At 69.4% G+C, this 56,959-nt stretch carries 48 protein-coding genes, 7 pseudogenes and 1 riboswitch (1 of these 56 cut by a window edge); of the genes and pseudogenes, 28 read left to right on the forward strand and 27 right to left on the reverse strand.

The window, feature by feature from the left end; genetic code table 11:
- On the reverse strand, positions 1-248 hold a 248-nt coding region (locus tag SKC42_RS21310; RefSeq protein WP_330966257.1), incomplete at its 3' end, for a cutinase family protein.
- A 184-nt stretch (positions 249-432) separates the two neighbouring features.
- Between SKC42_RS21310 and SKC42_RS21315 the strand changes: the two are divergent.
- Positions 433-798 (forward strand): annotated as a pseudogene (locus tag SKC42_RS21315) (AMP-binding enzyme); the annotation flags it as partial.
- Positions 799-815: 17 nt separating this feature from the next.
- Here SKC42_RS21315 and SKC42_RS21320 read toward each other — a convergent pair.
- Positions 816-5,636 (reverse strand): cation-translocating P-type ATPase, encoded by a 4,821-nt coding sequence (locus SKC42_RS21320; RefSeq protein WP_330966258.1) that lies wholly within the window; start codon positions 5,634-5,636, stop codon positions 816-818.
- A gap of 157 nt (positions 5,637-5,793) precedes the next feature.
- The gene (locus SKC42_RS21325) at positions 5,794-6,741 is read right to left on the reverse strand and encodes a sigma-70 family RNA polymerase sigma factor (RefSeq protein ID WP_330966259.1); all 948 of its coding nucleotides are present in this window, start codon (positions 6,739-6,741) and stop codon (positions 5,794-5,796) included.
- A gap of 152 nt (positions 6,742-6,893) precedes the next feature.
- Between SKC42_RS21325 and SKC42_RS21330 the strand changes: the two genes are divergently transcribed.
- Positions 6,894-7,664: an SDR family oxidoreductase gene (locus SKC42_RS21330; protein WP_330966260.1), complete on the forward strand. Its 771-nt coding sequence runs from the start codon at positions 6,894-6,896 to the stop codon at positions 7,662-7,664.
- Between the two features lie 15 nt (positions 7,665-7,679).
- Entirely contained in the window at positions 7,680-8,360 is a 681-nt protein-coding gene (locus SKC42_RS21335; protein WP_330966261.1) for a DUF899 domain-containing protein, read from the forward strand.
- Between the two features lie 15 nt (positions 8,361-8,375).
- Here the strand turns inward: SKC42_RS21335 and SKC42_RS21340 are convergent, their stop codons facing one another.
- Entirely contained in the window at positions 8,376-8,609 is a 234-nt protein-coding gene (locus SKC42_RS21340; RefSeq protein ID WP_330966262.1) for a hypothetical protein, read from the reverse strand.
- Between the two features lie 117 nt (positions 8,610-8,726).
- On the opposite strand from SKC42_RS21340, the gene SKC42_RS21345 reads away from it, so the two are divergent.
- Both SKC42_RS21345 and SKC42_RS21350 read left to right on the forward strand, forming a co-directional pair.
- Positions 8,727-9,593, forward strand: a complete 867-nt coding sequence (locus SKC42_RS21345; protein ID WP_330966263.1) for a rhomboid family intramembrane serine protease — start codon at positions 8,727-8,729, stop codon at positions 9,591-9,593.
- Positions 9,590-10,042, forward strand: a pseudogene (locus tag SKC42_RS21350) (SRPBCC family protein); the annotation flags it as partial. The gene SKC42_RS21345 and the pseudogene SKC42_RS21350, both read left to right, overlap by 4 nt.
- A 10-nt stretch (positions 10,043-10,052) precedes the next feature.
- On the opposite strand, the gene SKC42_RS21355 reads toward SKC42_RS21350, so the two are convergent.
- Complete coding sequence (locus tag SKC42_RS21355; RefSeq protein WP_330966264.1) at positions 10,053-10,439, reverse strand: SDR family NAD(P)-dependent oxidoreductase; 387 nt, start codon at positions 10,437-10,439, stop codon at positions 10,053-10,055.
- A 1-nt stretch (position 10,440) separates the two neighbouring features.
- Positions 10,441-11,851, reverse strand: a pseudogene (locus SKC42_RS21360) (AMP-binding protein).
- Positions 11,852-11,980: 129 nt separating this feature from the next.
- Between SKC42_RS21360 and SKC42_RS21365 the strand changes: the two are divergent.
- Both SKC42_RS21365 and SKC42_RS21370 read left to right on the forward strand, forming a co-directional pair.
- Positions 11,981-13,183 carry a CaiB/BaiF CoA transferase family protein gene (locus tag SKC42_RS21365; RefSeq protein ID WP_330966265.1) on the forward strand — a complete coding sequence of 401 codons (1,203 nt, stop codon included), beginning with the start codon at positions 11,981-11,983 and terminating at the stop codon, positions 13,181-13,183.
- Positions 13,184-13,409: 226 nt separating this feature from the next.
- Positions 13,410-15,413, forward strand: coding sequence for an acyltransferase family protein (locus SKC42_RS21370; protein WP_330966266.1), 2,004 nt, complete (start codon positions 13,410-13,412; stop codon positions 15,411-15,413).
- On the opposite strand, the gene SKC42_RS21375 is transcribed toward SKC42_RS21370, so the two are convergent.
- Complete coding sequence (locus tag SKC42_RS21375; protein ID WP_330966267.1) at positions 15,410-16,069, reverse strand: O-methyltransferase; 660 nt, start codon at positions 16,067-16,069, stop codon at positions 15,410-15,412. The genes SKC42_RS21370 and SKC42_RS21375 overlap by 4 nt on opposite strands.
- 72 nt (positions 16,070-16,141) lie before the next feature.
- Positions 16,142-16,314, forward strand: a riboswitch (M-box (ykoK) riboswitch).
- 226 nt (positions 16,315-16,540) lie between these two features.
- Between SKC42_RS21375 and SKC42_RS21380 the strand changes: the two genes are divergently transcribed.
- Positions 16,541-16,729: a hypothetical protein gene (locus SKC42_RS21380; RefSeq protein ID WP_330966340.1), complete on the forward strand. Its 189-nt coding sequence runs from the start codon at positions 16,541-16,543 to the stop codon at positions 16,727-16,729.
- 43 nt (positions 16,730-16,772) lie between these two features.
- Positions 16,773-18,488, forward strand: coding sequence for an NRAMP family divalent metal transporter (locus tag SKC42_RS21385; RefSeq protein WP_330966268.1), 1,716 nt, complete (start codon positions 16,773-16,775; stop codon positions 18,486-18,488).
- On the opposite strand, the pseudogene SKC42_RS21390 reads toward SKC42_RS21385, so the two are convergent.
- Positions 18,489-19,430: pseudogene (locus SKC42_RS21390) on the reverse strand (NADP-dependent oxidoreductase); the annotation flags it as partial.
- Positions 19,431-19,549: 119 nt separating this feature from the next.
- On the opposite strand from SKC42_RS21390, the gene SKC42_RS21395 reads away from it, so the two are divergent.
- Complete coding sequence (locus SKC42_RS21395) at positions 19,550-20,146, forward strand: hypothetical protein (RefSeq protein ID WP_330966269.1); 597 nt, start codon at positions 19,550-19,552, stop codon at positions 20,144-20,146.
- Between the two features lie 12 nt (positions 20,147-20,158).
- Here the strand turns inward: SKC42_RS21395 and car are convergent, their stop codons facing one another.
- Entirely contained in the window at positions 20,159-23,683 is a 3,525-nt protein-coding gene (gene car / locus SKC42_RS21400; protein ID WP_330966270.1) for a carboxylic acid reductase, read from the reverse strand.
- Between the two features lie 121 nt (positions 23,684-23,804).
- Entirely contained in the window at positions 23,805-24,560 is a 756-nt protein-coding gene (locus tag SKC42_RS21405) for a L,D-transpeptidase (protein WP_330966271.1), read from the reverse strand.
- 168 nt (positions 24,561-24,728) lie between these two features.
- Between SKC42_RS21405 and SKC42_RS21410 the strand changes: the two genes are divergently transcribed.
- Positions 24,729-25,376: a cysteine hydrolase family protein gene (locus SKC42_RS21410; RefSeq protein ID WP_330966272.1), complete on the forward strand. Its 648-nt coding sequence runs from the start codon at positions 24,729-24,731 to the stop codon at positions 25,374-25,376.
- 59 nt (positions 25,377-25,435) lie between these two features.
- On the forward strand, positions 25,436-26,368 hold the full coding sequence (locus SKC42_RS21415; RefSeq protein WP_330966273.1) for a LysR family transcriptional regulator: 933 nt from the start codon (positions 25,436-25,438) through the stop codon (positions 26,366-26,368).
- Between the two features lie 6 nt (positions 26,369-26,374).
- Here SKC42_RS21415 and oxc read toward each other — a convergent pair whose 3' ends face one another.
- On the reverse strand, positions 26,375-28,093 hold the full coding sequence (gene oxc / locus SKC42_RS21420; protein ID WP_330966274.1) for an oxalyl-CoA decarboxylase: 1,719 nt from the start codon (positions 28,091-28,093) through the stop codon (positions 26,375-26,377).
- A 172-nt stretch (positions 28,094-28,265) separates the two neighbouring features.
- Here oxc and SKC42_RS21425 point away from each other — a divergent pair, with 172 nt between their 5' ends.
- Complete coding sequence (locus tag SKC42_RS21425) at positions 28,266-29,864, forward strand: FadD7 family fatty acid--CoA ligase (RefSeq protein ID WP_330966275.1); 1,599 nt, start codon at positions 28,266-28,268, stop codon at positions 29,862-29,864.
- A 12-nt stretch (positions 29,865-29,876) separates the two neighbouring features.
- On the opposite strand, the gene SKC42_RS21430 is transcribed toward SKC42_RS21425, so the two are convergent.
- Both SKC42_RS21430 and SKC42_RS21435 read right to left on the reverse strand, forming a co-directional pair.
- Positions 29,877-32,030, reverse strand: coding sequence for an elongation factor G-like protein EF-G2 (locus SKC42_RS21430; protein ID WP_330966276.1), 2,154 nt, complete (start codon positions 32,028-32,030; stop codon positions 29,877-29,879).
- 109 nt (positions 32,031-32,139) lie between these two features.
- On the reverse strand, positions 32,140-32,547 hold the full coding sequence (locus tag SKC42_RS21435) for a TIGR03668 family PPOX class F420-dependent oxidoreductase (protein WP_330966277.1): 408 nt from the start codon (positions 32,545-32,547) through the stop codon (positions 32,140-32,142).
- A gap of 60 nt (positions 32,548-32,607) precedes the next feature.
- On the opposite strand from SKC42_RS21435, the gene SKC42_RS21440 reads away from it, so the two are divergent.
- The 5 genes from SKC42_RS21440 (at position 32,608) to SKC42_RS21460 (ending at position 38,320) form a co-directional block, all read left to right on the forward strand.
- On the forward strand, positions 32,608-33,075 hold the full coding sequence (locus tag SKC42_RS21440; protein ID WP_330966278.1) for a nuclear transport factor 2 family protein: 468 nt from the start codon (positions 32,608-32,610) through the stop codon (positions 33,073-33,075).
- A 148-nt stretch (positions 33,076-33,223) separates the two neighbouring features.
- Positions 33,224-34,297, forward strand: coding sequence for a S1C family serine protease (locus SKC42_RS21445; RefSeq protein ID WP_330966279.1), 1,074 nt, complete (start codon positions 33,224-33,226; stop codon positions 34,295-34,297).
- A 122-nt stretch (positions 34,298-34,419) separates the two neighbouring features.
- On the forward strand, positions 34,420-36,195 hold the full coding sequence (treS, locus tag SKC42_RS21450; RefSeq protein WP_330966280.1) for a maltose alpha-D-glucosyltransferase: 1,776 nt from the start codon (positions 34,420-34,422) through the stop codon (positions 36,193-36,195).
- Positions 36,192-37,544, forward strand: coding sequence for a maltokinase N-terminal cap-like domain-containing protein (locus SKC42_RS21455; RefSeq protein WP_330966281.1), 1,353 nt, complete (start codon positions 36,192-36,194; stop codon positions 37,542-37,544). Before treS ends, SKC42_RS21455 begins: the two co-directional genes overlap by 4 nt.
- A gap of 80 nt (positions 37,545-37,624) precedes the next feature.
- Positions 37,625-38,320 (forward strand): YoaK family protein, encoded by a 696-nt coding sequence (locus SKC42_RS21460; RefSeq protein ID WP_330966282.1) that lies wholly within the window; start codon positions 37,625-37,627, stop codon positions 38,318-38,320.
- On the opposite strand, the pseudogene ag85C reads toward SKC42_RS21460, so the two are convergent.
- The 6 genes and pseudogenes from ag85C to SKC42_RS21490 form a co-directional block, all read right to left on the reverse strand.
- Positions 38,275-39,382: pseudogene (ag85C, locus tag SKC42_RS21465) on the reverse strand (diacylglycerol acyltransferase/mycolyltransferase Ag85C). The gene SKC42_RS21460 and the pseudogene ag85C sit on opposite strands and share 46 nt — an antisense overlap.
- A 168-nt stretch (positions 39,383-39,550) precedes the next feature.
- Positions 39,551-40,297, reverse strand: coding sequence for an ABC transporter permease (locus SKC42_RS21470; RefSeq protein WP_442932219.1), 747 nt, complete (start codon positions 40,295-40,297; stop codon positions 39,551-39,553).
- Positions 40,298-40,367: 70 nt separating this feature from the next.
- Positions 40,368-41,195 carry an ATP-binding cassette domain-containing protein gene (locus SKC42_RS21475; RefSeq protein ID WP_330966284.1) on the reverse strand — a complete coding sequence of 276 codons (828 nt, stop codon included), beginning with the start codon at positions 41,193-41,195 and terminating at the stop codon, positions 40,368-40,370.
- Complete coding sequence (locus SKC42_RS21480; RefSeq protein WP_330966285.1) at positions 41,192-41,644, reverse strand: MarR family winged helix-turn-helix transcriptional regulator; 453 nt, start codon at positions 41,642-41,644, stop codon at positions 41,192-41,194. The genes SKC42_RS21475 and SKC42_RS21480 overlap by 4 nt, the downstream gene beginning before the upstream one ends.
- Before the next feature lie 65 nt (positions 41,645-41,709).
- Complete coding sequence (locus SKC42_RS21485; protein WP_330966286.1) at positions 41,710-42,207, reverse strand: metallophosphoesterase family protein; 498 nt, start codon at positions 42,205-42,207, stop codon at positions 41,710-41,712.
- Between the two features lie 23 nt (positions 42,208-42,230).
- The gene (locus SKC42_RS21490; RefSeq protein WP_330966287.1) at positions 42,231-42,404 is read right to left on the reverse strand and encodes a hypothetical protein; all 174 of its coding nucleotides are present in this window, start codon (positions 42,402-42,404) and stop codon (positions 42,231-42,233) included.
- Positions 42,405-42,518: 114 nt separating this feature from the next.
- Here SKC42_RS21490 and SKC42_RS21495 point away from each other — a divergent pair, with 114 nt between their 5' ends.
- Positions 42,519-42,974: a MaoC family dehydratase gene (locus SKC42_RS21495; RefSeq protein WP_330966288.1), complete on the forward strand. Its 456-nt coding sequence runs from the start codon at positions 42,519-42,521 to the stop codon at positions 42,972-42,974.
- A gap of 5 nt (positions 42,975-42,979) precedes the next feature.
- On the opposite strand, the gene SKC42_RS21500 is transcribed toward SKC42_RS21495, so the two are convergent.
- Both SKC42_RS21500 and SKC42_RS21505 read right to left on the reverse strand, forming a co-directional pair.
- Complete coding sequence (locus SKC42_RS21500; RefSeq protein ID WP_330966335.1) at positions 42,980-44,275, reverse strand: acyl-CoA dehydrogenase family protein; 1,296 nt, start codon at positions 44,273-44,275, stop codon at positions 42,980-42,982.
- Between the two features lie 93 nt (positions 44,276-44,368).
- Positions 44,369-44,688 (reverse strand): annotated as a pseudogene (locus SKC42_RS21505) (ANTAR domain-containing protein); the annotation flags it as partial.
- A gap of 147 nt (positions 44,689-44,835) precedes the next feature.
- On the opposite strand from SKC42_RS21505, the gene SKC42_RS21510 reads away from it, so the two are divergent.
- Positions 44,836-45,732, forward strand: coding sequence for a manganese catalase family protein (locus SKC42_RS21510; RefSeq protein WP_330966289.1), 897 nt, complete (start codon positions 44,836-44,838; stop codon positions 45,730-45,732).
- A 57-nt stretch (positions 45,733-45,789) separates the two neighbouring features.
- On the opposite strand, the gene SKC42_RS21515 is transcribed toward SKC42_RS21510, so the two are convergent.
- Both SKC42_RS21515 and SKC42_RS21520 read right to left on the reverse strand, forming a co-directional pair.
- The gene (locus SKC42_RS21515; RefSeq protein WP_330966290.1) at positions 45,790-46,368 is read right to left on the reverse strand and encodes a hemerythrin domain-containing protein; all 579 of its coding nucleotides are present in this window, start codon (positions 46,366-46,368) and stop codon (positions 45,790-45,792) included.
- Positions 46,369-46,429: 61 nt separating this feature from the next.
- The gene (locus SKC42_RS21520) at positions 46,430-47,521 is read right to left on the reverse strand and encodes a F420-dependent hydroxymycolic acid dehydrogenase (RefSeq protein WP_330966291.1); all 1,092 of its coding nucleotides are present in this window, start codon (positions 47,519-47,521) and stop codon (positions 46,430-46,432) included.
- 52 nt (positions 47,522-47,573) lie between these two features.
- On the opposite strand from SKC42_RS21520, the gene SKC42_RS21525 reads away from it, so the two are divergent.
- Both SKC42_RS21525 and SKC42_RS21530 read left to right on the forward strand, forming a co-directional pair.
- Positions 47,574-48,179, forward strand: a complete 606-nt coding sequence (locus SKC42_RS21525) for a GNAT family N-acetyltransferase (protein ID WP_330966292.1) — start codon at positions 47,574-47,576, stop codon at positions 48,177-48,179.
- Between the two features lie 46 nt (positions 48,180-48,225).
- Positions 48,226-48,591, forward strand: coding sequence for a hypothetical protein (locus SKC42_RS21530; RefSeq protein ID WP_330966293.1), 366 nt, complete (start codon positions 48,226-48,228; stop codon positions 48,589-48,591).
- Positions 48,592-48,657: 66 nt separating this feature from the next.
- Here the strand turns inward: SKC42_RS21530 and SKC42_RS21535 are convergent, their stop codons facing one another.
- Positions 48,658-49,359 (reverse strand): TetR family transcriptional regulator, encoded by a 702-nt coding sequence (locus tag SKC42_RS21535; RefSeq protein ID WP_442932218.1) that lies wholly within the window; start codon positions 49,357-49,359, stop codon positions 48,658-48,660.
- A gap of 43 nt (positions 49,360-49,402) precedes the next feature.
- Here SKC42_RS21535 and SKC42_RS21540 point away from each other — a divergent pair, with 43 nt between their 5' ends.
- The 4 genes and pseudogenes from SKC42_RS21540 to SKC42_RS21555 all read left to right on the forward strand — a co-directional run bounded on the left by SKC42_RS21540 (position 49,403) and on the right by SKC42_RS21555 (position 52,788).
- A complete protein-coding gene (locus SKC42_RS21540; protein ID WP_330966295.1) occupies positions 49,403-50,473 on the forward strand; it encodes a ferredoxin reductase in 1,071 nt (356 codons plus the stop codon).
- A 26-nt stretch (positions 50,474-50,499) separates the two neighbouring features.
- Positions 50,500-51,603, forward strand: a complete 1,104-nt coding sequence (locus SKC42_RS21545; RefSeq protein ID WP_330966296.1) for a fatty acid desaturase family protein — start codon at positions 50,500-50,502, stop codon at positions 51,601-51,603.
- A 1-nt stretch (position 51,604) separates the two neighbouring features.
- Positions 51,605-51,751: pseudogene (locus SKC42_RS21550) on the forward strand (SRPBCC family protein); the annotation flags it as partial.
- On the forward strand, positions 51,751-52,788 hold the full coding sequence (locus SKC42_RS21555; protein WP_330966297.1) for an LLM class flavin-dependent oxidoreductase: 1,038 nt from the start codon (positions 51,751-51,753) through the stop codon (positions 52,786-52,788). The pseudogene SKC42_RS21550 and the gene SKC42_RS21555, both read left to right, overlap by 1 nt.
- On the opposite strand, the gene SKC42_RS21560 is transcribed toward SKC42_RS21555, so the two are convergent.
- On the reverse strand, positions 52,785-53,897 hold the full coding sequence (locus SKC42_RS21560) for a hypothetical protein (protein ID WP_330966298.1): 1,113 nt from the start codon (positions 53,895-53,897) through the stop codon (positions 52,785-52,787). The two genes, SKC42_RS21555 and SKC42_RS21560, sit on opposite strands and share 4 nt — an antisense overlap.
- On the reverse strand, positions 53,894-54,469 hold the full coding sequence (locus tag SKC42_RS21565; protein WP_330966299.1) for a TetR/AcrR family transcriptional regulator: 576 nt from the start codon (positions 54,467-54,469) through the stop codon (positions 53,894-53,896). Before SKC42_RS21565 ends, SKC42_RS21560 begins: the two co-directional genes overlap by 4 nt.
- A 100-nt stretch (positions 54,470-54,569) precedes the next feature.
- Between SKC42_RS21565 and SKC42_RS21570 the strand changes: the two genes are divergently transcribed.
- Both SKC42_RS21570 and SKC42_RS21575 read left to right on the forward strand, forming a co-directional pair.
- On the forward strand, positions 54,570-55,736 hold the full coding sequence (locus tag SKC42_RS21570; RefSeq protein WP_442932220.1) for a sulfotransferase family protein: 1,167 nt from the start codon (positions 54,570-54,572) through the stop codon (positions 55,734-55,736).
- A 10-nt stretch (positions 55,737-55,746) separates the two neighbouring features.
- Positions 55,747-56,637 (forward strand): alpha/beta fold hydrolase, encoded by an 891-nt coding sequence (locus SKC42_RS21575; RefSeq protein ID WP_330966301.1) that lies wholly within the window; start codon positions 55,747-55,749, stop codon positions 56,635-56,637.
- Between the two features lie 45 nt (positions 56,638-56,682).
- Here SKC42_RS21575 and SKC42_RS21580 read toward each other — a convergent pair whose 3' ends face one another.
- Positions 56,683-56,959, reverse strand: partial view of a zinc-binding dehydrogenase gene (locus tag SKC42_RS21580; RefSeq protein WP_330966302.1) — the final stretch only. It continues 767 nt past the right edge of the window; the window shows 277 of its 1,044 coding nt (coding positions 768-1,044); its start codon lies off the right edge, out of view — the gene reads right to left on this strand; it ends in the stop codon at positions 56,683-56,685.

A 56,959-nucleotide genomic window follows, 5' to 3' on the forward strand; every position in this document is an offset into this window, starting at 1 on the left:
GCGGGGTAGTTGACCGGGTAGACGTCGAACGACTGCGCGCCGATGCGCGAGTGCAGGCCGTCGACGAAGGCCTGCCCGGTCGGGCCGACGCCCGGGGCCTCGCCGGTGCCGCGGGCGAACACCACCTGTACATCGGGGCAGGGCTGGGCCGCGGCGGAGGGGGCGACCGGCGCGACGACGGAGCCGGCGAGGCCCGCCGCCGCGGCAGCGGCGGGAAACAGTGAACGGAGGGTGTGACGTGCGATCATGCCGCATTAGTGCCCAGCCACCCCTGGGCCTAAACGCGAAATTTCTGGCAATTCACGAAGGGTTTGTCTGTGGGGCCGGAGCGCGGGCCGGGCCTCGGATCCGGACCGGTTGCGAGCCCCATGTCGGGCAAGACCGTGCTGGTCACCGGGCCGCCGACGCGATCGCTGCGGCGCGGAGCAGCCCAAGGCGGCCATCGACGGCATGACCAGCACCGGTGACATGGGCTACCTCGACAACGCGGGGCGGCTGTTCATCGTCGGGCGGGAAGACGACATGATCATTTCCGGCGGGGAGAACGTCTACCCGCGAGCGGTGGAGAATGCGCTCGCCGAACACCCCGACAGCGCCGTTATCGGCGTCCCCGACGACCGGTTCAGTCACCGCCTGGCGGCGTTCGTGGTGCCGCGGCGCGGCGGCGTCGACGCGCAGGCGATCCGGGAGTACCTGAAGGACAGGCGCTCTCGCTTCGAGCAGCCGCGAGACGTCAACATCGTCGGCGGCATTCCGCGCAATCACGCGGGCAAGGTGGTGCGCCGGGAGCTGTCCGGCCAGCCCGCCCGCGCGGCTCAGTCCTGCTTGGGTTCGAGGGCGGCCACGCGCCTGTTCAGCCAGTTGGGGGCGAGCACGGAGATCGCGGTGGCGCCGGCGGTCGCGCCGATCACCCCGGTCCACGCGACCGGCCCCAGCGGGGTGCAGCCGAAGAAATGGCTGACGCCGGGAGTCTGGACGATGGCGACCAGGACGCCCGCGCTGCCCAGCGCGGTGCCCAGGACCAGCGGGCTGTGCCGGCGGGTGAGCAGGGTCTGCGCCAGCTGGGTCGTCACCAGCGCGGTCAAACCCATGGTCGACGTGCGGCGTTCGGTGCCGGGTGTCCAGCGCCCGATGGCCCAGGCGGCCGTCGCCCCGGCGGCCGTGACGGCGCCCCGGGTGACGATTTGGCGCATCAGCGGGGCGTCGAGCGACGGCGGCGGCCCCGACAGCGTCGCGAGCTGGAAGGCGCGCTGCAGCTCGTCGGCGTTGCGGTCGACCGCGTCCTCGGTTTCCTCCGGCCGCGCGTATTGCGGTGTGACGGCGACCGCGAGGGCGGGGAACATGTCGGTGAGCAGGTTCACCAGCAGCAGTTGGCGGGTGCCGACCGGCGCCCGCCCGGTGCCCAGCGCCGTGCCGATGATGGTGAAGAGCACCTCGCCGACGTTGCCGCCGACCAGGATGCTCACCGCGTCCCGCACGCCGCCCCACATCCCGCGGCCCTCGACCAGCGCGTCCAGCAGGACGCCCAGGTCGTTGTCGGTCAGGACGATGTCGGCGGCGCCCCGCGCGGCCGACGAGCCGCGGCCGCTCACGCCGATGCCGACGTCGGCCATCCGGATCGCGGCGGCGTCGTTGGCCCCGTCGCCGACCATCGCGACCGCTTGCCCACTGGCCTGCAGCGCCGCGACGATCTGCACCTTTTGCTCCGGGCTTACGCGGGCGAACACCTGGACCTCGGCGGCGACCCGGGCGCGGTCTTCCTCGCCGAGGGCGGCGAGTTCGGCGCCGCTGATCTCCCGCGCGTTCGACGGCAGGCCGAGCTGGCTGGCGATGGCGCGCGCCGTGACCGGGTGATCGCCGGTGATCAGCACCACCCGACGATCGGCCTCCACGAGCGTCTCGATCAGGGGCCGCGCCGATGGGCGCGCGGTGTCCGCCAGGCCGACGTAGCCGATCAGCTCGAGCTCGTGCGCGGCCGCGTCGACGGCGTCGGCGTCGGTGTCGTCCTCGCCGGTCGGGCCGTCCCAGTGGCGTTGCGCCACCGCCAGCACGCGCAGGCCGCGCTCGGCGAGGCGTAGCACCATTGACTCGCCCGCTTGGGGATCGGCGTCCTCGTCGGCGAACCGGCAGCGCGGCAGGATCTCCTCCGGGGCGCCCTTCACCACCAGCATCGGGCCGCCGTCGCCGGCGACGACGCCGATCGCGGCGGAGTAGCCCCGGCTGGACTCGAACGGCACCTCGGCGAGCACCGTCCAGTCCGAAAGGCCCTGGCCGTCAAGGGTGTTGGCTCCGGTAAGAATCGCCTCGTCGGTGGCGTGGGCGTGCCCTCCGCCGTTGTGCGGCTGGGTGCTGCTGCGGGCGGCGGCGATCAGCACCGCGGCGGCGCGCGGATCGCTCAGGTCCGGGAACGACTCCTTGGGGCCGGTCCCGTGCGGCACGCAGCACACCACCCGCAATCGGTTCTCGGTGAGCGTGCCGGTCTTGTCGAAGCACACGGTCTCGACCCGGCCGAGGGCCTCGACGGCGCGCGGCGTGCGGACGAGCGCCCCCCGGCGCGACAGGCGCTGGGCGGCCGCCAATTGGGCGAGGGTGGCCACCAGCGGCAGGCCCTCGGGGACGGCGGCCACCGCGATGGCGACGCCGTCGGAGACCGCCTGCCGCAGCGACGCCCGGTGCACCAGGGCCAGGCCGGTCACCGTCGCACCGCCGGCGAGCGTGAGCGGCAGCACCTTGCCGGTCAGCTCCCGCAGTCGGGCCTGGACGCCCGCCGCCGACTCGACGTCGGCGATCGCCGACATGGCCCGTCGGGCGGCGGTGCCGGCGCCGGTCGCCACCACGATGGCGCGGGCGTGCCCGGCGATGATGGTGCTGCCCTCGAACAGCATGCTGGCGCGGTCGGAATCGCCGACGGCCACCGGGTCCACCTGCTTGTCCACGGGCAGGGACTCGCCGGTCAGCAGGGATTCGTCGACCTCCAGGTCCTCGGCCACCAGCAGGCGGGCGTCCGCTGGAACCACCTCCGGTGCGGCCAGGTCGATGATGTCACCCGGGCGCAGCGATTTCGCACTCACGGTCACCGTGCGTTCGGTGGTGCGCGCGGCTTCGAGCCGGCGGCGCGCCGTCGCGACCGTGGGGAGCACGACCCGGCGAGCGTGCTGGTCCTGCTCGGCGAACAGCTCGGCGATCGCGGCCTCGGCCCGCAGCCGCTGAGCCCCGCCGGCAAGCGCGTTCGCCGTCATGACGCCCCCGACCAGCAGCGCGTCCACCGTGCTGCCGGTGATCGCCGACGCCGCCGCGCCGACGGCCAGGATGGGCGTGAGCGGGTCGGCGAGCTCGGCCCGGGTCGCGGCCAGCAGCCGCGCGACGCGGCTCGCCGGGCCCCGCAACGGCGCGACGAGCGGGCTGTACGACACGTCGTCGAGAAGCTGGCGCCACGGCGCGGTGCCTGGCTCGACGGCCAGGGGTCGGGTGCGGCTGGCCAGCCGGGAGTAGACGATCTCCGGGTCGAGGGCGTGCCAGGCGGTCAACGGCTGGGGGGTGGGATCCGACAGCCGGAGGACCCGGGTGGCCGCGAAACTGCCCTGCATCAACGCCGCGGCGGCGGCCGCGTTGACGGGGTTGAGCCAGCGCTGCACGGCGAACGGGTTGGCGGTGCGCGGATCGCCGGTGACCAGCAGCAGCCCGGCCAGGGTGCTGCCGCCCTTGGCGAGGCGCACGGCCGATTCGGTGGCCTCCCGGGCCACCGGAAGCGCCGAGAGGATGCGCACCGCCGCGGCCAGGTCGGTGCCGGTGATGATGTCCGCGGCCCACGGCGTCGCGGCCTGCGGGTCGTCCAGCGCGACCCCCACGTCGGCGATCGCCAGCGCCGCCAGCGTGTCGGTCGACGCGAAGTCCCGGTGCACCGCGGTGATCAACAGCACGGGCCCGCGATCGGTCCGCAGGTCGCGGACCAACGTCAGCAGCGGCGTGCCCGCCGGGTGGCTCACGCCGACGCTGGCGGTCAGGTCCTCGGTGCCGGCGACGTGGCGCAGCACCACCCTGGCGCCGGTGCGGTGCGCGGTCTGCAGCAACGGGATCGCGAACGGGTCGACCTCCCAGCCCACGTCGACGCCGCCGACCCGTTCGCCGTCGACGACGAGGTCGGCGTGTTCGAGCCCCTGGGCGGGCGACGCCGAGGGGCCCTGGGCGCGAATCCAGCGCAGGCGCGCCCCGGTGGCCGGCAGCTCGTCGGGGTCGGGCTCCGGGGCCTCCTCCCCGTGCAACAGGGCGTCGGCAACCTCGTAGACCCGGTCCTCGTCCCAGCCGGGTACGTCCCCCCGCGCTTTCAGGACGGCCCGGTTGTCGCCGCGCAGCGCCGCCCCGTCGATGACGATCACCTTCACCCGGTCCAGCCGGCGCAGGGCGCCCGGGTCGAGGATCAGTTGCCCGGCGTTGGCGAGCCCGCGGCCCAGCACGGCGGCGAAGGTTTGCCGGCCCACGTGCGCCGCGCGCGGGACCCCGGCCAGCAGGGCTCCGGCCGCGTCCTCGGTGCCGCCGCCCGCCAGCAGCGCGCCCGCCGCGGCAACCAGCGACGCGTTGGCGGCCTGGTCGGCGTACTCCTCGATGGGGCCCGCCATCGAGCCCTTCGCCGTGTCGATGGCGGCGTCGATCGCGCCGCCGACCACCACATGCGACGCGTCGCCCGCGGACGCGGCCGCCGAGTTATGCCGCGGCGCCTGCGATTTGGGACCGGCGGAGGAGATCACCGGCACCACCGGGGCCTGCGGCCGCTGCGGCGAGGCCAGTTCCGGCTCCCGCTCGCGCCATCGTTGTCGGTGAGCCGCCGCCTCTGAGACCTGCAGGCTGCGCTGGGCGAGGTCGATCAGGGGCGTCCCGATCGCCTGCGTGAGCCCGTTGGCCACGGCGGACGAGGCGCTCAGCGCGATGTCGGTGCCGACCCGCCCCAGCCGCGACTCGAGTACCGCGACGATCCGCGGCTGATGGTTGAGCAACGCGGCCGCGGCGCGCGCGCTGCGCGGCGCGACCGGCAGCCGGCCCACCCAGCCGGTCACCGACGCCCCGATTGCCATGACGTCCATGGCCGCCGCGCTGGCCGGCACGAGGATCGCCAGGGGATTGCCGGGATCGGCGAACGGTGCGGTCCGGGCCGCGGACCGCGGGGCCACCAGCGCGAGGTCCGCGGCGACCTGGCACACGGTCTCCCGCACCTCGTCGACGACGGCGATGTTGCCGGTGTCGCTTTCGAGTTCGATGACGAGGCGGCCGAGCGCGCCCTCGACGTGGGCCGCGGCCACCCCCGGAATGCGTCGGACCGGCTCCTCTACCGCGGGTGCATGCTCGTGCCAGTCGGGGAACGGCAGCAGGGGATCGAGGTCGAGGTGCACCCGGCGCCCGCTCTGCCACCGTACGGGCGGGGTGACGCCACCGGGCGCGCCACCGGTGTCGCCCACGCCGATCGCCCGGCCGGTCGTCTGAGCCACCGACTGCACCACCGGGCCGGCGAGTTCCACCACCGGGCTGGCCAACTCCTGCAGCGCGCCCGCGGCCCCTGCGGCGGTCGACACGCCGGCCCGCACCAGCAGCGCAGCCCCGCCGGTCACGCCCGCGACGACGCCGGTCACGCCCGGAATTCTCACTCCGTCACCCTTCGAATACGCCTACCGCGGCCCATAATCCTGGCGCGTTGGAGAACTGTCCACAGGAACAAGCAACCTGACCGTGTGACGACACCGCGGCCGTTGCGCAATCCGCCACCACCGGCCACAGGCCGCCGTCGCCGCCCTCCCGGAGAGTTTACCGGCTTGGGGGTAAGCCAAACGCTCTGAACAGGCCGGGGTCGAGGAACACGGTGAGCGTCGCGATGCCGGTCGTGCCGCTGGTCAGGACGTGGATCGAATGCGCGCGCAGCACGCCCCCGGCGTCGCGCCGGTACTCGGCGACGGCGGGTTGCCCGTTGGCCGCCGTCGGCAGCATGGCGAGGTCGCCCGGTTTCGCGAGGGCCCGCGCGGCAAGGAAGCGCACCACCGCGTCCCGCCCGGCGAACCACACCGCCACGGGCGGCATTTCGAGTTTGACGTCGGACTGCAGCAGCTCGGTCAGGGCCGCCATGTCCGCGTTCTCGAATGCCGCGCAGTACCGGTCGAGCAGCTCGCGCCGTGCGGCGTCGTCGGGCTCGGCGAGGCCGTCCTCGCTTGGTGACACGTCGGCGAGGCGGGCCCGCGCGCGCTGCAAGGAGCTGTTGACCGCGGCCGGTGTGGTTTCGAGGAGCTCGGCGACCTCGGCCGCGCTGAACTGCACCACATCGCGCAGGATCAGGACGGCCCGCTGACGCGCCGGCAGCTCCTGGAGGGCGGTCATCACCGCCAGCCGCACGCTGTGCCTCGCGGTTACCGCGTGTTCCGGTGTCAGGGTGTCCGGGATCGGCCCCAGCCACTGGTAGCTTCCGGCGTGCTCGTCGAGGTCGGCGTTCGGGTCGACCGAGCCCTCGCCCAGGCCGGCCGGCAGCACGCGCCGGGCGCGGCTCTGAAGCGCGCGCAGGCAGGCGGTGGTCGCGATTCGATACAGCCAGGTGCGCAGCGCCGCCCTCTCCTCGAACGCCGGGTACGCGCGCCACCCGCGCAGGTACGTCTCCTGCACCAGATCCTCGGCGTCGTGCACGGAGCCGAGCATGCGGTAGCAGTGCGCGATCAGCTCGGCGCGAAACGGCGCCGCCTGCCCGATGAAGTCCTCCTGAGCCGGCACGGTCCTCTCCTATCGCTCGGACGCTATCCGTACAGAGACGCCCGGGGCCTGGAATTCATCGGTCGGCGAGCGATGAATTCGGCGGGCGCCCCGGATCTCAATAACCGAAGCCGGCCGCCGCCGGCGCGCGACGTCAGGAAGCGAGAAGAACCATGAACCAGGCAGTGCAGACCCGCGCCGACGGGCTCGTCGACACCACCGCGATCGTGACCGGGGCGAGCCGCGGATTCGGCCGCGCCGTCGCCACGGCCTTGTCGGGGGCCGGCGTCCGGGTGGTCGGGGTCGCCCGCACCCGCTCGCGCCTGGAGACCGTGCGCGACGAGATCGGCGCGGGCTTCACCGCCGTCGTCGCCGACGCCGCCGATTCCACGTCGGCCGACCGGCTCATCGCCGAACACCGGCCGCGCACGCTGGTGCTGTGCGCCGGGGCGGCGCCGCGGATGAGCCCACTGCAGGAGCAGACGTGGGAGAGCTTCAGCGAGAACTGGAACGTGGACGTCGCGCAGGCATTTCACTGGGTCCGGTCCGCGCTGCGGCGCCCACTGGCCCCGGGCAGCACGGTGATCGTGCTGTCCAGCGGCGCCGCGCTCAACGGTTCGCCGCTCAGCGGCGGCTACGCCGGCGCCAAGGCGGCGGTCCGGTTCATCACCGGCTATGCCGCCATCGAATCGCAGCGGGCCGGGCTCGGCATTCGCTTCGTGTCAGTCCTGCCGCGGCTGACGCCGGCCACCGACCTCGGGGCCAAGGCCGTCGCCGCCTACGCCGAACGCCAGGGAGTCGACGTCGGCACCTTCGTGCGGTCGTCCGGGCCGGCGCTCAGCGCCGAGCAGGCCGCCCGGTCGGTGCTCGAGATCGCTGGGGGCGGCCCCGGCGAATCGGACGCCTACCTGCTGACCGCCGCCGGCCTGTCCCCGCTCGCCTGATCAGAGAGACACCCAATGAAGACACCCCCGATCGTGTCCGCCCGTGACTGGGACGCCGCGCGCGAGCGCCTGCTCGTCAAGGAGAAGGAACTGACCAGGGCCCGCGACGCGCTGGCGGCCGAGCGCCGGCGGATGCCGTGGCTCGAGGTGTCCGGCGACTACGAGTTCGACGGGCCGGACGGCCCGGCCGGTCTGCGAGACCTGTTCGAGGGCCGACGGCAACTCGTCGTCTACCGCGCCTTCTTCGAACCGGGCGTGCACGGCTGGCCCGAGCACGGCTGCCGCGGCTGCTCAATGATGGCCGATCACGTCGGCCACCTGGCCCACCTGAACGCCCGCGACACCACCCTGGTCTTCGCCTCGCGCGCCCCGCAGCGCGACATTCGCCGCCTCAAGGCGCGGATGGGTTGGCGGATGCCCTGGTACACCATCACCGACGGGTTCGATGCCGACTTCGGCGTGGACGAGTGGCACGGCACCAACGCCTTCATCCGGGACGCTGATCGGGTGTTCCGCACCTACTTCGTCAACAACCGCGGCGACGAGGCGCTGGGCACCACCTGGAGCTTCCTGGACATCACCGCCCTTGGGCGGCAGGAGAATTGGGAGGATTCGCCGGAGGGTTACCCGCAGACGGCGCCTTACCAGTGGTGGGAATGGCACGACACCTACACCGAGCCGCCGCCCTCACCCTGACGAGCGAGCCCCGAGTTACAGGGTATGGTGATCCGCCCTGCCGACCCGATAGCCGACCGGGAACGACTTCTCGATGACCTGCAACCGATGGTCCACCCTGGACTCGAGTTCGAGGACCACGCACCCGTCGCCGACGGTCTTCGTCTCGAGGACGATGTAGCGCTGGCCGCCGCCGTTGACGTCGGTGATCGGATCACCCGAATGCAGTTTCTCGACGGGCACCAATTCGGGGCTTCCGTGTGACTCCACCCCTGTCACAGTAGGTCAATTCATCGAGGCGCGGAATACGTTCCGGGCGGGCCGGCCTGCTTGAAAAACACGCTGATTCGCCGGATCAAACCGGCGTCGTTCCGCAACAATGAGCCGATGAGCCAAGCCAGCGCACCGCAGTCGCCGGCCGAGACGCCCACCTGCTACCGGCATCCGGGGCGCCCGACCTACGTCCGCTGCAACCGGTGCGGACGGTACATCTGCACGGACTGCATGCGCGACGCCGCCGTGGGCCACCAGTGTGTGGAGTGCGTTCAGGCCGGCGCCCGGACCGTGCGCCAGCCGCGGACCCACTTCGGCGGGCGCCAGCGGGCGGCCACGCCGGTACTGACCTACGCGCTCATCGCGGTCAACGTGCTGGCGTTCGTCGTCCAGATGGCGTCGGGCAACCTGGAAAGGGACCTCACGCTGTGGCCGCCCGGCGTCGCCGACGGCCAGTACTACCGGCTGGTGACGTCGGCGTTCCTGCATTACGGGGCGACCCACCTGCTGTTCAACATGTGGGCCCTGTACGTGGTGGGGCCGCCGCTCGAGATGTGGCTCGGGCGCCTGCGATTCGGCGCGCTGTACGCGTTGAGCGGGCTGGGCGGCTCGGTGCTGGTCTACCTGCTGTCGCCGCTCGACACGGCGACGGCCGGCGCCTCCGGCGCGATCTTCGGCCTCTTCGGCGCCACGTTCGTGGTGGGGAAGCGGCTGACCCTCGACGTCCGCTGGGTGGTGGTGGTCATCGTGATCAACCTGGTCTTCACCTTCGTCGCCCCGGCGATCAGCTCGCAGCAGATCAGCTGGCAGGGCCACGTGGGTGGGCTGGTGACCGGCAGCCTGGTCGGCGCGGCCTACGTCTACCCGCCGAAGGAACGCCGGAGCGCGGTGCAGGCGGTGGCGACGATCGCCACCCTGGCGGTGTTCGCCGTGCTGATCTGGTGGCGCACGGGGCAACTGGTCGCGGAGTTTTCCCCGTGAGCTGGTGGGTCGCCCGCGGCGAGCGCACGCTGGGCGAGGAGGTGCCCGCCCCACCCGACCGGGTGCGCGACTTCTACGTGGACCTGGACAACATCGGTCTGGTCCATCCGTTGATCGTCTCCGTCGAGGCGCTGGATCGCGACGACACCGCGGACGGCTACTCCCAGGGTTATCGGGTAACGGACCGAATCCCGTTGGGCCCGTTAACGATGCGGGTCAACTACCGGGCTCGGCTGCACGTGCCCGAGCGCGGCGACGTGCGCACCGAGGCCGACCAGTCCCCGGGCGTGCGCCTGCGCGGAACGGTCAGTTTCGAGCCGATCGCCGGCGGCACCCGTGTCACCGAGCGCATCCGGATCTCGGCGCCGCGGCCCCTGTTCGCGGTGACGGCACGTGAAGCGGTCAAGGCGCACGTCGCGATGCTGGCGGGCATTCGTCGCCACTTCGAGGCCGATTCGGTTAGCGGGGCTTCCACTCCGACGACAGCGCCCGTTCCGAGAGATACTTTGTCGCGCTCCAGCCGCCGTCGACGACGATCGTCTGGCCGTTGATGAACGCCCCGCCGGGCGAGCACAGGAACGCGGCCGCCCGCAGCATCAGACCCAGGAAATAGTCCAGGGATTCGTCGTCGGTCTCGAGATACACGGTGCGCCCGGGCGATTCGTCATCGGTGAGGTCGACCGCGAGCGTGGCCGCCCGATCGGAATCCCCGATGCGGCGGCCCAATTCCGCCAGCCTGGCCTCGTTGCGCCCCGTCGCCAGCACCGCCATGCCCATCCCGGCGAGCTTGGTCACGCAGCCGGAACCGATCCCGCCGCTGGCCCCGGTCACGATCGCTACCTGCATGTCACCAGTACGCCTCGATCAGCGCCGCCTTGATCTGGTGCTTCAAGACTTTTCCCGCGTCATTCTTGGGCAGCACGTCCCAGATCACCACCTGCTCCGGCGCTTTGAACCGGGCGACGCCGGACCCGGTCAGAAAGCTGCGCAGGCTCGACACGTCCGGTCCGGGCAGCGCCCTCGACACCACCACGGCGCAGGCGCGCTCGCCCGTGCGGTCGTCGGGCAGACCGACGACCGCGACCTCGACGATGTCCGGGTGACCGCCGAGTACGTCCTCCACCTCCTTGGGTGAGATGTTCTCCCCGTTGCGGATGATGATGTCCTTGGCGCGGCCGGTGACCACGAGGTACTCGTCGTCGACCCAGCGCCCCAGGTCCCCCGTGCGGAAGTACCCTTGCGCATCGAAGGATTCGCTTTCGTCGGAGGGTCGCTGGTAACCGATGAGCATCTGCGGTCCCCGGGCGCGGACCTCGCCGGCCACCAGCTTCACTTCGGCCAGCCCGACGCGTCCGTCGGTGTCGGCGGCGTGGTCGGCGCGCCCCGGCGATCCGACCGTGGTGATGGGGACCTCGGTAGAGCCGTAGACGCGGGTGGCGACCGCCGACTCGAAATAGGATGCGGCCCTGCAGATCAGGGACTCGGACACCGACGCACCGCCGCAGACGAAGAACTTCAGGTCGGGCAATCGCGTCCCGGCGCGCTCGGCGGCGGTCAGCAGCTGCTCGAGGAACGGGGTCGCGCCGGCCATGTGGGTGCATCGTCGGGACCGCATGAGGTGCACCGCCTCGTCGCCGTTCCACCGGTCCATCAGCACGGCGGTGGTGCCCAGCAGCAGGGGGCATTCGAACGCGTAGATGGAGCCGCCGATGTGCGCGATCGGCGACGCGACCAGAAACGCGTCGCCCGGCTCGACGAGCCAGTGGTTCCGGAGCTGGCAGATCAGGGCGTGAATCGGATTATGGCTGTGCAGAACACCTTTGGGCCGTCCCGTGGTCCCCGACGTGTAGAGGACCATGCGCACGGCATCGGGATCGAGGGCGGCAGTGCGGCGGCGGTCGCCGGCTCTGTGAGCAGCGTCGCCAGCGCGGTGCGGCCCCCGCAGCCGTCGCCCCGCACCACCACGACCTCCGGCGGGGACTCGAGCTGCCCGGTCACTCGGTGCAGGATCGCGCCGTAGTCGTGATCGGCGAACCGCGATGGCACGAACACGATGCGAGCGCCGTCGCCTGCCGGCACAGGGTTCGGCAGTCCACCTGCCGGTCGCCGTCCACCAGGGCCACGCGGTCGGGGGTGAGTCGCGCGGCCTCGCGCAGCGAGTCGGCCAGCGTCTCGCGCGCCCACCAGCCGCGCGCGTAGGCGTCGGCGGCCCGATGGTCGTCCCAGCGAACCTCCCGCCCGCCGATCAGCCTGCGCATTGCGGCAGCTTAGCCACGAACTCGCCGCATCGTCAGCGAGTGACGGAAGCCAATCAAGGACATGGCGGGGCAGATCGAGGGAGCACGTACGCTACAGCTTCGAAACGGCCGACGGACGGGAGGCGCGCCATGTCTGACCGGACCGAGGCCGCGCCCCGGGGCCCGCTGGCGGGGGTGCGTGTTGTCGACCTCACCGCCATGGTGATGGGGCCGTACTGCACCCAGATCATGGCGGACATGGGCGCCGATGTGATCAAGGTCGAGCCGCCGCAGGGCGACGACACCCGCTACGTTTCGGTCGGGCCCGTGCGGGGCATGGGCGGCGTCTTCGTCAACGTCAACCGCGGCAAGCGGGCGATCACCGTGGACCTGCGCTCCGACGCGGGAAAGGCCGTGCTGCGCGCGCTCATCGAACGGGCGGACGTCTTCATCCACTCGATGCGCGCGAAGGCGGTCGCCCGGCTGGGGTTCGGCTACGCCGACGTGGCCGCGATCAACCCGAACATCGTGTACACGAACTGCTACGGCTACAGCCGGCGCGGGCCAAACGCCGACCTGCCGGCCTACGACGACACGATCCAGGCGGCGTCCGGGCTGCCGTTCGTCCAGGAGCAATTGACCGGGGAGCCCAACTATGTCGGCAGCATCCTGGCCGACAAGGTCACCGGCCTCACCGCGCTCTACGCCACGGTGATGGCGCTCTTCCACCGGGAGCGCACCGGCGAGGGCCAGGAGGTGGAGGTCGGCATGTTCGAGACGATGGCGTCGTTCATGCTGGTCGAGCACGCCAACGGCGCCATGTTCGATCCCCCGCTGGGCCCCGCGGTGTACCCGCGTGCGGTGGCGCCCAACCGGCGGCCCTACCGCACCAGCGACGGTTACATCGCCGCGCTCATCTACAACGACAAGCAATGGTCCGCCTTCATCGACGCCGTCCGACCGCCCTGGGCCGGCGAGTCGTACGCGACGCTCGAGCGCCGCGCCAGGCAGATCGACACGGTGTACGCGCTGCTGGCCGAGACGCTCGCCCAGCGAACGACGGATGAGTGGCTCCGGCTGTTCCGCGAACTGGAGATACCGGCGTCGCCGCTGTCGAGTCCGGCGGCGCTGTTCGACGACGAGCACCTGAACGCCGTCGGCTTCTTCGAGAAGGTGGACACCCCGCACGGCAAGGTGCGCTTCCCGGGAGTCCCCACGTGGCTTTCCCGAACGCCCGGCCGGGTCGCCGGGCCGGCCCCCGAACTGGGCGCCGACACCGCCGCGATCCTCGAAGAACTGGGGCTGGGTCCGGTGCACGTGGCGTCCGACGCCGAGCCGGCCGGCTCGGCGTAACTCCCCGTCGACGGCGAAGCCGGCGGGGCCCCGCGCGTGTCTGCCCCGAATCCTGGTGCGCCGCAATTAGGCTTGCGGCGATCACGAGGAGGGGCAGCGACGTATCGGCATCAACTATGGCGCCGGGCGACAGGTTGGTCAGGGCGCATTAACCACGGGCGCTGAGCCGGGCGGGACGCATCCCGCACCGGCATCTTGTGCTCGGCGGCCCCGGTGGGTCGCCCCGGTGCGCCGGGTCGGTCGGCTGGCGATCTGGGACCGGCCCGAACGGCGCAGCGGCATCCCCGCGCTGGACGGGCTGCGTGCGATAGCGGTCACCCTGGTGCTGGTGGGGCACGGCGGCATCGCCGGAGTCAGCGGCGGGTTCATCGGGGTGGATGTCTTCTTCGTCCTCAGCGGATTCCTGATCACGTCGCTGCTGCTGGACGAGCTGGGCCGCACCGGCCGCATCGATCTGAAGGGCTTCTGGGTCAGGCGGGCGCGCCGCCTGCTGCCGGCGCTGGTGCTGATGGTGCTCACCGTCGCCGCGACCCGTCAGCTCCTCCCGGACCGGGCTCTCACCGGCCTGCGCGACGACGCGATCGCGGCGTTCCTGTGGGTGGCCAACTGGCGCTTCGTCGCCCAGAAGACCGACTACTTCACCCAGGGCGCCCCGCCATCGCCCTTGCAGCACACGTGGTCGCTCGGGGTGGAGGAGCAGTACTACATCGTCTGGCCTGTCCTGCTGGTCGCGGTAACCCTGCTGCTCGCCTTCCGCGCGCGTCGCCGCAGCAGCCGCGCGACCGTGGGCGGGGTGCGGTTCGCCACTTTCCTCATCGCCACGGTGGGGGCACTGGCCTCCGCGGCGGTGGCGGTCCTGCTCACGTCGGACGCAACGCGCGACCGCGTCTACTTCGGCACCGACACCCGGGCGCAGGCGCTGCTCGTCGGGGCGGCCGCGGCGGCGCTGCTGGTCAGGGATTGGCCTTCGCTGAACCGGGGCTGGTGCCTGATCGGGACCCGGTGGGGACGGCGGGTGGCCCGCGCGCTGCCGGTGCTCGGTGTGGCCGGCCTGGCGGCGGCGACGCACTTCGCGACGGGCGGCGCCGCGCAGTTCCGCCACGGGCTGCTGATGGGTGTCGCCGTCGCGGCCGTCCTGGTAGTGGCGCCCGTGGCGTTGGAACAGCGGGGGGCCGTCGCCCGCATGCTGGCCTGGCGGCCCCTGGTGTGGCTGGGCAGCATCTCCTACGGCGTCTACCTGTGGCATTGGCCGATCTTTCTGGCGCTCAACGGCGAACGCACCGGTTGGACCGGTCTGCCGTTGTTCGCGACCCGGTGCGCGGCGGCCGTGGCGGCGGCCGCGGCATCCTGGTGGCTGATCGAGCAGCCCATCCGGCGCTGGCGGCCGGCGCGCGTGCCGCTCTTGCCGCTGGCGGCGGCCACGGTGAGCAGCGCCGCGGCGATCACGTTGCTGGTCGTCCCCGTGGGGACCGGTCCGGGCCTCAGCGAGGCGGGCCTGCCGCCGGGCGTCTCGGCCGTCGCCGCGGTCTCGCCGGCCCCGCCGGGAGGGAGTCAGCCGGTCGGACCCCGAGACCCCAACCGCCCGTTCACCGTTTCGGTGTTCGGTGATTCGATCGGGTGGACGTGGATGCATTACCTGCCGCCCACGCCCGGGTTCGCGTTCCTCGACCACACCGTGATCGGGTGCAGCCTGGTGCGCGGAACGCCGTATCGGTACATCGGCCAGACCCTGGAGCAGCGACCCGAATGCGACGGCTGGCCCATCAGGTGGTCCAACCAGGTCAGCCGGGACCAGCCGGACGTGGCGCTGCTGATCATCGGCCGGTGGGAAACCGTCGACCGGGTCAACGAGGGGCAGTGGACCCACATCGGTGACCCGACGTTCGACGCCTACCTCAACGGCGAACTCGAGCGGGCCCTGAACATCGTCAGCGCCCCCGGAGTCCGCGTGGTGGTCGCCACGGTGCCGTACAGCCGGGATGGAGAGAAGCCGGACGGCCGCCTGTATCCGGAGGACCAACCCGACCGGGTCAACCTGTGGAACACCATGCTGCGCAAGACCGTCAGCCACCACAACGGCGTGCAAATCCTGGACCTGAACAAAAAGCTCTGCCCGGATGGGGTTTACACACCCAAGGTGGACGGGATCAAGGTGCGCAGCGACGGCGTCCATCTCACCCCCGAAGGCGTGAAGTGGTTGACGCCGTGGCTCGAGGAGTCCCTGCGTTAATCGCCCGTGCGGCAGCTAATTTCCATGCTGTCGCTGTCGCGGACGAGAAAGTTGTAACTGACGTAGCCGTTCGCTGGGTTGCGCACTCGGTCCAGGTAGGGCTGGGTGTCGGCCGCACTGGTGTTGTCCGCGACGATCAGCACCCCCGCCGAGAGCTGCGGTTCGAGCAACTCGATTACCGGCAGGTACAGGTCTTTCCAGCCGTCGAGGAGCACGAAGTCGACCGAACCGTCCAGGTCGGCCAGCGTGGAGAGGGCGTCGCCCTCCAGGATCGTGATCACGTCCGCCAGTCCGGTCTCGTCAAATGTTTGCCTCGCGGCCGCGATCTTGGCGGCGCTGAGCTCGGTGGTCACCACCCGCCCGGTGCCGTTGTCGCGGACACCCGCCGCCAGATGGATCGCGGAAATGCCGAACGACATCCCGAACTCGACGACGGTCGCCGGACGGGTCGCCCGCACCAACGAATACAGCAGCCGGCCCGCATCGGGGGTCACCGGGATGTAGAACTCACTCATCGCCTCGGCGCGCTCCCACGCGTTCATCGGGCGATCGAAATCGCCACGCCGCTCGAGCAATAACGATATCTGGCTCTTCGCTTCGCCGTACATTCGGTCCAGTGCCGCCGCAACCTTGGGATCCTGCAGAGTGTTTGCCATGCTTCCGAGGCTAGGCGCTCCCGGCGACACGCTCGTTTGACCGGTTCGGATCCGCGGTGCAAGATGGTGGGGCAAGCACCTCGGTAGGTGAGGCGTCTGCATGGACACAGGCCACTGACCCCGAACGTCGAGAGACGCCCCGGGTCAGGACAGCTCTTCCCGGACCCAAGGGTTGAGCCCAAGTGGCTTCCGGACCGATCCGGATACGCCGTGCAGTGCCGAAGCTCCGACGAGAGGGGTGCGGCCGGTCGGTTCGCCGCCGTCCATTCGTGCCTCTTCCGTTCAGGTGACATGTGACGACACCCGCGTGTGTCCCGGCCGTGAGGAGGTGAGGGCGAGATGAGCGAGACAAGTCCCAGCGATAGTCCGTATCCCAATCTTATTTCGACCCGATCCGGCTCCGGCATACCCTGTGTTGCTTGACGATTCGAGCACGCGAGCCGATCGGTCCCTGCGCGACAGGAGAAGATCATGGCTTTCACTACTGCACATCGCGTTCCCGGCGCTTCGCTGTGGCGTGGAATCGCCGGCGCGTTCAGCGCGCGCTGCCGGCTGACCGCCGAGGAGCGCGCCAACCTGTATGTCTCGCGGATGCCCATCGCGGTGGTCACGGCCTCGCTGGGCGGCCATCCGTCGGACGGCTCGGGCTATCACCGCTGATCGGTCTCACTACTCGAACTAGCCTGCGAGAGCGAGAAATCCGATGACATCCCTGTCCGCGGGCGGCGACCTCCGCAGCCCCGACGCCGACATCGTCGGCGCGTTCGGCCGAATCCAGCGCGACGGCGCCGGGGCGTTCACGGGCCGCTGGCGCCGTCTGCGGACCCTGATGGTCATCACCGGGCCGGGGTTAATCGTGATGGTGGGCGACAACGACGCCGGCGGCGTCGCGACCTACGCACAGGCCGGGCAGAACCACGGGATGGGCCTGCTGTGGACGCTGACGATGCTGATCCCGGTGCTGTTCGTGAACCAGGAGATGGTGCTGAGGCTCGGCGCCGTCACCCGCGTCGGGCACGCGCGGTTGATCTTCGCCCGCTTCGGCAGATTCTGGGGCGCGTTCAGCGTGGGCGATCTGCTGATCCTCAACGCCCTGACCATCGTCACCGAATTCATCGGCGTTTCAATGGCGTTGGGTTTCCTCGGATGTCCGAAGGCCATCGCGGTACCGGCCGCCGCCGTGCTGCTGTTCGCGGTGGTGGCCGGGGGGTCGTTCCGGCGCTGGGAGGCGCTCATGTTCGCGCTCATCGCGGTGAACATGTTGATCATCCCGATGGTGTTGCTGGTCCACCCCACCGTCAACCGCACCGCCGCCGGGCTGCTCCCACATTTCTCGGGTGGCCTCAACTCCACGGTGCTGCTGTTGGTCGTGGCGATCGTCGGCACCACCGTCGCACCCTGGCAGCTCTTCTTCCAGCAGTCCAATGTGGTCGACAAGCGCATCACGGCCCGCTGGATTCCCTACGCACGTGCGGATTTGGTCATCGGCATCGTGGTGGTGGTCGTCGGGGCGACGGCGCTGATGGCGGTGACGGCCTTCGGGTTGGCCGGCACCGCCGACGTCGGGCACTTCACCGACGCCGGAGCGGTCGCGTCCGCCCTGACCAAACACCTCGGCGGCACGGTCGGCACGCTGTTCGCCGTCATCTTGCTGGACGCATCGCTGATCGGCGCCAATGCCATCGGCCTGGCCACCACCTACGCTATCGGGGACGCGATGGGCCGGCGACACTCGCTGCATTGGAAGATCAGCGAGGCGCCGCTGTTCTACGGCGGATACGCGGCGCTGCTTGCCGTGTCGGCGGCGGTGGCCTTCAGCCCCGACCACATCCTTGGGCTGGTGACTCAGGGTGTGCAGGCGCTCGCCGGCGTCCTGCTGCCGTCGGCCACCGTGTTCTTGGTGCTCCTCTGCAACGATCGGGCGGTGCTGGGGCCGTGGTCGAATACGGTGCGGCAGAACATCGTCGCCTGGGCGATCTTGTGGTCGCTCGTGCTGTTGTCGCTGGCGCTGACGGCGACCACCTTCTTCCCGACCCTGTCCACCGGCACGATCGAGGCCGGATTCGCCGGCGGCGCGGTAACCGGCATCGCCGGTGGGGCCGCCGCGATCATTGCCGGCAGCCGGCAGAAGGCAAAGCGCGCCGCGGAGCTCACCGTCGGGTCCCTCGGGGGCGGGCTGGACCCGCACGACGTCGACGAGCTGGACGACACCCCGTCGCTCACACGGGCCGAGCGCCGCGCGGTGCGTCGGCAGGACCGCATGTCGTGGCAAACCCCCGACCTGGCCGGGTTGGGGCGTCCGGCCATGTCACCGATCCGCCGGGCGGGCCTGTTCACCCTGCGCGGCTATCTGCTGGTGGCGGTGGCGCTGGTCGTCGTCAAGATCGTGCAGGCGGGCATCGTGGGGCCCGTCGGTTGACTGTGAATTCGTAGGCAGCAGAACGATCTTGCCATGGGTATGGCGCCGCTCGAGCACCTCGAAGGCGTCGGCCACCCGCTCGAGCGGGAAGGTGTCGGCGATGTCGAAATCGATTGCGCCGCTCGCGACGTGGCCGGCGATCTCGCCGAGCACCTCGGGCGTCGAGGCGTCCATGCTGCCCTCGGTCTTGGCTCCGACCTCCGCGGCCTTCTCGAACGAGATGATGGTCTCGATCCGCTCCGGCGGCACACCGAGACTCACCGCCAGATCGAGGTAGTCCGGGCCGAAGAGGTCGATGAAGGCGTCGACACCGCCCGGTGACGCCTCGCGCAGCCGGTCGGCCAGCCCGTCGCCATAGGGGACCGGAATGGCGCCGTGGTTGCGCAACCACTCGGCGTTGCCCGCCCCGGCGATGCCAAGCACCACGGCCTCTTTCGACACCAGGAGTTGCACGACGAGGCTGCCCACCCCACCGGCCGCCGCGGACACGGCGACCGTCTCCCCCCGGCGGGGCCCCACCGCCCGCACGGCCGCGTACGCCGTCACCCCCGCGACGTACAGCGAACCCGCCTTCTCCCAGCTCAATTCGGGCGGTTTGCGGATCAGCTGGCCCACGGGCACCGCGGTATGGGTGGCGTGACTGGACCGGCGCAGGCTGAAACCCAGCACCTCGTCGCCCACGTAAAACTCGGTGACTCCCGGTCCCACCGCGGTCACGACACCGGCGAGATCGCTGCCCTCGCCGGACGGGAAGGTGGCGGGAAATATCTCATGCATCGCGCCGGAGCGGATGGCGGCCTCGCCCGGGTTGATCCCGGCGGCGCGGACCTCGACCACCGCCTCGCCGGTGCCCGGGACGGGCATGTCGATGTTGGTCACATACAAGACTTCGGGTCCGCCGTAACGGTCGAACCGCACGGCGCGTGCCTCCTCAACCGCCATCTGGAAACTCCTCGCCCCGCATGACTTCCTCGCCCCGCGCCAGCATAGGCCGCCGGCCCATACCCCGAGGTCGGCGCGTGCGCGTATGTTCGTTAAGGCCCGGATCGGAAGGAATTCGCATGGTTGCTCGGATCTCTGTCGCGGTCACCGCCGCGCTCGTGGCCGGCGCCGCGGTCGCCGGTTGCGGCGGCAACACGGCGTCTGGACCGTCGTCGTCCCCCTCCACCACCTCGGTCGCCTCCGGTAGCGTGACCAGCCCGCCCGGTCAGCCGAGGGACTACAGCTCCCTGCTGATCAAGGCGAGCGATGTCGGCGGGGACTTCACCGCGCCGCAACCTCCGGTGCTGAATCCGAACAACGCGGCCGGGGTCGCGCAGTTGTTCGCGAGTGCCGATAACAGCCGCCGGATCGGCGACACGATCCTGATCGTCGCCGATCCCGCGGCCGCGGCGGCCGGGGTGGAAAACACCAAGACCAACTACGGCAGCAAGGTCAGCGGAACCTGGCAGCCGGTGGACGTCGGATCCAACGGGACCATGATCTCCGGTACGTCGTCGGACAATTCGCAGGCGATCGCCGTGCTGTTGTTCACCGAGGGCAAGGCGCTCGTGAACCTGGAGTTCGACAGCGCGCCCAGCGACCCGATCGATCCCGCCATCGCGACGGATATCGGCCGCAAGCAGGACGCCGCGATCAAGAGCAACCTACCCGGGTAGGCCCCGGCGGCCTCAGGTGAGGCCAAGCAGCCGCAGGTCCGCGACGTACTTGCTGATCAGCGCCGCCGACAGATGCGGAATGTCCTTGTCCGCACCGATTTTCGCCTCCTGCACGGCGGCACGGAAGACATCGGTCGGCGCGGGCGCGCCCCGCAGCGGCTGCTGCGGCTCCCGGTAGGCGTCCAGCAACGGCAGCGCCGAGTGCTGACGCTGCTTGTCCGGCAGGCCCCGGAGCGCCGTTTCGAACCGGCCGAGCCACTCGTCGTAGTCGTCGATGCGCCGGATGTCATGGCCGGCGCCGACCAACCAATCGACGAACACGTCGAGCGAGACGCCGTCGTCGTGCGGGTTCATCACGTCGAAGGACCGGAAACCCGCGGAACCGGCCGTTGCCAATTGCTCGCCGAGCGTGGTCACCGCCTCGGCGACGAAGTCGGCGGGCAGGCCGTCGTAGTGGGCGATCGCCCGGCCGCCGTCGTCGCCGGCCCGATAGAACGAGGCCGGGGCGATGCCGGTCGTCAGGAGGCTGATGATCAAGCGGGTAAAGGCATCCGGCACGTTCAACTGTCCGGCGTAGCGGCTGTGGGCAAGGATCATGTCGGACCGGAAAACGGCCACCGGCAGTTCGCAAAGGTCGTGCGCCTCGCGGAGCAGTACCTCACCCGCCCATTTGCTGTTCGCATATCCGTTGGCGTAGCTGGCGTCGAGGGGGCGGGCCGGGCTGATCGCCCGGATGTCACCGTCTTCGGAGAACCCGCCCGGATCGATCGACATGGCCACGGCCACCGTCGACAGATACGTGACCGGCTTGATCCGGCCGGTGATCGCCAGGCGGATGACCTCGGCGGTGCCCACGACGTTGGGCCCGAACAACTGGTCGTAGGGCAAGACGTGGTTGACCAGCGCCGCCGGGTGCACGATGTGGTCGACGCTCTGGGCGAGACGGTCCCAAACATGTTGGCTCACACCCATGTTCGGGTCACCGATATCGCCGGCGACGACCTCGAGGTGGTCGGTGGCCAGGTCGCGGAAACGCCTGACCAGTTCCGGGTCACCGCTGTGGAAGACGTCGTCGAGCCGCTTGGCGGCCGCCTTGTCGTCGGCGCCCCGCACGATGCAGATGAGCCGCCCGCCGGTTTCGGACATGCGCTCCAGCCACTCCAGGCAGAGGAACCGCCCGAGGTAGCCGTTGGCCCCGGTCAGCAGCACGGTGTGCGGCGTGCCGGCGGCGCTGGGCAGCGTCGGGGCCCCGGCCAGCGTCTCGGCGTCGATGAACGCCGCCAGCTTCAGGTTCGCGGCGCGAACCTCGGTGGCGTCGCGTCCGTGCACCGTCGCGAACGTGGGACGCTGCGATCCCGAATCACGTTCGGATTCGATGAAATTCGCGATTTGGCGGAGGTCGGTGGCCGGGCCGATGATCTGCCCCACCGGTACGTCGACGTCGAAGATGTCGTGCAGCAGGTTGGAGAAGGTCAGCGCCGACAAGGAGTCACCGCCCAGCTCGATGAACAGCGCGCCGGGTTCCGGGGGGCCGCCCGCCAGCCCGAGCAGCGCCTCGGCGGCGCGGGCCAGCGTGTCGACGACGGGCCGGCTCGCGGCCCCCTCGCGCAGCGCGCGCAACTCCGTCGCTCGGGTGGCGGCCAGCTCCGCGTACAGCTGCTCGAGCCGCTCCCCGTAGTGCTCCTTGAGTTTTGGCCGCAGCAGCTTGCCCACCCCGGACAGCAGCCCGCTGTCCTCGCTGAACGGCTCGTACTCGATCAGGAAGTCGGCGGGCACCTCGTAGGGCTGCAATTCGGCGAGTCTGGCTGCCTGGCGCAGTGATTCGCTCAGGGCCGCCCGCAACCCGTCTTCGTCGTCGGCAAACCTCTCGAGCGCGTCGGCGGTGGGCACGACGACTGCCAGCAGGTAGGGGCGCTCGCTGTTGCCGTACACGAAGATCTGCCGGACGAGCCCCGCGCTGGCGAAGATGGCCTCGAGCCGCGCGACGGCGACGAACTCGCCCTGGGACAGCTTCAGCACGTTGTTGCGCCGGTCGACATACGCGAGCCGGCCGGGCTCGAGCTCCGCCATCACGTCACCGGTCCGGTAGTAACCGTCCTCGTCGAACGCGTCGGCGGTCACGTCGGGCCGCTTGAAGTAGCCGGGTGTGGCGGTGAGCGATTTGACCAGTAGCTCACCGCGGGGATGCGGCTTGTCGGTGTGGAAGTAGCCCAACTCGGGGACGTCGACGAGCTTGTAGTCGAGCACCGGCGGGCTGACGATGCGGCCGTCCTTGGACACCATGCCCACCTCGGTCAGCCCGTATCCGTCGAGGACGCGCACGTCCAGGCACGCCTCGACGAAGGCCTTCATCTCCGCCGCGAGCGGCGCGGTGCCGCAGAAGGCGGTGAGGATGCGTCCCCCGAGCACGTCTTCGCGCAGCTCGGCCAACGCCTCGGCCTCCGCGGCAGCGCCATCGGCGCCATCGCCGACCCGCCGGTCCACCCCGCTCTGGTAGCGCTGATACAGCATCTCGGCCACCCGCGGAACCAGCCCCATCTCGGTGGGCCGCACCAGCGTCCAGTCCTCGAACAAGGTGGACAGGTCGCTCTCCGGCACGAAATAGCTGGTGCCGCCGGCCTGGAACGCCGTCGACAGCGGAATCCGGCCGCCGAGGTGGTTCAGCGGCATGAAGTTGACGTTGAACACCGGGGATTCGGCAAGGTCCGGCATCAACTGGTTTGTCCAGACCTTGCCGACCATGCGCTCGGTGTACATGGCGCCCTTGGGCAGTCCGGTGCTCCCCGAGGTGTACATGATCATCGCCAGCCGCTCATCGGTGCCACCCAGGTAAACCGGCTCCGGCGGCAATCCGCGCCCACGTTCGACGAGCTCGTCGAACGTCTCGATCGTCAGCGTCACGTTGGCGGCGGCCAGCTTCGCCCGCGCGCGATCGAGGTTCGAGCGCTGGTCGTCCACCTCCGGCTGGTAGTCGAACACGACGAGTCGACGCAGCGAGGTGCTGGCGAGCGCCGCCTCGACGGCAAGATCCAGATAGCCGGCGCCCGTGGCGAGAACGCGCGGCTCGGCCTCCTCGACGATCGGCCGCAGCCGCGAGGCCGAAGCATTGTGCTGCAGCGGAACCGCCACCAGGCCGAGGTAGGCGCACACCAGGTCGACGGTCAGGTATTCGGGGCTGGCGAAGCCCAGGGTGGCGACGAAGTCGCCGGGCTCCACCGGGTTCGAGGCGTCCTGGTGCCACGCGGTCGCGATCGCGCGGACGTTGTCCCAGAGCTCGCGATAGGTGAGCGTGTCGAAGCGGGGCAGCAGCTGCGCCGAGGTCCGGCCGGTCGCGGGATCGGTGATCGGTGAGCGCGCCCGCCAGCCGACCGCGGGACGGTCCGCGTAGCCCTGCACCAGGGTCTCCAGGATCTCCGGGAGGCGGAGCCCGGGCCGGCGCGCCCGGGCCTGCAGGGCGGGGTCGGGCCGGGCACTCTGGAATTGCGGGTCGTTGGCGTGCAAACGGTTCAACCGTTCGAGCTTCGTCGCACCGGTCATGGGCAGCCTCCCGTTCGAATCGCTCGTATACCGAGAACTCACTGCCACGGCCCGGACTTCCGTTCAATCGCTGTGACCGCGATCACAGGGGGGGGGGCGCCCGGGTGAAACGGAGCGGGAGTCAGGCGACTACCTGGATGGGGTCGCCCACGTTCACCTGGTTGAAGTACCAGGCGGCGTTGTCCGGGCTGAGGTTGATGCAGCCGTGGCTGACGTTGGCGTGGCCCTGTGAGTCCACCGACCACGGGGCCGAGTGCACGTAGACGCCGCCCCAGGTCACGCGCACGGCGTATTGGGCGGTGATCTTGTACCCCTCGGGCGAGCTCAGCGGGATGCCGATGGTGCGCGAATCCATCACCACGCTGCGCTGCTTCTCCAGGGCGGTGAAGCTGCCGAGAGGCGTGGGCCGGCTGGGCTTGCCCATCGACGCCGGCATGGTGCGCAGCACCTCGCCGTTGCGGCTGACCGTGAAGGTGTGGTCCGACAGGCTGGCCACGCCGAGCAACTGGTCACCGGTGTCGAAACCGGTGTTCAGCGCCTGCACTCCCACGGAAACGTGGGAGTGCGCCGGCCAGTACCGGGCCGGAACCCACTGCACGATGTTGTTGCCCAGCCATTCGAAGTGCCCCGGCATGGCGCTCGGCGACGAGACGTGGATGGAACGCTCGGCCGCGCCCCGATCGGCGACCGGCGCCGCGAACGTCACGACGACTGGGTGCGCCACGCCCACCACCGCGCCGTTGACGGGCAAAATCGACGCCACGGCCGGTACGGGCTCGGGGAGTGGGACGGCGGCGTGGGTGAGTGCGACGCGGCCGAACAGGCCCAGCGTCGTGATCGCTACCATAACGGATAGATAACGAACCGCTCGACGCATGGCCTCAACCCTTCGGGATGGTGCAATCAACACAACGGTATTCTACTGTCGGTCTGTCCAATACGGTTTTCAGCAAACAATGGCTGCCTCGCCCCGTCGCCATGATCACGATGCGGCCGGCCGGTTGAGTTCGATGCCGACGGGGCGAAATCGCCGAAGGAGCGGGGGATGGGCCCGGGTGATCCTTACACGCGGCCGTCAGCCGATTCCGCCGCGCTGGTACTGATCGACGTGCAGCGGGACTTCTATGCCGACGACGCCCCGATGCGGATCGACGGTACGGGCGCGGCGCTTCCGGCGATGGGCGCGCTGGCGAGAGCTTTTCGCGGGCGCGGGCTCCCGATCGTCCACGTCGTGCGGCTCTACGCAACCGACGGGTCGAATGCCGATCTGGTCCGGCGCCGACCGATCGAGCAGGGCGCACGGTACGCCGAACCGGGCAGCCCCGGGTCGCAGATCGCCCCAGAATTGCTGCCTGACGCCGTTGATTTGGATCACGCGTTGCTGCTGGCCGGCGGCTTCCAGCAGATCGGGCCGGTCGAACACGTGATGTACAAGGCCCGGTGGGGTGCCTTCTATGGCACCGGTCTTGAGCGACACTTGCACGAACTGGGCTGTAACACACTGGTTTTCGCGGGGTGCAACTTCCCCAACTGTCCGCGGACCTCGATTTACGAGGCTTCCGAACGCGATTTCCGGATCGTCCTCGTCTCGGATGCGATTTCGGGCCTGTACGGTCGCGGCGTCGACGAATGCCGCGCCATCGGGGTCCACGTTCGGAACCTGTCGGAAACGCTGGACTGGCTGGCAACCTAGCGACGCGTTAGCCTCAGCGGCATTGTCAACCGACGGTGCGCGATGCGGAGGAGGTGTGGATGCTCTTCCGTCAACTGGAGTATTTCGTTGCGGTGGCCCAGGAGCGGCACTTCGCGCGGGCGGCCGAGAAATGCTATGTCTCCCAACCCGCGCTGTCGGCGGCGATCGCGAAGCTGGAGCGCGAGCTCGATGTCACGCTGATCAATCGCGGGCACAGCTTCGAGGGCCTCACGCCCGAGGGCGAGCGGTTGGTGGTGTGGGCCAAGCGCATTCTCGCCGAGCACGACGCGTTCAAGGCCGAGGTGCACGCGGTGCGGTCGGGCATCAGCGGGACGCTCCGGCTGGGCACGGTGCCCACCGCCTCGACGACGGCCTCCCTGTTGCTTTCCGCGTTTTGTTCGGCGCACCCGTTGGTCAAGGTGCACATACTTTCCCGCCTGGCCGCCACCGAACTGTACCGGCGCCTGCGCGACTTCGAATTGGACGCCGCGATCGTGCACGTCGACCCCGGCGACGACCACGACGTCAACTTGGTACCGCTCTATCAGGAGCGGTACGTACTGCTCTCGTCGGCCGACATGTTGCCCTCCGGCGCCTCGACGCTGAGTTGGCCGGAGGCCGCACAGCTGCCGCTGGCCCTGTTGACGCCCGACATGCGCGACCGTCAGATCATCGACAAGGCCTTCGCCGGTCACGCCATAATGGTGACACCGCAAGTCGAAACCGACTCCGTCGCATCGTTGTTCGCGCAGGCGGCCACGGGTGACTGGGCGTGCATCGTTCCGCACACCTGGCTGTGGACGACGACCCTGAGCGCTGAGGTCCGCGCCGTCGAGCTGGTCGATCCGACGCTCAAGGCCGACGTCGCGCTCGCCACCGGCTCGGCCGGCCCCGGGTCGCCGATCTCCCGGGCGCTCAGCGCGTCCGCCGGACGGTTGCGGCTCGACGAGTTCTTCGACGCGCAGCTAACGGCGATCATGCGGCGGCGCTGACCAGGCTCAGGTCGCCGCGCGCCTCGGATTGAGGCTCGCCAGGTGCCCGCTTTCCACCCCGGCCGCCGGGTCGAGTTCGCAGTCGACGATCGCCGGCGCCCGGGAGGCGATCGCTTCCGTCAGCGCCGACCGCAGCTCGGAGGGGGTGGTGACGTGATACCCCTTGCCGCCGAAGGCCTCGGCGATCCGTTCGTGATGGGCACGCGCGTTCAGCACCGTGGGCGCCGGATCGCCCCCGGCCGGCGCCTCGTCGCCGCGGTAGACACCGCCGTTGTTGAGGATGACGACCACCACCGGCAGCCGGTAGCGGCAGATCGTCTCGATCTCCATTCCGCTGAATCCGAAGGCGCTGTCCCCCTCGATCGCTACCACCGGCTTGCCGGTCTCCACCGCGGCGCCGATGGCGTAGCCCATGCCGATGCCCATCACCCCCCAGGTGCCCGTGTCGAGCCGGTGGCGCGGCAGCTCCATGTCGATCACGTTGCGCGTCACGTCCAGGGCGTTGGCACCCTCGTTGACCACGTATACGTCCCGATTCTCGTGCAGCACATCGCGAATCGCGCCGAGCGCATTGTAAAACCGCATGGGGTGTGGATTTTCGGCCAGTCGCTCACGCATCTTCTCGTCATTGCGGTCTTTTCGGTCGGCGAGCTCCGCGGTCCACGCCGTGGGCGCCGTGATCGGACGGGTGGCCACCGCGTCGCGCAGCGCCGTCATCACCGACCCGATGTCACCGACGAGGGGCGCCGCGATCGGCTGGTTGCTGTCGAGCTCCGAAGCCGCGATGTCGACCTGCACGAACTTGGCGTCGGCGGACCATTGCGGTGACTGCCCATGTCCCAGCAGCCAATTCAGCCGCGCGCCGACCAGCAGGACGGCGTCGGCGCGGGCGATCGCGAGCGAGCGGGCGGCCGCGGCGGATTGCGGGTGGGAGTCCGGCAACAGCCCCTTGGCCATCGACATCGGCAGGAACGGGAACCCTGTCGCCTCGACGAACGCCCTGATTTCCTTCTCGGCTTTGGCGTATGCGGCCCCCTTGCCCAGCACGATCAACGGTCGTCGTGCCTGCCTCAGCACGTCCAGCGCGCGCTCGACCGCTTCCGGAGCGGGTAGCTGGCGGGGCGCCGGATCGGCGACCCGCCAGATCGTGGCGGCCGCGGCGGAGGCGTCGATGGCCTGGCCCAGGACCTCTCCGGGGACGTCGAGGTAGACCCCGCCCGGACGCCCGGAGACCGCGGTCCGGATGGCCCGGGCGACGCCCCGGCCGATGTCCTCGATCCGGCCGATGCGGTAGGCCGCCTTCGCGAAAGGCCGCGCGGCGCCGAGTTGGTCGAGGTCCTGGTAGTCGCCGCGCTGCAGGTCCACCATGGCGCGGTTGCTCGAACCCGAGATCTGGATCATCGGAAAACAGTTCGTCGTGGCGTTGGCCAGCGCGGGCAGGCCGTTGAGGAATCCGGGCCCGGACGTGGTGAGGCACACACCCGGCCGGCCGGTGAGGAAACCGGCGGCGGCCGCGGCGTTGCCCGCCGAGGTTTCCTGCCGGAAGCCGAGGTAGCGAATGCCCGACGCCTGTGCCACCCGGGCTAGATCGGTGATCGGGATGCCGACCAGCCCGTAGATCGTGCCGACGTCGTTGGCCCGCAGCGCCTCCACCACCAGGTGGAAGCCGTCGGTCAGGCGCGCCGGTGCCTGCTCTTCGCCCGAACGTGCCGCAGCGGATGTCATGGTGGCGACTCCTCGGGGGTCGATGTGATTCGGGTGTCCACGATGGCCTTCGGGGAACAGGGTTCAATAGGTACGGATTATCACTCGTGATCGGATGAGTATTGGACGAGTCACCGGGTAGCTCGGCATGGTGCCGGCAGAGGCTTTCACCGGAACCGGAAGGAGTGCGGCGATGACAACCGAGGCGACCACGCAAGCCATGGGGGCGCCGGCCCGGGGGCAAGAGCGCATCGCCGACCTGGTCGAGGCGGCGGCGGTCCGGTCGCCGGACAAGGCGGCGCTGGTGGTCACCGCCGGCCGCGTCCCGGTGAGCTATCGCGACCTGGTGGGCCTCGTCGACGACCTGGCCGGACAGCTGGCGCGGGCGGGCCTTCGGCCCGGAGACCGGATCGCGCTGCGGGCCGGGAGCAATGCCGAGTTTGTCGTCGGCCTGCTGGCCGCGTCGCGGGCGGACCTGGTGGCGGTGCCGCTCGATCCGGCCCTGCCGGTGGGCGAGCAGCGCCTGCGCAGCGAGGCGGCCGGAGCACGGGCGGTGCTGGTCGACGGCGCGGGCCCGGGCGACAACGACGAGCCGGCAATGCGGTGGTGGCCGATCGCGGTGGGGCACCGCGACGCGGAGGGTCGCGACGGCACCGCATTGGCGGTGCACCTCGACGCCGCGGCCGCACCGAGGGACGACGTGGCCGCGCCGGAGGGGCTGCGCGACGACGACGCCATGATCATGTTCACCGGGGGAACCACCGGCGTGCCGAAGATGGTGCCCTGGACCCGCGCCAACCTCGCCGCCTCGGTGCGGGCCATCGTCGGCGGCTATCAACTCAGCGCGCGGGACGCGACCGTCGCGGTGATGCCGCTCTACCACGGTCACGGCCTGCTCGCGGCGCTGCTGGCGACCCTCGCCTCCGGCGGCACCGTGCTGCTGCCGGCGCGCGGCCGGTTCTCGGCGCACACCTTCTGGGACGACATCGGGGCCGCCGGGGCCACCTGGTACACCGCGGTCCCGACGATCCACCAGATCCTGCTGGAGCGCGCCAAGGCCGAACACCGGGCCGAACGGGCCGCACTGCGCTTCATCCGCAGCTGCAGCGCTCCGCTCACCGCGGAGACGGCGCAGGAGTTGCAGGACACGTTCTCGGCGCCGGTGGTCTGCGCCTTCGGTATGACCGAAGCCACCCACCAGGCGGCCACCACCGGCATCGGAGCCGGTGAGAACCCCGCCGCCACACCGGGTCTGGTGGGCCGGTCGACCGGTCCGGAGATCCGCATCGTCGGATCCGACGGCCAACCGGTGCCCGCGGAGACCGTCGGCGAGATCTGGCTGCACGGCCCCACCGTGGTCCGCGGCTACCTCGGTGACCCCGCGATCACCGCCGCCAACTTCACCGACGGCTGGTTGCGGACCGGTGACCTCGGTTCGTTGTCGGCCTCCGGCGAGCTCAGGATCCGCGGCCGCATTAAGGAACTGATCAACCGTGGTGGCGAAAAGATCTCCCCCGAGCACGTCGAGGGAATCCTGGCCAGCCATCCCGACATTCTCGAGGTGGCCGTCTTCGCCGTGCCGGACAAGATGTACGGGGAGGCCGTCGCGGCCGTGATCGTTCCCCGCGGCCCGGCCTCACCCACGCCCGACGAGCTCGCGGACTTCTGCCGCGGGCGGCTGGCTCCCTTCGAGGTGCCGGCGAGCTTCGAGACGGCCGGCGAACTGCCGCACACGCCGAAGGGTTCGCTGGACCGTCGCGCGGTGGCGAACCTGTTCGGCCGCAAGGCATGAAGGCCCCAGCGCTCAGACGGTCGCCTTCAAGCGCGCGGCGGCGGATTCCGTCATGGGCTCGTAGCGGGCAAACGAACGGGTGAACGAGGCGGCGCCGTGGGCCAACGAGCGCAGGTCGATCGCGTATCGCGTCAGCTCGGCCTGGGGCACTTCGGCCCTGACCAGAGTGCGGTCGCCAGCCACGGTGTCCGTGCCGAGCACCCGACCGCGCCGCCCCGACAGGTCGCCCATGACCGCCCCGACGAAGTCGTCGGGCACCAGCACCGCGATCTCGTCGATCGGCTCCAGCAGCGCCACCTTCGTCGCGGCCGCCGCCTCCCGCAGCGCCAACCCGCCGGCCATCTGGAACGCGAAGTCCGACGAGTCGACGCTGTGGGCTTTGCCGTCGAGGAGGCTGACCCGGATGTCCACCACCGGGTAGCCGGCGTGCACCCCCTTTTCCATCTGCGCGCGCACGCCCTTCTCCACGCTGGGAATGAATTGCCGCGGCACCGCCCCGCCGACCACCTTGTCGATGAACTCGAACCCGGCGCCCTCGGGTAGTGGCTCGACCTCGATGTCGCACACCGCGTACTGGCCGTGCCCACCGGACTGCTTGACGTGGCGGCCGTGGCCTTTCGCCTTGCCGCCGAACGTTTCCCGCAGCGGCACCCGGAGTTCCACGGTGTCGACGGTGACGCCGTACCGGTTGGCCAGCGCGTCGAGCACCACGCCCGCGTGGGCTTCACCCATGCACCAGAGCACGACCTGATGGGTCTCCGAGTTCTGCTCGATTCGCAGGGTCGGATCTTCGGCGGCCAACCGCCCCAGGCCGACCGAGAGCTTGTCTTCGTCGGTCTTGGCATGCGCCGCAATGGCAACCGGCAGCAGCGGCTCGGGCATCGTCCACGGCTTCAGGACGAGCGGCTCGGACTTGTCCGAAAGCGTGTCACCCGTTTCCGCGCGGCTCAGCTTGCCGATCGCACAGATGTCGCCCGCCACCACCGCCTGCGCCGGCCGTTGTTGTTTGCCGAGCGGGAAGGACAGGACGCCGACGCGCTCGTCCTCGTCGTGGTCGGGGTGCGTGCTTCCGTCGCCGTTGGTCGAGCCGAAGAACGACGCAAAATGGCCCGACACATGGACGCTTGCGTCGGGCCTGATGGTGCCGGAGAACACCCGGACCAGGCTGACCCTGCCGACGTAGGGATCCGACGTCGTCTTCACCACCTCCGCGAGCAGCGGCCCGGCCGGGTCACAGGACAATGTGGCGTGCGAAACGCCCTGCGGCGTGAAGACCTCGGGCAGCGGGTGTTCCATGGGCGACGGGAAGCCACGGGTGGCGACTTCCAGCAACTCCAGAGTGCCGACGCCGGTCTCGCTGCACACGGGGATGACCGGGAAGAAAGAACCCCGGGCGACGGCCCGCTCCAGGTCCTGCACGAGGACCGACTCGTCGATAAATTCCCCGCCGAGGTAACGCTCCATCAGCGACTCGTCCTCGGATTCCTCGATGATTCCCTCGATCAGCGTGCCGCGCGCCCGCTCGATCCGGTCGGTGTCCGACGGGTCCGTCGGGTGCGCGGTCCGCTCGCCGCCCGCGTAGGAGTAGCGCGCCTGGGAGAGCAATCCGATCAGGCCATCGCACGCGGGCAGGCCGGTTGGCAGGTACAGCGGTAGCACCTTGTCGCCGAACGCATTCTGCGCGGCGGCCAGTGCCTCCTGGTAGTCGGCGCGGGCATGGTCGAGCTTGGTGATCACCACGGCGCGGGGCATGCCGACCTGGTTGCATTCCCGCCACAGCGACTTGGTCGGCTCGTCGACGCCCTCGTTCGCCGCGATCACGAACAACGCACAGTCCGCGGCCCGCAACCCGGCCCGTAACTCCCCGACGAAGTCGGCGTACCCCGGCGTGTCGATCAGGTTGACCTTGATGCCGTCGTGGGCCAGGGAGGCCACCGCCACACCCACCGATCGTTGTTGCCGGATCTCGGCCTCGTCGTAGTCGGAGACGGTGCTGCCCTCGGTGACCGAGCCGGGCCTCGACAGCACGCCGGCCGCCACCAACAGGGATTCAACGAGCGTGGTCTTGCCGCCCCCCGACGGCCCCACCAGGACCACGTTGCGGATATCGCCCGGACCGTCGGCGGTGGGAGCGACCCCTTGGGAAGTATTCGTCCTGTCCGCCATGACTTTCCTCCGTGTTGCCCAGGGCGCGTCGTTGCGTTGACCTATCAGCCACCTTTCCCCCAACCATCCCCGACCACAAGACCGTGGCGGACGAGGATCGACCGGATGGTTAGGCGTGCCAGCTCGACCAGCGGTGCACGGTCACCGTAATCACCGGGCCGTGCAGTGAAAAATATTGGTACTGGTGGTATTTCGCGCGCAGCAACGCGAGTCCGGGTGCCATCGCGTCGGCGTCCCGGTGGATGGCGGCGGCCCCGTCGGCCCGGACCCACCACAGCCGCGTCCAGTCGTCGTCGTAATGGTCGACGAGCAGGCAGACCCTTGGGTTGCCGGCGATGTTGGTCAGGCGGCGCAGCCGCCGCGTCGTCTTGGGTTTCGCGTCGACGGCCGTGTAGACGACGTCATCGTCGACGGCGAATACCACCGGCACGAGATGCGGGGTGCCGTCGGGCGCCGCGGTGGCCAGCCGGGCGACCGGAGACCGCGCAAAGCTGGCCCTGGGGTCGAATTCGCCCATCCGCCCAGCCTAGGGCGCCGACCGTTCCGGTCGGCATCGTCGCCGCGCTAGGTTAACCGGATGCGGGCCGAGACCCAGATCGCCAACCTTCTCTATCGCTACGCCGAGTGCATCGACACCGGCGACCTGGCCGGTGCGGCGGAGCTGTTTGAGCATGCCCGCCTCAGGGTCGGGCCGGGGGAGGCCCCGGAGAGCACCATCGACGCGGCCGGCCTACTGGCGATCTGGAAGGCGATGATCGTGCTTCACGACGGGACACCGCGAACGAAGCACGTGACCACCAACCCGATCATCGAGGTCGACGAGGACGCTCACACCGCGACGTGCCGCAGCTACTACACCGTCCTGCAGCAGACGCAGGAACTCCCGCTCCAGGTCATCGTCGCCGGCCGGTACCACGACCGTTTCGAGCGGGTCGGCGGCGCCGACGGGCGGTGGCGATTCTGCTATCGCGACCTCACGCTCATCGACATGGTCGGTGACATCAGCCACCACCTGAACCAGCGCATCACGCCCACCAGGTCCTAGCGGCGACGCCCAAAGATAGGCAGTCGATAAGAATGCGGCTCTACCATGCTTGGCTACCTGCATTACGGTTATATCGACAAGAGTTCTGTCGCCCGGAGCCGGAGGCCGAGACAGTTCTGATGTTATCGCGATGCAGGAAGGTGACGGGATGAGCAAATCGCACCGCCCGGTCTGGCGGTCATGGCCGGTCAGCGTGCTGGCCGTGGTCGGACTGGGTATGGGGCTGGGCCTGGGCGCGCTACCGGCGTCCGCGGCGCCGTCCACCCTGGCGCTCGACCGATTCAGTGATCGCCCGCAGGCGCCGCTCGACCCGTCCGCGCTGGTCGGCCAGGTCGGCCCGCAGGTGGTCAATATCAACACCAAGTTCGGCTACAACAACGCCGTCGGCGCCGGGACCGGGATCGTCATCGATCCGGGCGGTGTCGTGCTGACCAACAACCACGTGATCTCCGGCGCCACCGACATCAGCGCGTTCGACGTCGGCAACGGGCAGACGTACGCCGTCGACGTCGTCGGCTACGACCGCACCCAGGACGTCGCGGTGCTACAGCTGCGCGGCGCGGCCGGACTTCCGACCGCCGCGATCGGCGGCGGGGTCAACGTCGGCGACCCCGTGGTCGCCCTCGGCAACGCCGGTGGGCAGGGCGGGACGCCCAGCGCCGTGGCCGGCAGGGTCCTCGCCCTCAATCAGAGCGTGTCGGCGACCGACACCCTGACCGGCGCGGAAGAGAACCTGGGCGGGCTGATCCAGGCCGACGCGCCGATCAAGCCCGGTGACTCGGGCGGTCCCATGGTGAACAACGCCGGCCAGGTGATCGGGATGAACACCGCGGCCACCGACAGCTACAAGATGTCCGGCGGTCAGGGCTTCGCCATCCCGATCGGCCGGGCGATGGGAGTGGCCGGCCAGATTCGCTCGGGCGCCGGCTCGCCGACCGTCCACATCGGCCCGACGGCCTTCCTCGGCCTGGGCGTGGTCGACAACGGCGGTAACGGCGCACGGGTCCAACGGGTGGTCACCAGCGGCCCGGCCGCGGAGGCGGGGATATCGCCCGGTGACGTCATCACCTCGGTCGACGGGGTGTCGATCAACGGCGCGACCGGGATGACCGACGTGCTGGTTCCGCATCATCCGGGCGACACCATCGCTGTGAGCTTCCGCACTGCGTCGGGTGAAAATCGCACCCAGAACGTGACGCTGGCCGACGGGCCGCCGGCCTGATCCGTGTTTTCGACGATGCGCGCCTGGCGGCGAATTCCTTTGCCGCCAGGCGTAATTCGTTGGTTATACACGTGCGTGATTCTTAACGTCACACCTCGGGTATCCGTGGCATCGTGGAATTGATGAACGACGCAATAGACGCCGTCGAGCACCATCGGACCGCGGGCAGTCACGTGGCGGGGGGCGTGGTCGAACACCCCAACGCCGAGGACTTCACCAACGCCGCCGCCCTGCCCGCCGACCCGACTTGGTTCAAGCACGCCGTCTTCTACGAGGTGCTGGTCCGCGCGTTCTTCGACGCCAACGCGGACGGATCCGGTGATCTGCGCGGGCTCCTGGGTCGCCTCGATTACCTGCAGTGGCTGGGCATCGATTGCATCTGGCTCCCGCCGTTCTACGATTCGCCGCTGCGCGACGGGGGTTACGACATCCGGGATTTTTACAAGGTGCTGCCCGAGTTCGGCACGGTCGACGACTTCGTCGCGCTGCTCGACGCGGCCCACGAACGCGGCATCCGGGTGATCACCGATCTGGTGATGAACCACACATCCGAATCGCATCCCTGGTTCCAGGAGTCGCGTCACGACCCCGACGGGCCGTACGGCGACTTCTATGTGTGGAGCGACACCAGCCAGAAATACACCGACGCCCGCATCATCTTCGTGGACACCGAGGAGTCGAACTGGACTTTCGACCCCGTGCGGCGCCAGTTCTACTGGCACCGCTTCTTCTCCCACCAGCCGGACCTCAACTACGACAACCCCGCCGTCCAAGAGGCGATGATCGATGTGTTGCGCTTCTGGCTGGGACTGGGCATCGACGGCTTCCGGCTCGACGCCGTGCCCTACCTGTTCGAGCGGGAGGGCACCAACTGCGAGAACCTCCCCGAGACGCACGCATTCCTCAAGCGTGTCCGCAAGGTGATCGACGACGAGTTCCCCGGCCGGGTGCTGCTGGCCGAGGCCAACCAGTGGCCGGCCGACGTCGTCGAGTACTTCGGCGACCCCACCACCGGCGGCGACGAATGCCACATGGCGTTCCACTTTCCGCTGATGCCCCGCATCTTCATGGCGGTCCGCCGCGAATCCCGGTTCCCCATCTCGGAAATCCTGGCGCAGACGCCCGAGATCCCCGACATGGCCCAGTGGGGCATCTTCCTGCGTAACCACGACGAGCTGACGCTCGAGATGGTGACCGACGAAGAGCGCGACTACATGTACTCCGAGTACGCCAAGGATCCGAGGATGAAGGCCAACGTCGGCATCCGCCGGCGCCTGGCGCCGCTGCTGGACAACGACCGCAACCAGATCGAGCTGTTCACCGCGCTGCTGCTGTCGCTGCCCGGCTCGCCGGTGCTGTATTACGGTGACGAGATCGGCATGGGCGACGTCATCTGGTTGGGGGACCGCGACGGGGTGCGCACCCCGATGCAATGGACTCCCGACCGCAACGCCGGCTTCTCCAAGGCCAACCCCGGCCGGCTCTACCTGCCGCCCAGCCAGGACTCGGTGTACGGCTACCAGGCGGTCAACGTGGAGGCCCAGCGCGACACCTCGACGTCGTTGTTGAACTTCACCCGAATGATGCTGTCGGTGCGCCGCCGGCACAAGGCGTTCGCGGTCGGGACGTTCGAGGAGTTGGGCGGCTCGAACCCGTCGGTGCTGGCTTTCGTCCGCCAGGCCAGGGACGATGGGGACGTCGTGCTGTGCGTCAACAATCTCTCCCGCTTTCCGCAGCCGATCGAGCTGAACCTGCAGCACTGGAGCGGGTGCACCCCGGTGGAGCTCACCGGGCACGTCGAATTTCCACGGATCGGCCACCTGCCCTATCTGCTGACGCTCCCGGGACACGGCTTCTACTGGTTCCAGCTGTCCCCCGTCTGTGAGGAGAACGCATGACTGCACCTGCCGGGAGCCCCGCCAAGCTCCCCTGGTCTGAGTGGCTGCCCCAGCAACGCTGGTACGCCGGGCGCAACCGCGAGCTGAGGGCCGCCGAGGCCGGCGTCGTCGTTCCGCTGCGGGAGGACCTCGACCTGGTCCTGGTCGAGGCCCAGTACAGCAAGGGCCCGTCCGAGCGTTACCAGGTGATCGTCGGATGGGACTCCGCCCCGGTCTCCGAATACAGCACGGTCGCGACCATCGGCGCCGCCGACAACCGGACCGGTTTCGACGCCCTCTACGACGCGGACGCGCCGCAATTCCTGCTGTCGCTGATCGATTCGTCCGCCGAGCGCGACTCGTCGGACACCCGGCTCGCGTTCACCAAGGAGCCCGGTGTCGAGCTGCCGCTGGAGGCGATGCCGCACGTCTCCGACGCCGAGCAGAGCAACACCAGCGTGATCTTCGACCGGCGCGCGATCTTCAAGGTGTTCCGCCGCGTCAGCAGAGGCATCAACCCGGACATCGAGCTGAACCGGGTGCTCGGCCGCGCGGGCAACCCGCACGTCGCCCGGCTGCTGGGCACCTACGAGATGGCACCCTCCGACGGTGAGGCGTGGCCGTTGGGCATGGTGACCGAGTTCGCGTCCAACGCGGCCGAAGGGTGGGCGATGGCGACCGCCAGCGTGCGCGACCTGTTCGCCGAGGGTGACCTTTACGCCTACGAGGTCGGCGGTGACTTCGCCGCCGAGGCCAACCGGCTCGGCGAGGCCGTCGCGTCCGTCCATGCCACCCTGGCCGAGGAGCTCGGCACGGCGCAGGCGCCTTTCCCGGTGGACACGGTGGTCGCGCGGCTATCGTCGGCCGTGTCATCCGTTCCGGAACTTCAGGAGTACGCGGCCACCATCGAGGAGCGGTTCGGCAAGCTCGCGGGCGAGACGATCACCGTTCAACGGGTGCACGGCGACCTGCATCTGGGCCAGGTGCTCCGCACGCCGGAGAGCTGGTTGCTGATCGACTTCGAGGGCGAGCCGGGGCAGCCGCTCGACGAGCGGCGGGCGCCGGACTCCCCGTTGCGCGACGTGGCCGGCGTGTTGCGGTCGTTCGAATACGCGGCCTACGGGCCGCTGGTCGAGCAGCCCACCGACAAGCAGCTGGCCGCCCGGGCCCGGGAATGGGTCGAACGCAATTGCGCCGCGTTCTGCGACGGGTACGCCGCGGTGTCGGGCATCGATCCGCGGGACTCGGCGCAGGTGCTCGTCGCCTATGAGCTCGACAAGGCCGTCTACGAGGCCGGCTATGAGTCCCGTCACCGGCCGGCATGGCTGCCGATACCGCTGCGGTCCATCGCCCGGATCACCGCCACCTGATCGTCGGGGCCGTTCTGGCGCGCATAGGAGTTTGCTATGCGCGCCCTGCGATGTGCGCGGCCTTCTGAAAGCATGGTCGTGTGGCGGGCGAGGTCTTCAACAGTGAGTCGCGGTTGTCCTGGGTCCTGGCGGGCCTGGCCGGTGTGCTGGGCGCCACCGCGTTCACCCACTCCGCGGGGTATTTCGTCACGTTCATGACCGGAAACGCCCAGCGGGCCGCTCTGGGCTTCTTCCGCGGTGACACGGTGCTGTCCATCACGGCGGCCCTGTTGATCGTGTGTTTCGTGGCCGGCGTCGTGGTCGCATCGGTGTGCCGGCGGCACTTCTGGGTGGCGCATCCGCACGGGCCCACGGTGCTCGCCACCTTCAGCCTGCTGGCCGCCACCGTGGTGGACATCATCGACGAAGGATGGGAGGAGAACTTCGTCGATTTCGCGCCGATCCTGTTGGTGGCCTTCGCTATTGGCGCCCTCAACACGTCGTTTGTCAAGGACGGCGAGGTGTCGGTGCCGCTGAGTTACGTGACCGGCACGCTGGTCAAGATGGGCCAGGGCATCGAGCGCCACATCGCCGGGGGGCGGGCGGCGGACTGGCTCGGCTACTTCCTGTTGTTCGCCAGCTTCGTCGCGGGGGCGACGCTGGGCGGGTGCATCAGCCTGTTGATCAACGGGACCGGGATGCTGGTGGCCGCTACCGTGCTGTGCGCGTTGACCACCGGCTACACGTACTTTCACCAGGATCGCCGCGCGCTGCTCCGCGAGCAGGCCGAAAAATAGGCATCGGCAGCAGCGCTGACCGGTGCGCTGCTGCCGATGCCGGCTCTTGGCGGTGCTCGCCTAGGCGGCGTTGTTGCTGCCGAGGAGCACTTGCAGCATGTCGGGCTTCATCGCGACCAGCTGCTGATTCCAGTAGGGCCAGGAATGCGTGCCGTTGGGCGGGAAGTTGAACACGCCGTTGCGCCCACCGTCGGCCGCGTAGGTGTTCTGGAACTGCTGGTTGGTCCGCAGCGTCATCCCCTCCAGAAACTTCGCCGGCATGTTGTCGCCACCGAGGTCGCTGGGCGTCCCGTTACCGCAGTAGACCCAGACGCGCGTGTTGTTCTGGACCAGCCGGGGGATCTGCACCATCGGGTCGTTGCGCTTCCACGCCGGGTCGGACGACGGGCCCCACATGCTGTTGGCGTTGTATCCACCGGAGTCGTTCATCGCCAGGCCGATGAGCGTCGGCCACCAGCCGTCGGACGGGTTGAGGAAGCCCGACAGCGAGGCGGCGTAGGGGAACTGCTGGGGGTAGTACGCCGCCAGGATCAGCGCCGAACCGCCCGACATGGACAGGCCCACCGCGGCGTTCCCGGCGGCCGAGACGTTCTTGTTCGCCTGTAGGTACGCGGGCATCTCCTGGGTGAGGAAGGTCTCCCACTTGTAGGTGTAGTTCTGCCCGTTGCCCGACGACGGCTGATACCAGTTGCTGTAGAAGCTGGACTGGCCGCCCACCGGCATGATCACCGACAGCCCGGACTGGTAGAACTCCTCGAACGCCGGGGTGTTGATGTCCCAGCCGTTGTAGTCGTCCTGCGCCCGCAGGCCGTCGAGCAGGTAGACCCCGTGCTGCCCGCCGCCCTGGAACTCGACCTTGATGTTGCGGCCCATCGACGGTGACGGCACCTCCAGGTACTCGACCGGCAGCCCCGGCTTCGAGAATGCCCCCGCGGTAGCCGAGCCGCCGACGAAGCCGACGAGGCCGGCCAACAGGGCGACCCCCGTCGCCGCGATGACCAGTCGGCGCGGCATTGTTGCCGCTGCGCCGTGCAGCTTTCGCAACTCTGTGAAGAACGACATCGCTTCCCTACCCATCCCAACTGTCATCTGCCGCATGGTGCGGTCGAATCTGTTCGGAGGCAGTGAAACACAGCGGCGGCGTACGCCTCGGCTGTCACGGCCGAAGCGCGATGTCGCGGTTGGCTAACGATTGGGCCTCGCCCCAGAATCGGTCGACGCCGGGCGCCCCTACGACACCAGCCGGCGCAACAGCGTTGACGCCGCCCCGATTCCGAGCACCGCGGCCACCACGAGCACCACGATGTCCATCGGGTTGAACGGGCTGCCGATCAGCAGGCCGCGCAGGGCGTTGACCTCGTAGCTGAGCGGGTTGACGGTGCTCAACACGCGCAGCCAGGCGGGCATCGCGTTGACCGGGTACAGGGCGTTGGAGGCGAAGAACAGCGGCATCGTGATCGCCTGCCCGATTCCCATCAGCCGGTCGCGGTTGCGCACCAGCCCGGCCAGCGTCATCGACAGGCACGCGAAGAACGCGGCGCTGAGCATGACGATGCCCATGGCGGCCAACACCCGCAACGGGTTGACGGTGAGTCCGACGCCCATGGCGTAGGCCAGCACCAGAACGCCGACGACCTGCGCGACCGACCGCACGCCGGCCGCAAACGCCTTGCCGGTGATCAGGGCGGATGCCGGCGCCGGGGTGACCATCAACTTGGCGAGCACGCCGGCGTCACGATCCCAGATGATCTGGATGCCGTAGAAGATCGAGATGAACAGCGCCGACTGCGCGATGATGCCCGGGGCCAGGAACGCCAGGTACGACACGGGGCCGCTGTCGATGACGCGCAGGTGGCTGAACGTGGTGCCGAAGATCAACAACCACAACGCCGGCTGCACCATGCGGGTGACGAGTTCGGTCCGATCGTGTTGCAGCTTCTGCATTTCGACGATCGCGAACGCCGCGATCCGGCTCATGGTGGCGCCGACGCGCTGCCACCCGCGCGGCGCGCGCACCAGCGTTCCCGGCGGGGCGGGCGGGCTGGCATCAACCGACACGGCGGGCGACCTTTCTGGCGGAACGGATTTCGCGGATCCCGCTGGCGGGTTCCGGCGACGGGTCATCGCGCAGGCCGGACGCCGCGTAATGGCGGAAGACGTCCTCGAGCGTGGCGCGTGGCGAGACGGTCGATTTGAGCTTGTCGGGCGTTCCGGCGGCGCGCAGGCGGCCGCGGTGCATCAGCGCGACGCGGTCGCACAGCGCATCGGCCTCTTCCATGTAATGCGTTGTCAGCAGGACGGTCATGCCGTACTGCGACTGCATCTTCTGCACCTGCGTCCAGACACCGTCGCGTGCGATCGGGTCCAGGCCGACGGTCGGTTCGTCCAGGACCAGTAGCGACGGGCGATTGACCAGCGCCTGAGCCACTTCCAGCCGGCGGACCATACCGCCGGAGTAGGTGGCGGCCACCCGGTCGGCCACGTCGAGCAGTTCCAGGGCGGCCAGGGCCTCGTCGACCCGGGCGGTGCGATGGCGGCGGGGGACTCCGTACAACCGGGCGAACCACTCCACGTTCTGTCGGCCCGTCAGAGCCGGCTCGATCGAGAGTTGTTGCGGCACATAGCCGATGTTGCTTCGGATATCCGTCGTCTCGTGACGGGCGTCCATGCCGAAGATGCGCAATTCGCCGTGCTGCACCGGGGTGAGTGTGGTGAGCATCCGCACCATCGTCGTCTTCCCGGCGCCGTTGGGCCCGAGCAGCCCCATGGTCTCGCCGGGCCGAACCTGCAACGTCACGTCGTCGACGGCGGTGAACCGGTTGTAGCGGTGGGTGAGGTTTCTGGCGTCGACCGCCAGCGGCAGCGGTCCGCTCATGACTGTCGCTCCTGCAGTTTGCGGGTCATTGTGTCGATGACCTCCAATCCTTTTGTCAACGATTCGATCTGCTCGCCGTCGAGCTCGGCGAGCACCTCGGATAGCAGGGCGCGCCGCGCGGCCCGAGACGCGTCGGCGACCTGCTGTGCGGGCTCGGCGAGGCGCAGCTGGCCGACCCTGCGATCGGTGTCCGCAACCGTCCGAAGGAGCAGCCCGCCGGAGGACAGCTTTGACACCAGCGTCGAGGCGGTGTTGGGCTTGAGCCCGAGTTCGGCGGCCGCGGCGCTCACCGAGATGCCCGGCTGCCGGCCGACCAGCCACAGCAACTCCGCCTGTGACTCGGTCAGCCGCGACGAATCGAACCCGCGACCGGCCGATCTGCGGAGCTGACGACGGAATCTGCCCACCACGCGGAACACGTCGGTGACCAGATCGGTGCGTGATTTCACCCCCCAACAATACCTCTGTAAGCGAGCTATTTATGGGTGCGAGCTGTGCGTTGGTTAGGTAGCAGCTACTTGTCGAGGCGGTGCAGAATCACGTCGCCCAGCGCCCCGCGGCCGACGTCCGCGGTCATGTAGGTGCAGAAGGGCTGCCGGCGGCGATCCGTCGGCGATCCCGGGTTGAGCAGCCGCAACCCGGTGCCGGTCGTGGTGTCCCAGGGGATGTGGCTATGCCCGAACACCAGGACGTCACGGTCGGGATACAGCCGCGACATCCGCGCTTCGCGGCCGCCCGCGGCACCGGTTTCGTGCACCACGGTAAGGCGCACGCCGCCCAGCGTCACGTCCGCCCGCTCCGGCAGCCGCGCCCGGAGCGCGGGGCCGTCGTTGTTCCCCCAGCAGGCCACCAGGCGGGCCGCCCGCGCCTCGAGCGTGTCGAGTAGGTCCGGGGTCACCCAGTCACCGGCATGGACGACGACGTCAGCCTGCGCGACCTCGTCCCACAGCCGGGCGGGCAGGTCGCGCGCCCGCTTCGGAACGTGGGTGTCGGCGATCAGCAAGAGCCTCACCGGATCATTCTGCGTCGGTGGGGTCAGCCCCGTTCGCTGCGGGCCTCGGCGCCCGATTCGCCGGCGTCGAAGGTGTCGTCCGAGCCGGCCGCCCCCACATAGCTGCCGTCGTTGTCGCCCTCGGCCGCGCGCGACCGCGTCTGATGCGCTTCCGGCTCGACGTCTTCCTCGCTCTTGAAGCCCTTGTTCTCTGCCACTGTTCTTCCTCCCAGTCGTTGGATCAGGATTCCCGTTGAGCGAGCCCCGAAACCGGCCGCCCGCGAGCTTCGATAGGGTGCAGGCGGCACCGTCACCTTCGAACAGGAATTCCCATGCGCACCTTCGACTCAGTAGCCGACCTGGCCGCCGCCGCCGGCGAGACCATCGGTGCGAGTGACTGGGTGACCGTCACCCAGGACGACGTCGACCTGTTCGCCGACGCGACGGGCGACCACCAGTGGATCCACGTCGACCCGGAGCGGGCGGCCAAGGGGCCGTTCGGCACGACCATCGCCCATGGGTTCATGACTCTGGCGCTGCTGCCGCGCTTGCAGCACCAGATCTACACCGTCAACGGGATCAAACTCGCGATAAACTACGGGCTCAACAAGGTTCGCTTTCCCGCGCCGGTGCCGGTGGGCTCCCGGGTGCGTGCGGTGACCTCGCTGGTGAGCGTCGACGACCTCGGCAACGGCGCAGCACAGGCGACGATGTCCACCACCGTGGAGATCGAGGGCTCGCCCAAGCCGGCCTGCGTGGCCGAAAGCGTCGTCCGCTACGTCTCCTGACGCGTTTAGAACTCGGCGACGGCGTGTTCGAGGCGCTCGGCCAGTCGGGCCTGCGCTTGCGCGCGCCGCGTCGGGATGTGCGCCGACGGGAAAGGCGTTGTCACCGGTTGATATTCGCGCAGCGTGCGCCGGGCCACCGTCATCTTGTGCAGCTCGGTCGCGCCGTCGGCGATGCCCAGCGACTCGGCGGCGACCATCATCTTGACGAACGGCATCTCGTCGGAGACGCCGAGCGCGCCGTGCAGGTGCAGCGCGCGCTGGGCGACGTCGTGCAGCACCTGGGGCATGGCTACCTTGACGGCCGCGATGTCGCGGCGCACCTTCTGGTAGTCGTGGTGCTTGTCGATGAGCCAGGCGGTGCGCAGCACCAGGAGCCGGAACTGCTCGATCTGGATCCAGCTGTCGGCGATCTTCTCCTGCGTCATCTGGAAGTCGGCGAGCCGCCCGTGCCTGGTCTTGCGCGACACCGCACGCTCACACATCATGTCAAAGGCGCTGCGCGCCAACGCGATCGTGCGCATCGCGTGGTGGATCCGCCCGCCGCCCAGGCGGGTCTGGGCGATCATGAACGCCTGGCCTTCGCCGCCGAGGACGTGGTCGGCCGGCACCCGGACGTCGTTGTAGCGCACGTAGCCGTGGCTGGCCCGCTGGGAAGACTCGGCGCCCACCCCGACGTTGCGGACGATCTCGATGCCGGGAGTCTCGGCCGGGACGATGAACAGCGACATCTTGTCGTACGTGCGGGCATCGGGTTTGGTGACGGCCATGACGATGAAGAACGACGCGTGCTTGGCGTTGGTGGAAAACCACTTCTCGCCGTTGATGATCCAGTCGTCACCGTCGCGTGTCGCCGTGGTGACGAACTGCCCGGGATCGGAGCCGCCCTGCGGCTCGGTCATCGAGTAGCACGAGGTGATCTCCCCATCGAGCAACGGCTGCAGGTAACGGGCCTTCTGCTCGTCCGTGCCGAACAGCGCGAGGATTTCGGCGTTGCCCGAGTCGGGCGCCTGGCAGCCGAACACCGATGGCGCCCAGCGTGAGCGGCCGAGGATCTCGTTGAGCAGGGCGAGCTTGACCTGTCCAAACCCCTGGCCGCCGAGTTCGGGGCGCAGATGCGCGGCCCACAGGCCCCGGTCCTTCACCTGCTGCTGCAACGGCCGCAGGATGGCCATCATCTCGGCGTTCTGCTTGTCGTACGGGTCGAGGGACACCAGATCGAGCGGTTCGAGCTCCTCGGCCATGAATTTTTCGACCCAATCCAGCTTCGCCTGGTACTCGGGGTCTGTTTCGAAGTCCCACACCGCGGTCAACCGTTCCCCGGCGCAGCGCCGCGCCGGATCGTTGATTAAAGCCACACCATCGTAGATCGCGGCGCGAACGCGACGCGCAGGTAGCTACGTACCGGTGCCGCGGGTGTCGATGAGGCTCTTGGCGACGTCGACGAGCTTGGCCTGACTCTCTTGGGAGAGCTTACGAAGCAGCTCGGACGCGGGGACGTCGTCGACGCCGAAGCGCTCCATGATGATGGCCTTGGCTTGCTGACGATTTCGGCCTCGCCATCCGACGCCCCGGCCTCGAAACTGAAGAGGTTCATCGCGCCGGCGGTGCGATCGGCGGTGTACAGCTTGGACGACAGACTGCCCAGCACGCCATGCCCGACGGCGGCCGGTGCGTAGCGCGGCCACCGCGATTCACGGCGCAGGTCGTCGGTGCGCCCGCAATGTCCATGAGATCGGATTCTCCACCATGTGCGTGCGATCGGTGACGCGGCCACTCCGGGGCGCCCGGGCAACGTTTGTCCGCATAGGCCGCGGGTACCCGCCCTCGACCCGACGAATCTCGACGCTGAAGGAAGGCACCAATGTTCGTTCACAACAAAGATCTGCAGTTCGAGGTCCGGGTCGAGCGACCCGATCCCCGGTTCGCCTCGCTGCTCATGGAGCAATTCGGCGGCGCCAACGGCGAGTTGACCGCGGCGCTGCAGTACTTCACTCAGGCATTCGTGCTGCGGCAGAAGAATCCGAAGATGTATGACCTGTTCATGGACATCGCGACCGAGGAGCTCAGCCACCTCGAGATGGTCGGCTCGATGATCACCATGCTGCTCGACGGGCTCAACGACAACCTGCACGTCGCCAACCAGCGTTGTGACTGGATGCCGCTGGTGTCCAACGAGGATGGGCGTGACCAGTTGATGCATTCGGCGGCGGTCAACCCGCTGTTCCTCGTCCTCAGCGGCGGCGGCCCGGACGTGAAGGACTCCGCGGGCAACAACTGGACGGGCGCGTTCATCGACGCCAACGGCGACCCGACGGTGGACCTGCGCAACAACATCGCCGCGGAGTCCCGGGCGAAGATCGTCTACGAATACCTCAAGCAGTTCACCGACGATCCCGGCGTGCAGGACACCCTGACGTTCCTGATGACGCGCGAGGTCGCCCATTACCAACAGTTCACGGCCGCGCTCAATGAGCTTCCGGTGAACTTCCCGCCGGGGCAACTGCCCGGCGACGACCGCTTCCAGACCGTCGCGTTCAACATGTCCAACGGCGGCGGCCAGTCGATCCGCGGGCCGTGGAACGAGGGCCAGGGCCCGTGGCCCGAGGGCGTGGAATGGCGGTACGTCGAGAAGCCGGACAAGGAGTGGCTGGGCAGCGACGCCCGCAAGAACAGGGGCGCGGACCGGCTCCCGGACGGCTCGCCGGCCGTCCACGGCGAGAGGCCCTTCACACACGAACAGCACACGCCGACAAGCTGATCGGGTACAGAAGAAGGCCGGGCGTCGACGAATCCGACGCCCGGTCTTCGTCGTTCGTCACGTGACCTGGGGATCGGGCGGGTTATCCTCCGCGCGGCCGGTGAAGGCGTCGCGCACGTGGTCCAGCACCGCGGCACCCATCCCCACCGTCTTCAGCACCGCCGGGTTGGGCGGGGTCTTCGGGTGCGGCCGCGTCGGCGCGACTTTCTTTGCCGCTTCCAGCTTTTCGCCGATCTTCTGCAGCTCCTCGCGGCTGACCGCCGCCTGCACCCGCGGCCACACGACGTCCTGCTCGTACGCGATGTGTTCGCGCCCCCGTTTGACGAACTCCCGCAGTGCCTCGTGATAGTCTGGCTCGCCAGGCTTGCCGTCTTCGAGCCGTTGCAGCACCCGCTTGCCCGCCTGCTCCTGCTCGAGCGCCGTGTCGACGACCCCGTCGCCGATCGCGTCACGCACCGCGGGCCAGAAGAACTGTTCTTCGATCGCCTCGTGCTGCGACTCGGAGATGATGAGGTTGTTCACCACGGTCTCCAGACCGCTGGCCTCGGCGCCGGTTCCCGACGGGGCCCCGTCGAGCGTCTCGAGCAGACCGAGCACGCTCTGGTGGTCCTGTCGGAGGAATGTGATTGCGTCCATGGCCTGCGGGTACCCGGGGCCGGGTCGCTGAAACGGGGCGGCGCCGCACCGCCCGGCCGGGTTAGTGCAGTTTCGGTATGACGTTGGCGCCGTAGAACTTGATGGCGGCGACGGGATCGTTCTGGGGAAAGTGCAGGAACGGGACGGCGTCGTTGTCGAGAACCCTCTGGACGGCGTTGACGTGCGGGCCGGGGTCGGTGCCGACGGTCCAGTTGCCCAGCACCTTGTCGATGGGATTCACCTCGGCGGCGCGCTGGATCTCCACGGGGTTCGGCTGGTCGACGGCGCCCGCGGTGAAGCGCCACAGGGCGGCGGCGCGGGTGGCCTCGTCGTGGTCGCCGACCACCGCGAACATCTCGGCGCGCTTGCCCAGGGTCGCCGGATCACGGCCGGCGGCCTGCGCGCCGGCGGTGAACGCGTCGAGCAGCTTTGCGTCGGTCAGGTCCCGCGACTGGGTGATCCACCCGTCGCCGTATTGACCGGCCATCGTCGCGCTCTTGGGGCCGCTGGCCGCCACGAAGATCGGCGGGGCCGTGGCGGGGGTGTCATAGAGTTTCAGCGCATTCGTCTGGAAATATTTGCCGGCGAACGAGATTCGCGAACCGCTCCACAGCTGCCGGATCAGCGTGATGGCCTCGATGAGCCGGTCGTGGCGTTCGGTGTACTTGCCGAACGAGTTGGTGGCGGCCTGCTCGTTGAGGCGCTCACCGGTGCCGACCCCGAGGAAGACGCGGCCGGGCGAGAGGATAGCCAACGAGGCGAACGCCTGGGCGACCGTGGCCGGGTGGTACCGGTAGGTCGGGCAGGTCACCCCCGTGCCGAACGTGATGCGGCTCGTTCCGTGGCCGACCAGGGCAAGCGTCAGCCACGGGAACATCGAATGGCCCTCGTTGTCCTGCCAGGGCTGGAGGTGGTCGCTGGCCCACGCGTGCTGGAAGCCGGCCTGTTCGGCGGCCTGGGCCTGCGCGACGAGTTGATCGGTGCGGAACTGTTCGTGCGAGAGCACGACGCCGACCCCCTTGCCCGTCGGCGGCGGGTGAGCGGAAGGTGCGGCACCGCCCGGCTTTCCACAGCTCGCCGACGCTCCGGCGGTCCCCAGCACGCCGGCGCCGGCGGCTACCCGCCCGAACGCCCGCCGTGAGATGCCGGTCATCGCATCAAGGTACCCACGCCGGCCGTCGCCACACCCCGCTAGCCTGACGAGGGTGACCCCGCAAGCGCGCCCGGTGCGCAAGTCCGACATCCGCGAACTGTCGTTGACGATGAGCCGGGCCTTCTACGACGACCCGGTGATGGCCTGGGTGCTGCCCGACGCGAAGTCCCGGTCGGCGCATCTGGAGAGGATGTTCGCGGCGATAACCCGCCATCATCACCTGGCCAGCGGGGGCGCGGAGGTGGCGTGCGACGGTGGGGGCATCGGCGCCGCGGCGCTGTGGGATCCGCCGAATCGGTGGCGGCATTCGGGCCGGGAGCAGCTGGCGATGATGCCGCACTTCCTCCGCATCTTCGGCCTGCGCTCGGGCAAGGCGCGCGAGATCCAGGAGCTCATGAAGCGGGAACACCCGGAGGAACCGCATTGGTACCTGGCCGCCATCGGCAGCGATCCGGCCGTGCGCGGCAAGGGTTTCGGGCAGGCGCTGATGCGGTCACGGCTGGACCGCTACGACGCCGAGTATTGCCCGGCCTACCTCGAGTCGAGCAAGCCCGAGAACGTGCCGTACTACGAGCGGTTCGGATTCACGGTCACCCGGGAGATCGCGCTGCCCCGAGGTGGCCCCCCGCTGTGGGCGATGTGGCGAACGCCGCGGTAACCCGCCGAAGCGTTTAGCCCCCGGAGCCGACGGGCAACCGGTGCCCATGAGCGAGAACCCCGAAGAGGGTGGACCGGGCGACACCCTGAACGCGAGCGAAGGCACCGACTCCGACGAGCTGCTCAACGACGACGGTGACATCGTCGTCGATCCGCCCGAGGGCTGGAGCGAGGCGAACCGATTCGGCGTGACGGCGCGCGAGGAGCGCGAGGGCGAATCCCTGGACGCTCGGCTGGCCGAAGAGGTGCCCGACGTCTCCCCGGACGCCGAGGACCGCGTCGACTCGCTGGCGGACAATCTGTCCGGGCGTGCGCACCGGGGCCAGATCGACGGCGCTCCCGAGGACGGCGAGTCCCTCTATGAGGTTGTCGACGAGAACGCCGTCCCCGACTTCACCCAAATCACGGAGTGACACGGCGGCCAGTGTTCGACTGTTCACTGCGATGACGAAGCGGCGGCGCGCCGCCGCCGGACGGCCCTAGGGGCTGCTGCGCCATCCGGCGATGCCGATGGCGATCATCCGCAACTGCTTGACGGCCACCCGCCGGATGTCCTCCAGGGCTTCCGCGCTCTGCGCGTCCTCGGTGGCCTCGGCGGTCACGATCATGGCGTTGACGAACAGGCTCGCGAGGACGTTGAGGTCCTCGGTGCTCCACTCGTGCAGGCCCGGGAAACGCGCCAGGTCGGTGGCGAGCTCGGACGTGATGAGCCGGATCTCGGTGCGGATGGCGTAGCGCAGCACCGATAGGCCGCTGTTGCGCTCGCGCGCGATGAGCCGCCAGTGCTCGCGGCGGTCGGCGACGCTGGCGACCAGGATTTCGACGGAGGATTCGATCACCCGATTCGGGTCGAGCTTGCCGGCGCGCGCCTCGCGCAGCGTGTCGCGCAAGGAGCGGAACGACTCGTCGATGAGGACCAGGCCCAGGGCCTCCATCGACTCGAAATGCCGGTAGAAGGCGGCCGGCACGATCCCCACTTCGCGCGTGACCTCGCGCAAGCTCAGGCTGGAAAAGCTGCGGTCCTGCAGCAGCTTGAGCGCCGCGGCGATGATGGCACGGCGCGTCGCCTCCTTGCGTTCCTCGCGGGAGGGGCTTTCGCGAGTGCGTTCGCGAACAGATGCGCGTGAACGTGAGCTAGGAGTACGGCTGTTCACTGTGTGAAGCCTACCACAAAGCCCCATAAAACCCTTGACTACCTGCGGCGCCTCCCAGCACGGTATACATATGTTCACTCAAACTACGCGCGCTCTCCGGAAGCGGGTCCTGGGATCGGACTTGGTCGACCTCCTCACCGGGCCGCACGGCGTGGACCGCTACACCGAGCTGGTCGCGCCCACGTGGACGCTGGGCGAAGGCCGGGCCAAGGTGGTCGAGGTGCGGCGGGCCACTCCGCGCAGCGTCACCCTCACGCTCGCTCCCAATGAGAGCTTCACCACCCGTTACGCCGTCAAGGCCGGCCAGTACGTCAACGTCGCCGTGGAGGTCGACGGTCGCCGGCACACTCGGTGCTATTCGCCGGCCAACGCCGAGGGGAGCGGCCACATCGAGCTGACGATCGGCCGGCACGACGGGGGGCTCGTCTCGAGCCACCTCTGCGAGCATGCCCGTCGCGGCATGGTGCTCGGCCTGACTGGTGTCGGCGGCGACTTCACGCTGCCGCCGGTGCGGCCGCGCCGGATCCTGTTCGTCTCCGGCGGCAGTGGCATCACCCCGGTGATGTCGATGCTGCGCACCCTCGTCGCCGAGCGCCACCAGGGCGACATCGCGTTCATCCACTACGCCCGCACCGCCGCCGAGGCGTGCTACCGCGACGAGCTGGACGCGATGCCCGGCGTACGCGTGCTGCACGGCTACACCCGGTCGGACGGCGGCGACCTCGTCGGCCGCTTCGGGCCCGAGCACCTGACCGCCGCCATGCCCGCACCCGACATCGTCTTCGTCTGCGGACCAACACCTTTGGTGGACGCGGTTCGGGAGCGCTGCGACAACGTCCACACCGAAAGCTTCGTGCCGCCCGCGTTCGAGGCGTCGGCGAACCCCTCCGGGGGCCGAATCACGTTCGCCGACAGCGGCATCGACGTCGTCGACGACGGACGCCCGTTGCTCGAGCAGGCCGAAGCGGCCGGCCTCACCCCCGAGAACGGATGCCGGATGGGCATCTGCCACACCTGCACCCGACGCAAGATCGCCGGCACGGTCCGCAACCTGACCACCGGCGCGGTCTCCACCTGCCCCGACGAAGACGTGCAGATCTGCGTGTCCGTCCCCGTCGGCGACGTCGACCTATCCCTCTGACAGTCCCTCGCAATGGAGGAAACACCATGACTCAGAACAAAATCTCCCTCACCCCCGAGCAGGCCGACGCGTTCGGCCGCGAGCTGGACGCCATCAGGGAACGCGTGATGGCCGACCTCGGCAAGGAGGACGCCGACTACATCCGCCGCGTGATCAAGGCCCAACGCGCCCTGGAGGTCGGCGGACGCGCCCTACTGTTCCTGCCCCCGGCCTGGCTCGCGGGCACCGCGATGCTCGCGATATCGAAGATCCTCGACAACATGGAGATCGGCCATAACATCATGCACGGCCAGTACGACTGGATGCGCGACCCTGGCATCTGCGGTCGCGACTTCGAGTGGGACACCGCCTGCCCGGCCGACCAATGGCGCCACTCACACAATTACATGCACCACACCCACACCAACATCGTCGGAATGGACCGCGACATCGGCTACGGCATCCTGCGGATGAGCGAGGACCAGCGCTGGAGCCCGTACTTCCTGGGTAACCCGGTGTACGCATTTCTGCTCATGGTGCTGTTCCAGTACGGCGTCGCACTGCACGAGCTGGAGACCGAGCGCATCCGTTCCGGAGAGATCAGGCTCGCCGACAAGCGTCAGACCCTGCAGGCGATCTGGAAGAAGACCCGTCGGCAGACCCTGAAGGACTACGTCGCCTTCCCGCTGCTCGCCGGACCGTTCGCGCCGTTCGTCTTCGCGGGCAACATGTCGGCCAACCTGGTGCGCAACGTGTGGGCCTACATGATCATCTTCTGCGGCCACTTCCCCGAGGGCACTCAGGAATTCACTATCGACGAGACCAAGGACGAGTCCCGCGGCCAGTGGTACTTCCGCCAGGTGCTGGGCTCGGCGAACCTCACCGGCGGCAAGCTCTTCCACCTGCTCTCGGGCAACCTGTCCCACCAGATCGAGCACCACCTGTTCCCGGACATGCCGGCCCGCCGTTATGCCGACATCGCGCCCGAGGTGCAGGAAATCTGCGAACGCTACGGCATTCCCTACAACCGCGGCCCGCTGCTGCGGCAGTTCGGCACCGTGGTCCGCAAGATCGTCAGGCTCACCCTCCCCGACACGATGGTGCGCAAGGTGGGTGACGCGCACGCCGAGAAGGTGCCCGTCGCGGCCTGAGCCCGGCCCGCGCCGCCTGTCAACGGCGATCGATGCGATGCCCGACAAGGAGGAGAAGATCGTGTTCGTGCGGCTGCGCGAGTTCGAGGGTGCGATCGGCAAGACCCTTGCCGCGATCAAGAGGCTGGCCGAACACGGGGTGCGCTGATGCGGACCGCGACCACCGTCGAGTTGTCCACCGCCGCCGGTGAAGTCGTCGTGTTCGCCGTCGAGGCGGAGAAGCTGGGTCTCGACGTGTGCTGGGTCGCCGAGGCCTGGGGTTCCGATGCCCCGTCGGCGCTGGGCTATCTCGCGGCGCGGACCGACCGGATGCTGCTCGGATCCGGCGTGCTGCAGGTCGGCATCCGTTCACCCGTCGCCGTCGCCCAGGCCGCCATCACGTTGTCCAACCTGTCGGGCGGGCGATTCATGCTCGGCCTGGGCGCGTCCGGCCCGCAGGTGATCGAGGGCCTGCACGGTGTTTCGTTCGCCCGCCCGCTGGCACGCCTCGCCGAGACCGTCGACATCGTGCGGCGGGTGCTGACCGGCGGAAAAATCTCCCACTCGGGCAAGGAGTTTCAGATCCCGCGGCCGGGCGGCGAGGGGGTGCCGATGCGGTTGTCCACGCGGCCCGAGCATCCGATTCCGATCTACCTGGCCGCCCTGTCGCCGGCGATGCTGCGATTGACCGGTCGGGTCGCGGACGGCTGGCTTGGCACCAGCTTCGTCCCGGAGGGCGGCGCCGCCTACTTCGACCATCTCGACGAGGGCCTGGCCGCCGCGGGCCGCGCCCGCACGGACATCGACATCTGCCAGGGCGCCGAGGTCGCGTTCGCCGCCGACGAGGGCGAGTTGCGCGCCATGGTGGCGACCCGCAAGAAGGAGCTGGCCTTCAGCTTGGGCGGCATGGGTACGTCGAGCACCAACTACTACAACCGGGCCTACAGCCGGCAGGGCTGGGCCGATGTCGCCGCCGAGGTGCGGGAACGCTGGCAGGCCGGCGACCGCGGCGGCGCGGCGGCGTTGGTGACCGACGAGATGGTGCTGGCCACCACCCTGATCGGCACCGAGGAGATGGTCCGGGCACGCCTCGCGGTGTGGCGCGACGCGGGCGTGAACACCGTGCGGCTCTATCCGGCCGGCGAGACGCTGGATGACAAGCTGGACACGCTGGGCCGGGCCATCGAGCTGGTCGCCGCGGTCTAGGACAGGTCCGTCGGCGCCTGCGCGACCTTCACCAGCTCAACCTCCGGCCGCACCGGCAGCCCCTCGGGCAGAAACCATCGGAACGCCAGGGTGCCGCGCGGATAGCCCAGCGCGGTGAGCGAATTCGGGTGCGCTGTCATCCCGCTGGACAGCACGATCGTCACCGAACCGTCGCCATTCGGCACCGCGCCGTGGCCGTTGATCGAGCACCGGGCGTCGGGACCCTCCGAGGCGCCGTAGGTCGCCATGAACTGGTTCCACACCACCAGGTTCCAGAACCGGCACGGCGGGGGCCGGTGGGTGATGACCAGGGCCTCGTCGTCGCCGAGCAGGAAACTGCCGTAGGCGTAGCAGGCGTCGCGCGCCGACCAGCCGAAGTTGGCGTCGGGAACCTGGTAGGGCTCGGCGAATTCGTTTGCGGCATGGACAGTCTCGTGTCCGAACCCGTGCTCGTGGTCGACCCGTGTCCCGACGGCCAGTGGCACGATCGCGAACATGGTGCGCAACCAGGTGCCGGCGGCCCGCAGCCGCGCGGCGGTTTCCGCGTCGCCGTGCCGGATCGGCTCTGGAGCCTCGAGCGCCTCGATGCGCCACGACACGGGCCGTCCCGTCAGCGGATCGGCCTGGTAGTCGCGGGTCATCAGCACGGCGGCGCCGGGCGTGGGTCCGATCTCGAAGGAAAAGTTCCCGGCGGCGTCGACGTCCAGGTCGGTGTCGCGGACGATCGCGACGACCCGGTCCGACCACGCGCCGGGCGTCGGTTCGTTGTAGGCCGTGACCGAGAAGTACACGCTGTCACCGCGATTCCCGCTGACGCGATAGCGCCGCGCCGGATCGACCGGGCAGACGAAGTAGTAGGCGTCGGTGTTGTCGCCGCCCCACCGGCGGTCGCGGCGGAACGGGGTGTTCACCGCCACGAACTGCGGCCGGCCGGGCTCGGTGAACAGATACGCGTCGAGGGCGACGCCCAGCGTGGTCGCCAGCATGCGGTAACCATCGGCGATGTGCCGGTCGTCGGTGACGGCGCGGTCGCCCTCGAGGAACGACCGGTCGAGCGCGGCAAGCGTTTCCAGCAGGCCACGCCACGCGGCCGTCGACTCGTGCGTCATGCGCGAATGCCTTTCAGCAGCAGCTCGGTGGTGCGATCCACCCATGTCTCGTCGGGACCGGTGACGCGGGTCAGCACGCCCAGCAGGGTGATGCCGGCGATGGCCTCGGCCAGCTCCGTGGCGGTCAGATCGGTGCGCACCTGGCCGGCGGCCGAGGCCTTCGTGAGCCATTCGGCCAGGCCGCCGGTGATCACGTCGGCGAACCGCTCCAGTAGTGCCGAGTGCAGCGTGGGGTCCGCGGCCAGCTCGCCGACCAGGCCGGGCAGCGCGGCCCGCGCGGCGGGGGAGGCCAGTAGGGCCATCGTGCGGCGCACCATCTCCCGCAGGTCGTCGGCCGGCGAGCCCGTGTCGGGAATCGCGGTGGCGGCACCGGTCGGAAACACCGCCTCGTGCACCAGATGGGCTTTGCTCGGCCACCGCCGATAGATCGCCGGCTTGCTCGTTGCGGCGCGTTCGGCGATGGCCGTGACCGACAGCCCCGCGTAACCGCATTCGGCGAGCAGCTCGACCGTCGCGCGCAGGACCGCGCCGTCGATGCGCGGGTCACGGGGGCGGCCGAAATCCACTGCCATTACGAAACTCAGAGTAACATAAGTCGCCGTGACCCGAGTCCGGCTCGACGACCTGGCCGCGCCGCGGTTCAGCCCCGAGGCGCAGCAGATCCTTGATGTGATGGCCACGATGGCGCCGGACTGCCCGCTGGACGCCGACGCGCTGCACGCGAGGGCCCGCGCCGACACCGGCCTGGATGACTTCGGGCCGGACGACTACCGGGAGCGGCTCGACGTCTACCTCGCCGCGCTCCGGGAGATCGACGGCCTGCACGCGAGCGGCGTGGTCAACTTCTTCGGGCAGCTGCTGCAGCTGCTCAAGAATCGGCTGCTGTTCACCGACCTGCTGCACCGGCATCCCGAGATCAACAACATCGCGCTGCGACCGCCGGTCGTGATCGCCGGCCTGCCCCGCACGGGCACCACCCACCTGCACAACCTGCTGGCGGGGCCGTCCACCTTCCGCACGATGCCGTACTGGGAAAGCGTCGAGCCGTTCGGATTGCCGGCCGAGGCCGGAGTCGAACCGGATCCGCGGCGGGCGCGGATGGACGTCGCGGTGGCGGTGATCAATACCGTGATGCCCCATTTCGCGTTGATGCACGAGATGACCACCGACCACGTCCACGAGGAGATCCAGCTCCTCGCCAACGACATCTCTACCATGCTCTTCGAGACGCTCGGCGACGTCCCGCGCTGGCGTGACTACTACCGGGCCCACGACCAGACGCCGCACTACGAATACCTCGCACGGCAGCTCAAGGCCATGCAGTTCCTGCGCGGCGGGCGGCGCTGGCTGCTCAAGTCGCCCCAGCACCTCGAGCAGGTGCCGGTGCTGGACCGGGTCTTTCCCGGCAGCATCGTCGTGTTCACCCACCGCGACCCCGTCCCGGTGGCCCTCTCGATGATCGCGATGATCACCTACTCCGCCCGGATGCACCGCTCACCCGTGCCCGTCGAACGGATTGCGGCCTCCTGGATCGACCGCCTCGCGGACATGCTTGCCGCACTCGTGCGCGACCGCGACACGATCGGGCCCGACCGCTCGATCGATGTCCGATTCGACGACTTCATGGCCGACGAGGTGGGGGTGGCCGAGCGCGTCTACGCCCTGGCCGGCGAACCTTTCACCGTCGAAGCCCGGACGGCGATCGACGAGTACCTGGCGGGGCACCGCCGCGGCCGGCTCGGCAACGTCGAAACGTCGTGCGAGGTGTTCGGCCTGACCGAGGACGATCTGCGCCGCCGCTTCGCGCCCTACGTCGAGCGGTTTCTGACCGAGCGCTAGGTTCTCAACCATGGTGACTATGCCCGAGCTGCACGGCGTCGAACACAGATACGTGGATGTCGGGGGTGGTGTCACCATCCACGTCGCCGATGCGGGCCCGGCCGGGGGCCCCGCGGTCATGCTCGTGCACGGCTTCCCCCAGAACTGGTGGGAGTGGCATGAATTGATCGGCCCGCTCGCCGCCGAGGGCTACCGGGTGCTGTGCCCCGACCTGCGCGGCGCCGGCTGGAGCTCGGCGCCGCGGTCGAGCTATCGCAAGAACGACATGGCCGACGACCTGGCGGGCGTCCTGGACCGCCTGGGCGTGTCGACGGTGAAGTTGGTCGGCCACGACTGGGGCGGCCCCATCGCGTTCATCATGATGCTGCGCCATCCGGAGAAGGTCAGCGGATACTTCGGGATGAACACCGTGGCGCCGTGGGTGAAGCCCGATTTATCGTTGCTGCGCAACCTCTGGCGGTTCTGGTATCAGGTGCCGATCCTGTTGCCGGTGATCGGCCCGCGGCTGATCGCCGACCCGAAGGCGCGGTTCTACCGGTCGCTGGCGGCCTGGGTCGGCGGCGGCTTCCTGGCGCCCGAGGAGGACGTGCGCTTCTACATCCAGTGCATGCGTGAGCCCGGTCATGCACTCGCCGGATCGCGTTGGTACCGCACCTTTCAGACCCGGGAGCTGGCCCGCTGGCTGCGGGGGGAGTACAACGACTGCCGGGTCAATGTCCCGGTGCGCTGGCTGAGCGGGACCGACGACCCCGTCCTCGTCCCCGACCTGCTGAGCGGATACGCCGACCGCATCAAGGATTTCGACGTCGAACTGGTCGACGGGGTCGGCCACTGGATCGTCGAGCAGGCGCCCGACCTGGTCCTCGACCGGCTCCGCGCCTTCCTTCGCTACCAGGCATAAGCCCGCCGCGCGGGGCGGCCGAGCTTGTCCGTGGCGCCGCGCCGCTCAGGGCTGGACGAGGATGCGGATGGGGTTGCCGTCCCGGCGCTCCAGCTTCTCGATGCCCAGCGGCAGCTCCTCCAAAGAGACGATTTCGCTGATCGACCGCGAGACATCGAGGCGCCCAAGCGAAATCAACTTGGCCAGCGTCTCGATGTCAACATTCTGATACCCGAGGTGGCCTAGCACCTGTTTGCGCGTCAATCCGAACATGGCCGTGGGGCCGACGGTCGGTGCTTCCGCGCTCATCCCGACGCCCACCAACCGGCCGCCGACCGCCAGG

It is taken from the genome of Mycobacterium sp. 050134, assembly GCF_036409085.1.
GTDB lineage: Bacteria > Actinomycetota > Actinomycetes > Mycobacteriales > Mycobacteriaceae > Mycobacterium.

Excerpts from the sequence above, each read along its gene's own strand:
- SKC42_RS21330 (WP_330966260.1), top strand. The coding sequence starts at position 6,894 with ATGAACCAGGCAGTGCAGACCCGCGCCGACGGGCTCGTCGACACCACC.
- SKC42_RS21335 (WP_330966261.1), top strand. The coding sequence starts at position 7,680 with ATGAAGACACCCCCGATCGTGTCCGCCCGTGACTGGGACGCCGCGCGC.
- SKC42_RS21345 (WP_330966263.1), top strand. The coding sequence starts at position 8,727 with ATGAGCCAAGCCAGCGCACCGCAGTCGCCGGCCGAGACGCCCACCTGC.
- SKC42_RS21355 (WP_330966264.1), bottom strand. The coding sequence starts at position 10,439 with ATGCAGGTAGCGATCGTGACCGGGGCCAGCGGCGGGATCGGTTCCGGC.
- SKC42_RS21365 (WP_330966265.1), top strand. The coding sequence starts at position 11,981 with ATGTCTGACCGGACCGAGGCCGCGCCCCGGGGCCCGCTGGCGGGGGTG.
- SKC42_RS21375 (WP_330966267.1), bottom strand. The coding sequence starts at position 16,069 with ATGGCAAACACTCTGCAGGATCCCAAGGTTGCGGCGGCACTGGACCGA.
- SKC42_RS21380 (WP_330966340.1), top strand. The coding sequence starts at position 16,541 with ATGGCTTTCACTACTGCACATCGCGTTCCCGGCGCTTCGCTGTGGCGT.
- SKC42_RS21385 (WP_330966268.1), top strand. The coding sequence starts at position 16,773 with ATGACATCCCTGTCCGCGGGCGGCGACCTCCGCAGCCCCGACGCCGAC.
- SKC42_RS21395 (WP_330966269.1), top strand. The coding sequence starts at position 19,550 with ATGGTTGCTCGGATCTCTGTCGCGGTCACCGCCGCGCTCGTGGCCGGC.
- car (WP_330966270.1), bottom strand. The coding sequence starts at position 23,683 with ATGACCGGTGCGACGAAGCTCGAACGGTTGAACCGTTTGCACGCCAAC.
- SKC42_RS21405 (WP_330966271.1), bottom strand. The coding sequence starts at position 24,560 with ATGCGTCGAGCGGTTCGTTATCTATCCGTTATGGTAGCGATCACGACG.
- SKC42_RS21410 (WP_330966272.1), top strand. The coding sequence starts at position 24,729 with ATGGGCCCGGGTGATCCTTACACGCGGCCGTCAGCCGATTCCGCCGCG.
- SKC42_RS21415 (WP_330966273.1), top strand. The coding sequence starts at position 25,436 with ATGCTCTTCCGTCAACTGGAGTATTTCGTTGCGGTGGCCCAGGAGCGG.
- oxc (WP_330966274.1), bottom strand. The coding sequence starts at position 28,093 with ATGACATCCGCTGCGGCACGTTCGGGCGAAGAGCAGGCACCGGCGCGC.
- SKC42_RS21425 (WP_330966275.1), top strand. The coding sequence starts at position 28,266 with ATGACAACCGAGGCGACCACGCAAGCCATGGGGGCGCCGGCCCGGGGG.
- SKC42_RS21430 (WP_330966276.1), bottom strand. The coding sequence starts at position 32,030 with ATGGCGGACAGGACGAATACTTCCCAAGGGGTCGCTCCCACCGCCGAC.
- SKC42_RS21435 (WP_330966277.1), bottom strand. The coding sequence starts at position 32,547 with ATGGGCGAATTCGACCCCAGGGCCAGCTTTGCGCGGTCTCCGGTCGCC.
- SKC42_RS21440 (WP_330966278.1), top strand. The coding sequence starts at position 32,608 with ATGCGGGCCGAGACCCAGATCGCCAACCTTCTCTATCGCTACGCCGAG.
- SKC42_RS21445 (WP_330966279.1), top strand. The coding sequence starts at position 33,224 with ATGAGCAAATCGCACCGCCCGGTCTGGCGGTCATGGCCGGTCAGCGTG.
- treS (WP_330966280.1), top strand. The coding sequence starts at position 34,420 with ATGAACGACGCAATAGACGCCGTCGAGCACCATCGGACCGCGGGCAGT.
- SKC42_RS21455 (WP_330966281.1), top strand. The coding sequence starts at position 36,192 with ATGACTGCACCTGCCGGGAGCCCCGCCAAGCTCCCCTGGTCTGAGTGG.
- SKC42_RS21470 (WP_442932219.1), bottom strand. The coding sequence starts at position 40,297 with ATGAGCCGGATCGCGGCGTTCGCGATCGTCGAAATGCAGAAGCTGCAA.
- SKC42_RS21475 (WP_330966284.1), bottom strand. The coding sequence starts at position 41,195 with ATGAGCGGACCGCTGCCGCTGGCGGTCGACGCCAGAAACCTCACCCAC.
- SKC42_RS21495 (WP_330966288.1), top strand. The coding sequence starts at position 42,519 with ATGCGCACCTTCGACTCAGTAGCCGACCTGGCCGCCGCCGCCGGCGAG.
- SKC42_RS21510 (WP_330966289.1), top strand. The coding sequence starts at position 44,836 with ATGTTCGTTCACAACAAAGATCTGCAGTTCGAGGTCCGGGTCGAGCGA.
- SKC42_RS21515 (WP_330966290.1), bottom strand. The coding sequence starts at position 46,368 with ATGGACGCAATCACATTCCTCCGACAGGACCACCAGAGCGTGCTCGGT.
- SKC42_RS21520 (WP_330966291.1), bottom strand. The coding sequence starts at position 47,521 with ATGACCGGCATCTCACGGCGGGCGTTCGGGCGGGTAGCCGCCGGCGCC.
- SKC42_RS21530 (WP_330966293.1), top strand. The coding sequence starts at position 48,226 with ATGAGCGAGAACCCCGAAGAGGGTGGACCGGGCGACACCCTGAACGCG.
- SKC42_RS21535 (WP_442932218.1), bottom strand. The coding sequence starts at position 49,359 with ATGGGGCTTTGTGGTAGGCTTCACACAGTGAACAGCCGTACTCCTAGC.
- SKC42_RS21540 (WP_330966295.1), top strand. The coding sequence starts at position 49,403 with ATGTTCACTCAAACTACGCGCGCTCTCCGGAAGCGGGTCCTGGGATCG.
- SKC42_RS21545 (WP_330966296.1), top strand. The coding sequence starts at position 50,500 with ATGACTCAGAACAAAATCTCCCTCACCCCCGAGCAGGCCGACGCGTTC.
- SKC42_RS21555 (WP_330966297.1), top strand. The coding sequence starts at position 51,751 with ATGCGGACCGCGACCACCGTCGAGTTGTCCACCGCCGCCGGTGAAGTC.
- SKC42_RS21560 (WP_330966298.1), bottom strand. The coding sequence starts at position 53,897 with ATGACGCACGAGTCGACGGCCGCGTGGCGTGGCCTGCTGGAAACGCTT.
- SKC42_RS21565 (WP_330966299.1), bottom strand. The coding sequence starts at position 54,469 with ATGGCAGTGGATTTCGGCCGCCCCCGTGACCCGCGCATCGACGGCGCG.
- SKC42_RS21570 (WP_442932220.1), top strand. The coding sequence starts at position 54,570 with ATGGCCACGATGGCGCCGGACTGCCCGCTGGACGCCGACGCGCTGCAC.
- SKC42_RS21575 (WP_330966301.1), top strand. The coding sequence starts at position 55,747 with ATGGTGACTATGCCCGAGCTGCACGGCGTCGAACACAGATACGTGGAT.